Genomic DNA, 56,637 nt, shown 5'->3' with positions numbered 1-56,637 from the left:
ACCCGCACGCCAAACCGCTTGCCCTTCCATCGGTGGCCAGTTTTTCCGGTGCTGATGGCTCAGTTGGCCACGTTATTGTTGGCGGCGCTGGTGCTGTGGCAATGGCACGGTTCGGTAAGTGGGTACTCGGGCTTGTGTGGTGGCTTGATCGGCTGGTTGCCCAATGTTTATTTCGCTTCAAAGGCGTTCCGCTTCAGCGGTGCCCGCGCAGCACAGGCCATCGTCCGGTCTTTTTATGCCGGCGAGGCAGGCAAACTGATTTTGACAGCGGCGTTATTTACGCTGGTGTTCGTAGGGGTGAAGCCACTGGCGCCTTTAGCGCTGTTTGGCGTGTTCCTGGTGACCCAAGGGGTCAACTGGTTCGCCCCCCTGCTTATGAAAACAAGATTTTCGAGACCTTAGGGCGTTTGAGGCAACCATGGCAGCAGAAACCGCTTCGGGCTATATACAGCACCACCTTCAAAACCTTACGTTTGGCCAATTGGCGGATGGTAGCTGGGGCTTTGCCCATAGCGCTGCCGAAGCCAAGGCAATGGGGTTCTGGGCCTTCCACGTCGACACCCTTGGGTGGTCGGTAGCACTTGGCCTGATCTTCGTCCTGCTATTCCGTATGGCGGCGCGCAAGGCCACTTCCGGCCAGCCGGGCGGCCTGCAGAACTTCGTTGAAACGCTGGTCGAGTTCGTCGATGGCAGCGTCAAGGACAGCTTCCACGGCCGCAGCGCAGTGATTGCGCCTTTGGCTCTGACTATCTTCGCCTGGGTGTTCATGATGAATGCCATCGACCTGATTCCGGTCGACTGGATTCCGCAGATTGCTGCCAAGCTGTCGGGTGACCACGAGATTGCCTTCCGGGCCGTATCTACCACAGACCCTAACGCTACGCTGGGCATGGCCCTGTCGGTCTTCGCGCTGATCATCTTCTACAGCATCAAGGTAAAAGGCCTGGGCGGCTTCATCGGCGAGCTTACGCTTCACCCCTTCAGCAGTAAAAATACCGCGGTTCAGATCCTTCTGATTCCGGTTAACTTCCTGCTGGAGTTCGTAACCCTGATCGCCAAGCCTATCTCGTTGGCGCTCCGGCTGTTCGGCAACATGTATGCCGGCGAACTGGTGTTCATCTTGATCGCGGTGATGTTTAGCAGTGGTCTGCTCTGGCTCAGCGGCCTGGGTATCGCGCTGCAGTGGGCGTGGGCGGTGTTCCACATCCTGATCATCACCCTGCAAGCGTTCATCTTCATGATGCTGACCATCGTCTACCTGTCGATGGCGCACGAAGATAACCATTAAGGCTCGTCTGGCGCGTCTTATGTCTTTCCCAGGTTCCCTAGGGCGCCTGGGGTAGAGGGCCACAACCGGTGTCCGCGCCGAGACGGCTCTGATAACACTTTGCTTTACCGCTTTAAACCTAAGAAAACCTAACCAATACGACGTAAAAAGTCGGGAGGAAAGATGGAAACTGTAGTTGGTCTGACCGCTATTGCTGTTGCTCTGCTGATCGGCCTGGGCGCACTGGGTACCGCTATCGGCTTCGGCCTGCTGGGCGGCAAGTTCCTGGAAGGCGCTGCTCGCCAACCAGAAATGGTTCCAATGCTCCAAGTGAAGATGTTCATCGTTGCAGGTCTTCTCGATGCCGTGACCATGATCGGTGTTGGTATCGCCCTGTTCTTCACCTTCGCGAACCCCTTCGTTGGTCAGATCGCCGGCTGATCACTCGCTGTTGAGTGAGTGGTGTGATGTACAACGAACGAGCGAGGTGTTGGCGTGAACATTAATGCAACCCTGATAGGCCAGTCCGTTGCGTTCTTCATTTTCGTGTGGTTCTGCATGAAGTTCGTATGGCCTCCGGTCATCGCGGCTCTGCAGGAACGCCAGAAGAAGATCGCTGATGGCCTGGACGCTGCCAGCCGTGCGGCTCGCGACCTGGAGTTGGCCCAAGATAAAGCGGGTCAACAACTGCGCGATGCCAAGGTACAAGCTGCTGAGATCATCGAGCAGGCGAAGAAGCGTGGTACGCAGATCGTTGACGAGGCCCGTGAACAGGCACGTCTCGAAGCTGACCGCGTAAAAGCGCAGGCATCGGCGGAAATCGAGCAGGAACTCAACAGCGCCAAGGATGCTTTGCGTGCCCAAGTGGGCCTGCTGGCAGTCACTGGCGCCGAGAAGATTCTCGGATCTTCTGTTGATCAAAACGCGCACGCGGAGCTGGTTAACAAACTGGCAGCTGAAATTTAAGCGAGGGCGATCATGGCAGAACTGACCACGTTGGCCCGACCTTACGCCAAGGCGGCCTTCGAGCATGCACAGGCCCACCAGCAGCTGGCCAATTGGTCAGCCATGCTCGGCCTGGCTGCGGCGGTGTCGGAAGACGACACCATCCAGCGTTTGCTCAAGGCCCCGCGACTGACGAGCGCAGAAAAGGCCGCAGCCTTTATTCAGGTTTGCGGTGAGAAGTTCGATGCAAAGGCACGTAATTTCATTCACGTTGCCGCGGAAAACGACCGTCTCCAGTTACTACCGGAGATCTCGGCATTGTTCGACCTGTACAAGGCCGAACAGGAAAAATCCGTGGATGTGGAAGTCACCAGTGCCTTCGCATTGAACCAAGAACAGCAAGACAAACTCGCCAAGGTTCTCAGTGCACGGCTCGGCCGGGAAGTGCGACTGCACGTTGCGGAGGATGCCAGCCTGATAGGTGGTGTCGTCATCCGCGCCGGTGACCTGGTAATCGATGGCTCGGTGCGCGGGAAAATCGCGCAGCTTGCCGAAGCACTGAAATCTTGAGTTTGAAGGGGCAGCAGAGCAATGCAGCAACTCAATCCTTCCGAAATTAGCGAAATCATCAAGGGGCGCATCGATCAGCTCGATGTCACCTCTCAAGCCCGCAACGAAGGTACCGTCGTCAGCGTTTCAGACGGTATCGTGCGGATTCACGGTCTTACCGACGTCATGTACGGTGAAATGATCGAGTTCCCTGGCGGCGTGTTCGGCATGGCGCTGAACCTAGAGCAGGATTCTGTAGGCGCCGTGGTATTGGGCCCTTACAACACCCTTGCCGAAGGCATGAGCGCCAAGTGCACCGGCCGTATCCTTGAGGTACCGGTTGGTAAGGCACTGTTGGGTCGTGTGGTTGACGCACTGGGTAACCCAGTCGACGGCAAGGGCCCTCTGGGCCACACCGAAACCGACGCAGTCGAAAAGGTTGCACCAGGTGTAATCTGGCGTAAATCCGTCGATCAGCCCTTGCAGACCGGCTACAAAGCCGTAGACGCAATGATTCCGGTAGGCCGTGGCCAGCGCGAGCTGATCATCGGTGACCGCCAGATCGGCAAGACCGCCATGGCCATCGACGCCATCATCAACCAGAAGAACAGCGGTGTCTTCTGTGTGTATGTGGCTATCGGCCAGAAGCAGTCCACCATTGCCAACATCGTGCGCAAGCTCGAAGAACATGGTGCGCTGGCCAACACCATCATTGTTGCCGCCTCGGCTTCCGAATCGGCTGCACTGCAGTACCTGGCGCCTTACTCAGGCTGCACCATGGGCGAATTCTTCCGCGATCGCGGTGAAGATGCGTTGATCGTATACGACGACCTCTCCAAGCAGGCCGTGGCGTACCGTCAGATCTCCCTGTTGCTGCGCCGTCCACCAGGACGTGAAGCGTATCCAGGCGACGTGTTCTATCTCCACTCCCGCTTGCTGGAGCGCGCCTCTCGTGTTTCCGAGGAGTACGTAGAGAAGTTCACCAACGGCGCCGTGACGGGTAAAACCGGTTCGCTGACCGCGTTGCCCTTGATCGAGACCCAGGCAGGTGACGTTTCGGCGTTCGTACCTACCAACGTGATTTCGATCACTGACGGCCAGATCTTCCTGGAATCGGCCATGTTCAACTCCGGCATCCGCCCTGCGGTCAACGCAGGTGTGTCAGTATCCCGTGTAGGTGGCGCTGCTCAAACCAAGATCATCAAGAAGCTGTCCGGGGGTATTCGTACCGCGCTGGCCCAGTACCGTGAATTGGCTGCGTTCGCGCAGTTCGCTTCCGACCTGGACGAAGCTACCCGTAAGCAACTTGAACACGGTCAGCGCGTCACCGAGCTGATGAAGCAGAAGCAATACGCGCCTATGTCCATCGCTGAGATGGCCCTGTCGCTGTATGCCGCTGAGCGTGGCTTCCTCACTGACGTGGAAATCGCCAAGATCGGTAGCTTCGAACAGGCGCTGATCGCCTACTTCAACCGCGATCACGCCGACCTGTTGGCGAAGATCAACGTGAAGGGCGACTTCAACGACGAGATCGACGCCGGTATCAAGGCGGGTATCGAGAAGTTCAAGGCCACCCAGACCTGGTAAGCCGCAGCGGGGGCTCTGGCCCCCGCTTGCTAACCTGATAGGTGAAACATGGCAGGCGCAAAAGAGATTCGCGGCAAGATTGCGAGCATCAAAAGCACGCAAAAAATTACCAGTGCCATGGAAAAGGTGGCGGTCAGCAAAATGCGCAAGGCACAGATGCGCATGGCAGCTAGCCGTCCCTATGCGGACCACATCCGCCAGGTAATCGGTCATCTGGCCAATGCCAACCCTGAATACCGCCACCCGTTCATGGTCGACCGCGATGTTAAGCGCGTTGGCTACATCGTGGTGAGCAGTGACCGTGGATTGTGCGGCGGCTTGAATACCAACCTGTTCAAGGCCCTGGTCAGGGACATGGTTGCCAACCGTGACAGGAACGTTGAAATCGACCTGTGCGTAGTCGGCAGCAAAGGCGCTTCGTTCTTCCGCAGTTTTGGCGGCAACGTAGTGGCTGCAATCAGCCACCTCGGCGAAGAGCCTTCGATCAACGATCTGATCGGTAGCGTCAAGGTTATGCTCGATGCCTACCTCGAAGGCCGTATTGACCGCCTGTACGTAGCGTCCAACAAGTTTGTGAACACCATGGTGCAAAAGCCTGTGGTCGAGCAGTTGGTACCGTTGGTTGCCACCCCGGATCAAGCGCTCAAGCATCACTGGGATTACCTGTACGAACCCGACGCCAAAGAGCTGCTGGACGGCCTGATGGTGCGTTACGTGGAGTCACAGGTTTACCAGGCAGTGGTGGAGAACAACGCTTCTGAGCAAGCGGCGCGGATGATCGCAATGAAGAGTGCCACCGACAACGCCGGTGACTTGATCAGCGAATTGCAGCTGGTCTACAACAAGGCGCGTCAGGCTGCGATCACCCAAGAGATCTCGGAAATCGTCGGCGGCGCTGCCGCGGTTTAACGGTTCAAATATTCAGAGGATCCAGCTATGAGTAGCGGACGTATCGTTCAAATCATCGGCGCCGTGATCGACGTGGAATTTCCACGCGACAGCGTACCGAGCATCTACAACGCCCTTAAGGTTCAGGGCGCTGAAACCACGCTAGAAGTCCAGCAGCAGCTGGGTGACGGCGTGGTACGCACCATTGCGATGGGTTCCACCGAAGGCCTCAAGCGTGGCCTGAGCGTGGTAGACACCAATGCGGCCATTGCGGTACCTGTGGGCAAAGCGACCCTGGGTCGTATCATGGACGTGCTGGGCAACCCCATCGACGAAGCTGGCCCGATTGGCGAAGAAGAGCGTTGGACTATCCACCGTGCGGCACCTTCATTCGCTGACCAGGCAGGCGGTAATGAGCTGCTGGAAACCGGCATCAAGGTGATCGACCTGGTATGCCCGTTTGCCAAAGGCGGCAAGGTTGGCTTGTTCGGTGGTGCCGGTGTAGGCAAAACCGTAAACATGATGGAGCTTATCCGTAACATCGCCATCGAGCACAGCGGTTACTCCGTGTTCGCAGGTGTGGGCGAGCGTACCCGTGAAGGGAACGACTTCTACCACGAGATGAAGGACTCCAACGTTCTGGACAAGGTTGCACTGGTCTATGGCCAGATGAACGAGCCACCAGGGAACCGCTTGCGTGTTGCCCTGACCGGCTTGACCATGGCCGAGAAATTCCGTGACGAAGGTAACGACGTTCTGCTATTCGTCGATAACATCTATCGTTACACCCTGGCCGGTACCGAAGTGTCCGCACTGTTGGGCCGTATGCCATCAGCCGTGGGTTATCAGCCTACCCTGGCTGAAGAGATGGGCGTACTGCAAGAGCGCATCACGTCTACCAAAAATGGCTCGATCACCTCGATCCAAGCGGTATACGTTCCTGCGGACGACCTGACTGACCCATCGCCAGCCACCACCTTCGCTCACCTTGATGCGACCGTGGTACTGAGCCGTGATATCGCTTCGTTGGGTATCTACCCTGCGGTAGACCCGCTGGACTCCACATCGCGTCAGCTTGACCCGCTGGTCATTGGCCAGGAGCACTACGACACCGCTCGCGGCGTTCAGTACGTGCTGCAGCGCTACAAGGAACTGAAAGACATCATTGCCATCCTCGGCATGGACGAGCTGTCAGAGAGCGACAAACAACTGGTTTCCCGTGCACGGAAAATCCAGCGCTTCCTGTCCCAGCCGTTCTTCGTTGCTGAAGTCTTCACTGGTGCGTCGGGTAAATACGTTTCCCTGAAAGACACCATCGCAGGCTTCAAAGGCATCCTCAACGGTGACTACGACCACCTGCCAGAACAGGCGTTCTACATGGTCGGTGGCATCGAAGAAGCGATCGAGAAGGCCAAGAAACTGTAATCCCGGCGCCCGGTAACGGGCGCTTTAAGGTTGAGGCGAGTAGATGGCTATGACTGTCCATTGCGATATTGTCAGCGCGGAAGGGGAAATTTTCTCCGGCCTGGTAGAGATGGTAATCGCGCACGGTAACCTGGGTGATCTTGGTATCGCCCCGGGCCACGCGCCTTTGATTACGGACCTCAAGCCAGGTCCGATTCGCTTGATCAAGCAGGGTGGCGAAGCCGAGGTGTTCTACATCTCCGGTGGCTTCCTTGAAGTGCAGCCAAACACGGTAAAGGTTTTGGCCGATACCGTGCAGCGTGCCGCCGATCTTGATGAAGCCTCTGCCCAGGAAGCGTTGAAAGCTGCCGAAAAAGCGCTACACGAACAGGGTTCAGACTTCGACTACAGCGCAGCCGCAGCGCGCTTGGCCGAAGCAGCCGCTCAGCTTCGTACAGTGCAGCAAATCCGCAAGAAGTATGGTGCGTAACACCACCAGCCTTTGAGGCGATTGAGTTAAAGGGTAGCCTCGGCTACCCTTTTTCTTTTTATCCCCAGGCTGCCCATGTCTCTCGATATCGTCATTCTCGCTGCCGGCCAAGGCACACGTATGCGCTCGGCTTTGCCTAAAGTATTACATCCAGTGGCAGGGCGCTCCATGCTTGGCCATGTTATCCACAGCGCTCGGCAACTGTCTCCTGTGGGTATCCATGTCGTGATTGGGCATGGTGCGGATAAAGTACGCCAGGCTTTTGATGCAGAAGATATCCACTTCGTAGTTCAACACCAGCAACTAGGTACGGGCCATGCGGTCGCGCAAGCCCAACCTGCCTTGGCCTCTGCCACTACCCTTATCCTGTATGGCGACGTACCACTCATCCAGCCGGCAACCTTGCAGGCATTACTGGCGAAAGCTAGTGAAACTCAAGTGGCTTTGCTAACCGTTGAGCTAGCAGACCCTACCGGGTATGGCAGGATTATCCGCAACAGCTGCGGCCAAGTGGAAGCCATCGTCGAGCACAAAGACGCAACCGAGGCCCAGCGCGCTGTATGCGAAGGCAACACCGGTATCCTGGCGTTGCCCACTGCGGCCCTTGAAGGGTGGATGAATCGCCTCTCTAATAACAATGCTCAAGGGGAGTACTACCTCACAGACGTGATTGCCATGGCAGTGGCTGATGGCCTGGAGGTAGTCACCGAGACGGCTGTAGAACCCATGGAAGTACAGGGTGCCAATGACCGTCGTCAGTTGGCAGCGCTCGAACGTCATTACCAGAAGCGTGAGGCTGAACGATTGATGGCCGTCGGCGTAACGTTACGCGACCCTGCACGTCTGGATGTGCGAGGAGACGTAACAGCCGGGCGGGACGTCTTGATCGATGTGAACGTAGTGCTGGAAGGCACTGTAGTGATCGAAGACGACGTTCAGATCGGAGCGAATGTCGTTATCCGCAATTCGGTGCTCAAACGTGGCGCTGTGATCAAGCCTTTCACCCACCTGGACGGCGCCACAGTAGGGGAGGGCGCGGACGCAGGGCCCTTTGCAAGGCTAAGGCCTGGCACTGTGCTGGGCGAAAACGCACATGTGGGTAACTTTGTAGAACTCAAAAATGCCCGCTTGGGCCCAGGCGCGAAAGCAGGGCACCTGAGTTATCTAGGCGACGCTAGCATCGGCGCCCGGTCCAACATAGGGGCCGGTACTATTACCTGCAACTATGACGGCGCCAACAAATTCCGCACCGAGCTAGGCGAGGATGTTTTCATCGGTTCAAACACGGCCTTGGTCGCACCGGTGACCGTAGGCAACGGAGCCACTACCGCAGCCGGTTCTACTATTACCCATACCGTCGCTGATGAGCAGCTCGCCGTGGCGCGCACCAGGCAACGTAACATCGATGGCTGGAAACGCCCTACCAAGAAAAATTGATAGCCTGCACACTTGACAGGTTACGTTGATAAACGTTGAATGCGCCCATTAACTTTCGAAACGAAAGAAATGTGGCCATGACGAAACGTAATACCGCTCAAAGGCGCCATGCGATTCTCGCCCTGCTTCAAGCACAGGGCGAGGTCACCGTTGATGCCTTGGGTAGGCATTTCCAAACCTCGGACGTCACTATTCGCAAGGATTTGAGTGCGTTGGAAGCTAATGGGTTATTGCTTCGTCGTTATGGTGGGGCGGTGCCTGTGCCTCAAGAATTCATAGCAGGCGCCGAGCATAAACTTTCGGTTCATAAGCTTGCGATTGCCAAAGCGGCTGTGGCGCTTATCAAAGAGCACGCCCGCATCATCATCGATAGCGGCAGCACCACGGCTGCCATGATCCCGCACCTGGGCAAATTGCCAGGGTTGGTGGTCATGACCAATTCGCTGCAAGTGGCTACCGCCATTCGCGAGCTGGAGCCTGAGCCGGTGTTACTGATGACTGGCGGCACCTGGGATCCGCACTCCGAATCCTTCCAGGGCCAAGTGGCTGAGCAGGTGCTGCGGTCGTATGACTTTGACCAACTGTTCATCGGCGCGGATGGCCTGGACCTCGAACGAGGTACAACTACCTTCAACGAATTATTGGGCCTCAGCCGAGTTATGGCTGCTGCAGCACGGGAAGTGATTGTGCTGGCTGAAGCTAACAAAGTAGGCCGGCGTATACCCAACCTGGAGCTGCCCTGGGGCACCGTCCATACCCTTATTACCGATAATCGCTTGCCCGCCGAGGCGCGTGAGCAACTACAGGCACGCGGCGTCCGAGTGATCTGCGCGGCCCCTAGCCAGGAGTGAACCTATGTGCGGAATTGTTGGCGCTATCGCTGAACGTAACGTGTCCCCGATCCTCATCGAGGGCCTCAAGCGGCTCGAATACCGCGGTTACGATAGCGCCGGCGTAGCCATGATCGATAACGCCGGCCGCTTGGAGCGCCGCCGCCGGCCCGGGAAAGTGAGCGAACTGGAAGCCTTGCTGGAGCAGGCGCCCCTTACCGGCCGCCTAGGCATCGCACACACCCGCTGGGCCACTCACGGTGCGCCCAACGAACGTAACGCGCACCCGCACTTCTCTGGCAGCGTGGCCGTGGTTCACAACGGCATTATCGAGAACCATGAGCCGCTGCGCGTAGCGCTGAAAGCGCAGGGCTACGTATTCAGTTCTGAAACCGATACCGAAGTGATCGCCCATCTGCTGCACCGCGAGCTACAGACCACTGGCAGCCTGGTCGAGGCGCTACGTGCCAGCGTGCGTCAGCTGCACGGCGCGTATGGGCTGGCGGCCATCTGCCTGGCGGAGCCAGAGACCCTGGTCGCAGCCCGCAGTGGCAGCCCCTTGGTCATCGGGCTGGGGCTGGGTGAAAACTTCCTGGCCTCAGACCAACTTGCGTTGCGCCAGGTTACTGACCGGTTCATGTACCTTGAAGAAGGCGATATCGCTCAGATCAAACGCGACAGCGTAGCCATCTGGACTGGCGAAGGCGAAGCCGTGCAGCGTGAGGCTGTGCAATACCACGAAGGCGCAGAAGCGGCGGACAAGGGTGAGTACCGCCACTTCATGCTCAAGGAAATTCACGAGCAGCCCAAGGTGGTTCAGCGCACGCTGGAGGGTCGCTTGGGGCAAGAGCAGGTGCTGGTAGAGGCCTTCGGCCCTGGCGCGACGGCGTTATTCAAACGCGTGCGTAACGTACAAATCGTGGCGTGTGGCACGAGTTACCACGCGGGGATGGTCGCTCGGTACTGGTTGGAAGGCCTGGCTGGCATACCCTGCCAAGTGGAAGTCGCCAGCGAGTTTCGCTACCGCAAGGTCGTGGTCCCTGAAGGCACGCTGTTCGTGACCATTTCTCAGTCCGGTGAAACCGCAGATACCTTAGCCGCGCTCCGCTATGCCAAAGCATTAGGCTTTGTGGGCAGCCTGGCGATCTGCAACGTAGGCATCAGCTCATTGGTCCGTGAGTCCGACCTTACCCTGCTTACCCAGGCGGGCCCCGAAATCGGCGTAGCCTCAACAAAAGCCTTCACCACCCAACTGGTCGGCCTGATGCTGCTGACGCTTGCCTTGGGGCAGACCCAAGGTTCGCTCGAAGCCGGCACCGAAGCGCAGTTGGTGGAAGAGCTGCGTCGGCTGCCGATACGCTTGGGCGAAGCGCTGGCCATGGACGAGGCCGTAGAAAAAGTGGCCGAGCTGTTTGCCGAAAAGAACCACACGCTGTTCCTGGGCCGGGGCGCACAATTCCCCGTGGCCATGGAAGGGGCATTGAAGCTCAAGGAAATTTCGTACATTCACGCTGAAGCCTACCCGGCGGGTGAGCTTAAGCACGGCCCCCTGGCGCTGGTAGATGCCGACATGCCCGTGGTGACCGTTGCCCCCAATAACGCCCTGCTGGAAAAGCTCAAGTCCAACCTCCAGGAAGTGCGCGCCCGTGGGGGTGAGCTGGTGGTGTTCGCTGATGAAGACGCTCAACTGAGCAATGGCCCTGGCACCACTGTGGTCGCCATGCCGCACATCATCGATGCCCTGGCGCCTATCCTCTACACCGTTCCCCTGCAGCTGTTGTCTTACTACGTGGCGGTACTGAAGGGTACAGACGTGGACCAGCCGCGTAATTTGGCGAAGTCGGTGACGGTGGAGTAAGGGGGGCGGTGACCGGGCCGTTAGCCATTGAACCGCCCCGGTTGCTGGACTATTGGTAGTCGGGTTCTGCGTAGGCTTCTGCCAGAAGGGCCTGGGCGTGTCCTTCAAGGAAGTCAAAAACCTCCTCTTGGATATATCCGTTGTATTGCTTCCGCTGGCCCTTTGATACGACCCCATTCTGGTCTATGCACTGCATAATCAGCTTACTCAAGAGGCTGCCGCGCACGTCGTAGTTGTCATTAACCACTTTGAGCAACGTGTCGTATCGTTGCAAATACTCGGTTTCTTCCCTCAGTTCTACTTCCAATGCCCGCTTGGCCATTTCCAGCGTGGAGGTCACACATTCCGTCGCATCCCAGTAGCGATAAAGGCTTGGGTCGCCGGTGAACTTAAGCGACATGTTGTCGGCATCGAACCAACGAACGTCCCAGAATTGCCGCGCAGGTTTCGAGAAGCTCTGCAAAGCTTCAATGGTCGAACTCGCTGGCCCTGATGAAGCGAGCCAGCAGGGGCCTACTGGACCACTTCGCTTCGCAGATACCGATGGGCCGGGTAGGCGACCCAGACGAGATTGCCAAGGCTGCAGTATTCCTAGCCTCCGACGACGCCAGTTTTCATTACCAGCGCCGAGTTGTTTATAGACGGGGGCTTCTGCCAGCGCTAGGCCACGACTCAGGCCGGTACCTATTCCATGGCCTCAAGTACCCCTTGGTCTTCGCCCAGGAACCCACCGCTCTGGTGCTGCCACAGCCGTGCGTAGGTGCCGTTTTTCGCGAGCAATTCGGCATGGGTGCCTTGCTCGATAATCTGGCCGTTGTCCATGACGATCAGCCGGTCCATGGCTGCGATCGTGGACAGCCGGTGGGCGATGGCGATCACCGTTTTGCCCTCCATCATTTCATTCAGGCTTTCCTGGATAGCGACCTCGACTTCCGAGTCCAGCGCACTGGTAGCTTCGTCTAGCAGCAAGATGGGCGCGTTCTTCAGGATGACCCGTGCAATGGCGATGCGCTGACGCTGGCCGCCAGAGAGTTTGATGCCGCGCTCCCCAACCAGAGTGTCATAGCCGGTGTGGCCTTGCTTGTCGCTGAGCTGGCTAATGAACAGGTCGGCTTGAGCATTGACGGCCGCGTTGTGGACGTCCTCATCAGTGGCATCCGGGCGGCCGTAGGCGATGTTGTCGCGAATGGACCGGTGGAGGAGGGATGTGTCCTGGGTAACCATGCCGATGGCGCTACGCAGGCTCTCTTGCGTGACCTGGGTGATGTTCTGCCCGTCGATGCGGATCTCCCCGCTGTCTACGTCGTAAAACCGTAATAGCAGGTTGATCAGCGTGGACTTGCCCGCCCCTGAGCGGCCTACTAGGCCGATTTTCTCGCCTGCACGAATGTTCAGGCTCAAGCCATCGAGCACTTGGCGTTCGCCATTGTAGTTAAAGCTCACCTTATCGAAGGTGACGGCACCCCCTGACGTCGTGAGCACACCGGCATCAGGCGCATCCTGCACCTTCGGGCCGCGCGTGAGGGTGTCCATGCCGTCTTGTACCGTGCCGATGTTTTCGAACAGCGACGTCATCTGCCACATGATCCAGTGAGACATACCGTTGATGCGCAGTGCCATGGCCGTAATTGCCGCCACCGCTCCGGTGCCCACCTCACCTTGGTGCCATAACCACAAGGCGTAACCGCCAGCGCTGAAGATAAGCAACACCACTAGCGCCTGGTTAACGATCTCGAACTGGCTGACCAGGCGCATTTGGCGAAAGCCGGTCTGCTTGAAATCTTCCATGGCGGCGCGTGCGAAGTGTGCTTCGCGCTTGGAGTGCGAGAACAGTTTTACGGTAGTGATGTTGGTATAGGCATCGGAAATGCGTCCGGTCATGGAAGATCGGGCATTGGCTTGCTCTTGCCCAACATCCCCCAGGCGTGGCACGAAATACCACATGGCCAGGCCGAACAATACGACCCACGCAATGAAGGGCAGCATCAGCTTGAGTGCAAACCCGCCGGCCAATGCGATGATCGCAATGAAATACACGCCGATCCCAGGCACGATTTCAATCACGGTAAATAGCACTTCACGCACGGACAGCGCGGTCTGCATCACCTTGGTGGTCACACGGCCGGAGAACTCGTCTGAAAAGAACGACAAGCTTTGGCGCAGCATCAGGCGATGAAAATTCCAGCGCAGCCGCAGTGGCAAGTTGATAGCCAACACTTGGTGCTGGACCATGGTACGTGCCGCGACCAGCACAATGCTGATGATCAGCACAATACCAATCCCCCACAGCACGTGGCTTTCCTGCCCACTCGCCTCGCCGCCTGCCTGCCACGTTGAGAGTAAATCCACGACCCGGCCGAGGAATGAAAACAGCCAGGCTTCATAAATCGAGACCCCAGCGCTCAGTAATGCCATGGCCAGGATGTAGCCGCGAGCGCCTTGCGTGCACGCCCACAGGAACTTCGCCAAGCCAATAGGGGGTGGCGGCGACTCGTCAGGCGGGAAGGGATCGAGCCATCGTTCAAGCGCGCGAAGCATTAGTGTTCTCCAGATGATCAGGTGAGTGAATTCTGACAGTTAATGGGGGTGTTGAGGGGTTTGAGAGGGTGATGGCCTATACGTGCCTTTGAAGGGAACCGAACCCTAAACGCTGCCACATAGACTCACAATCAATTCATTTGTGAGGTCGCGCATGTCAACGATAGGAATTGGGCCCGCCGAGCGCGGATTTGGCCCAGGTAACGACTCATTCGGCCAACCCGAGCGTTTTAAAGACAGCCCTGGGCAGCAAAGCGGCGGCCAGGTCGCCTTTGGCGGCCTTCAAAACGGCCAGGTTAGTTTTGGCGGGCAAACGCCTCAGGTCAGCGACAGCCGCGTGGGGGGCAACCAGCAAGTTGGGAATAATGTTGACCAGGCGTTGATGGATAAAGTGCGTGAGCTGGTGCAGACGATTCTGCAGATGCTTCAGAACAGTCAAAATGGTACCGGTGACGCTTCTCAGGAGAGCAATACACCATCTCAAAAGTCTGTAGCTCCAGCAGGCGATGCCTCCGGTACGTCAGCGGCTGAATCGCAGACCCCTGAATCTACGGCTCAGGCCTCCGCTACGCCCCAGTCGGCTGAAGCGGCACCCCAAGCCTCCGATACGCCTCAGACGGCTGAAGCAGAACCCCAAACCACCGCTACACCTACAACTACCGCGCCTACTACCCCTGCATCCGCCCAAAACAGCCCTAGCGATGTACAGGGGCAAGCCTCGATAACCCCCGCAGCATCGAGCGCTGCGGTAGGCGACAACCCGACGGCGGGCACTGGCCCTCGATCCTTCAACATCACCAATAACCAAGACCATGCGATCAAGATCGGGCAGTTCGACAAGAACGACAAGCTGACTGCTGAATTGACATTACAGCCTGGGCAGAAAGGTACGATGAAGTTCGAAAACGACACCACGGGTTTGCTGAAGCAGGCCGGTGTGGATGAAAAAGGTGATGCCAAGTACGGCTCGGATGCCAGCCGTTTAGAGTTCTATAACGGCTTTATCAACATGAGTGACATCGATGGCCGCAACGCCGCCATCCATGCTAAAGACGATAAGGGCTTCGAAATCGGCAGTACCAAGAGTATCGTTGACAAGGCACCTAGCGACCTGGTGACAACAGATGCAGGTGGCAATAAGACCATCGCAGGCTGGTATGACGGCTCAACCGATAAGATGAAGCAGGCCGGTGAGTTCTTGCAGGGGCAATTGGGTACCGGTGCAATCTATATACACCCTAACGACGATACCTTGGGCCCAGGTAATAACCCGATGCGTGAGACCCAATCCATGTCCTTGGATGTAACGTTCGGCAAGCCATAATCAGTGAGTAAGGCACCAATTAGTTAACGGCGCCCTGATAGAGCGGCTGCGGGTGGCTTACAGCACCGGTGAAATCAACCGGGCTACCCGCATGCCTAGCTTGAGTACTCGGTGAGTCTTCTTGCTGTCAGCCACGGTCATTTCTTTGGCCAGAGAAAAATCCTCCTCCAGCATTGCAGCCACTTCGGCCGTAAAGGCGGTATCGACCGTCAGCAGCATGACTTCGAAATTCAGCCGGAATGACCGGTTGTCGAGGTTTGCGCTGCCTATGGCACTGATATCGTCGTCTACCAACACCACCTTTTGATGCAGAAACCCAGGCTGGTAGCGGAAAATGCGGATGCCCGCTCTTACCGCTTCGCTGGCGTACAGGCTGGAAGCGGCATAAACGATTCGGTGATCCGGGCGAGAAGGGATCAGTATTCGTACGTCTACGTTTCGCAGTACTGCCAGGCGAAGCGCGGCGAATACAGCCTCATCGGGGATGAAATAGGGTGTTGTTATCCACAGCCTGCGCTTGGCGCTGTTGATCGCCTCTATGAAGAACAGCGCACAGGTTTCTTGAGGGTCAGCAGGGCCTGTGGGTAACACTTGGCACAACGCACCTGCCTCTGGATAAGCATCCGGCAACAGCAAGGGCGGCAACTGGCGCGCTGCCCAGAACCAGTCTTCTGCAAAGCTCTCCTGCAAGCTGGCCACCGCCGGGCCTGTTACCCACACGTGCGTGTCCCGCCAAGGGCTAAGGGGAGGGCGGTCGCCCAGGTATTCATCGCCAACGTTATGGCCGCCAAGAAAACCAATCTTGCCATCCACCACAACGATCTTACGGTGGTTACGGAAGTTGACTTGAAAGCGGTTCAGCCCAGTGCTACCTGCCGAGAACGCATGCACTTCTACACCGGCGCGCTTGAGGGTTTCTGTGTATTTTCTGGGTAACGCGTGGCTGCCGATCTGATCAAACAGCAGGCGAACTGCAACGCCTTGACCGGCCTTTTCAAGCAGTGCGGCTTGCAAGCGCCTGCCGATCAAGTCGTCGTGAATGATAAAGAACTGAATCAGCACGACCTGCTCGGCGTCTCGAATCGCTTCGAGAATGCGTTGAAAGGTAGCTTCACCGTTGATCAACAGGCCAACAGTATTGTTAGCGAGGCACGGCATTCGGCCTAGCCGCGGTAAGGCCCTAAGCTCTGCGTAAGCCTCTGAGCCCTTCGCGGCCATGGCTTCTTCTACCCAGGGTCGCCAGTTCAGGTGAGCGATGGCTTCCTGCATTTCCCGGTTGGCCTGTCGGCGCGCCTCTACGTATTCATCGAAGGTGCTTCTGCCAAACACCAAGTACGGCAGCAATGTGAGGTAGGGGATAAAAAACAGCGACATCGCCCAGGCAATTGCACCTTGAGCAGTACGCACAGTGAGCAGTGCGTGCACCGCAGCAATGGCGCCTATGGTATGAATGACCGCAAGTAGATAGCCGAAAAACGCGGCGCTGTGAGTGTCCATGTAAAAAGGTCCGCATCCTGGCAATGATGAGTATGGGACTCCCCGCTGCGCTAAATGTGCGGCCTTTTACGTTGCAACGTATTAGCCTACAAGGCGTCCAATCTGGGCATAGTTGAGGAGCAAGTTATGAAGGTTATCAAGGGCATTGCTTTGCTCGGTGTATTGGGTACCACCCTGAGTGCTCACGCACAGATGTTGCAGCCAGGGTTATGGGAGTTGACTACCAGCAACATGCAGGTAGAAGGTAAGCCAATGCCAGATCTACAGCAGATGCTCGGGCAGCTCCAAATGCTTCCACCAGAGCAAAGGGCAATGATGGAGCAGGTGCTGGCCAAGCAGGGCATTACCCTGGGCGGCAACGGCATCAGGTCCTGTCTGACCCCCGAGCAGGTGAAAGCTAACGACATACCCTTGCAAGACCCCAAGTCTGGCTGTACCCAGCGTATTACTGAGCGCAAAGGTAACGTTTGGACCTTTTCCTTTACCTGCCCCAAAGCGCAGGGCGCAGGCACGGCGACCTTCCTCAGTGATAGGGAATTCACCACCCAGGTGGCGGGCACCTTCAATGCTACGGGTGCAGCCCAGAAAGGAAGCATGAATACCAAGGCTGTGTGGATAGGCGCAGACTGTGGCAACGTTAAGCCACGTCAATAGTTCCACGTGGAACATTCAGTTGCCGTGTTGCCATACACCCTGGCTTTGCCCTTCACAGAAAGGTTTCAGGAAGCGGGTGTCTGACGCTATTCCGTAATAATGTATGTCCTGCGTGTAAGGCATGTTAGCCACGTGGGCGCCGCTACAAATGCCAAAGGCGCCCGTGGGGCAGTGTTCCACGTAATCCACTTCAGTCTGCTGGCCTTTAAGGTCAGGCTTGCAAAAACCATCGGAGAACAAGTGCTCCGGGATAGTGCGGTTTTGCTGGCACACCTTCACATCCACGTGATCACCTTGGCTGTGCACTACGCATGCTTGTGCAGACGCCTGGGAAGGCGAGATTAAGCTGGCTACCAGGGTGATTGTTAAAAATGGTCTGCGCCACATGCTTGAAAATATCCCTACGTATGTCCTGGCCGGGCCATTGGGCGCCGGTAAAACCAGTATCGTACGATACTGGTTGAGCCAACGTCCTGCGAATGAACGCTGGGCCGTCTTGGTAAATGAATTCGGCGCAGTCGGCCTGGATGCTGCATTGTTGAGCACCGGGCAGGACGAGATTGCCATCGCTGAAGTTGCAGGCGGGTGTGTATGCTGCACCAATGGCGCGCCCTTTACCGTCGCGCTCAGTCGTCTGATTCGCCAGTCAAAACCTGACAGAGTGATCCTTGAACTTTCGGGCCTCAGCCACCCCAAACCATTGCTGCGTCAGCTACACGCACCGCCCTGGGCGGGCGTGCTTGCAGTGCAACCACTGACTGTCGTGCTGGACGGTGCGGTACTGAATGAGGGAGGCGAAATCCCACAGGCTATTCGGGCAGTTATGAATGATGCGAGCAACATTGTTGTTAATAAAGCTGAGTACATAACAGATAACAGACGCAGCCGGGCTCAGGCTGGATTTCCTTCCCTGGCCACATGGGTAACTCGCGGGCAACTGGAGATGCCTGGGGTAAGTGCTGGGCCCTCTACAAGCGTATTGCCTGCCCGGCAGCCCATGCTGTTCAGGCAGCACACTACGCTAGAGGCGGCATCAGGCCATTGGAGTAAAGGCTGGCACCTATCGCAGGAGGAGCAGGTTGACCTTTGTAGGGTGGAAGCATTTCTAAGTAGATGGCCTTGGTGCAGGGCAAAAGCCATCCTTCATACGCAAGAAGGCTGGGTATCTACTAACCTAGTGCCCGGTCAGCTCGCTACATGGCGAGCAAGTGAATGGCGTAAAGACAGCCGTCTCGAGCTGATTTTCGATGAGCCGCAGTGCGATGCAACCCTCAACCTGGAGTGGGCGGCATGCATACTGCCGCTATGATCAAGGCTGACTACGCTTGTGCGTTTGCCGCCATTGACTGAGTTCGATGACCTCAGCAGAGGGCGTCTGTTTTATTTCGAATGGATAAGGCGCGAGCTCAATAACAGCCGAATGGGCGCCAAATTGCGTAATAGTGCCGGGGTGGCGTTGTTCGCCGGTCACCGTAAACTCAAAGCCATAGACGCGAGCAAACCGCTTGCGACCCTGTGCATCCTTGGCCAGCGCAAACCGTTTAAAGGCTACATTGTCATCGAGCAACATAAGGTCAAGCCGGCTGCAATGAGCCCGTACCTTGGCAAGTGCTTTCTCGCGAAGCCCATGGTTGTGCCAGAACCAAGCGCCTGTGCATGCAAATAACAGCAGCACGGCAAGATTTTCAAGGGTTAACATCGACAAGAGCTCCATCGGGACCAGACCAGCTTAACTGTCGGCCTGGCCTGTCGTACAGCGGGCTTTTCACGCATCATAGGGCATTGGAACTTACCTATTTCGATGCGTTGGATTATTTGATGAAACGTACTCCTCACGTGCTTGCCATTCAATCACACGTGGTGTTTGGCCATGCAGGTAACAGCGCAGCGGTGTTCGCCATGCAGCGAATCGGGGTCAATGTCTGGCCGCTCAATACTGTTCAATTCTCGAACCATACACAGTATGGCCAATGGACCGGGAGCGTGCTGCCCGCTCAGCAGATTCCAGAACTGGTTCGCGGTATTTCCGCGATTGGTGAACTGGGAAATTGCGATGGCGTAGTAAGCGGTTACTTGGGCAGTGAGGCACAAGGGCGTGCCATTCTCGAGGTAGTGAAGGCTGTAAAAGAGGCCAACCCGCGCGCACTGTACCTGTGTGACCCTGTAATGGGTCATGCTGAAAAAGGCTGCGTTGTGGCCCCCGAGGTTACTGACTTCCTATTAGGCGAAGCGCTGCCCCAGGCGGACATCCTGTGTCCTAACCAGCTGGAGCTCAATACATTCCTTGGCCGTATGCCAGGCACCTTACAGGACTGCGTGGAGATGGCGCGCGAGCTGACAACCCGCGGGCCAAGTATGGTCATGGTGAAACACCTGGCCTACCGGGATAAGTCGCCTGAGCATTTTGAAATGCTGCTGGTGACCTCTGACGAGGCCTGGCATTTGCAGCGGCCGCTACTGGCGTTTCCACGACAGCCGGTTGGGGTAGGCGACCTGACGTCAGGCTTGTTCATGTCACGGTTGCTGCTTGGGGACGCACCTACGGCTGCGTTTGAGTTCACAGCAGCCGCTGTTCATGAGGTGTTGCTAGAAACCCAGGCGTGCGCCACCTATGAGCTGCAACCGATACGTGCGCAAGATCGCATCGCTCACCCCCGCGTGCGTTTCGACGCAGTACGCTTGGCCCGTTAAAGCCCATCGGCCTTCAGGTCCTGATAGCGCTGCTCCAGTTCCTGACGAATCTGACGCCGCTGTCGGCCTTGGGCGAACCGGCGCTTCTGCTCGCTGGTTTGCGGGACCAACGCGGGCACAGGCACGGTGCGTCGGTTTTCATCCACGGCAACCATGGTGAAAAAACAGCTGTTGGTGTGGCGTACGCTTCGCTGCTGAATATTCTCGGTCACCACCTTGATACCCACTTCCATGGAGGTATTACCGGTGTAGTTGACCGAGGCCAGGAAGGTTACGAGTTCGCCTACGTGAATCGGCTCTCGGAAAATCACCTGGTCCACCGAAAGCGTTACCACATACCGGCCCGCATAGCGGCTGGCGCACGCATAGGCTACTTCATCCAAATACTTGAGCAACGTACCGCCGTGGACATTGCCAGAGAAGTTTGCCATGTCTGGCGTCATCAGTACGGTCATTGTCAGCTGGGCGTTTCCAGGTTCCATAATGCGCTCGCGGTTATTGATCCAAGGGCAGCGGTGTAAAGGCTGCAAGGGTATAGCTGACGGAAGAATTACGGTACCCGTCACGGGTCATTGTGTTTAAGACATTTCCCACAGGGCTTTCTGTTTCCTGATATTGCCAAAAGCCAGCAGGCTGATTGCCAGTGTTAGGGTAAGTCTTTCCTAACGACCGGAGTGTACGAAAGTGCATGCTATCGCTTTCATTCAAGACCTGGCCGTGATCATGCTGGTAGCTGGGATTGTCACGGTGATCTTCCACCGTCTCAAGCAGCCCGTAGTGCTTGGCTACATTGTTGCAGGTTTTATTATTGGGCCTCATACCCCACCGTTTGGCTTTATTCATGATGAAGAAACCATCAAGATCCTGGCCGAATTGGGGGTGGTATTCCTGATGTTCTGCCTGGGGCTGGAGTTTAGCCTGCGCAAGTTGTTCAAGGTCGGTGCTACCGCCTTTGTGGCTGCGCTACTGGAAATCACTCTGATGATCTGGGTGGGGTATGAGATAGGCAACGCATTTGGCTGGGGGACCATGGATGCATTGTTCTTGGGGGCTATTCTTGCAATCTCTTCCACGACCATCATTGTGAAGGCACTTAATGACCTGAAGATGAAGAACCAACGGTTCGCTCAGTTGATCTTTGGGGTTCTGATCGTAGAAGACATCTTGGGTATCGGGATCATTGCGCTGTTATCCGGCATTGCGGTGAGTGGCAGCGTAAGCTCGGGTGAAGTAGCGGCAACCGTTGGCAAACTCGGGCTTTTCATGGTGGTAGCCCTGGTTGTCGGGATCGTCGTAGTGCCCCGCTTGCTAGCGCATGTGGCAAAGGCTGAAAGCGATGAAATGCTGCTAGTAGTGGTCTTAGGCCTTTGTTTCGGGTTCTGCTTATTGGTCGTAAAACTGGGTTACAGCATGGTGCTGGGCGCCTTCTTGATTGGCGCGATCATGGCCGAGTCAAGGCATCACCGTAAGATAGAACGGCTGGTAGAGCCGTTGAGAGACACCTTCAGCGCGATCTTTTTCGTAGCCATTGGGCTGATGATCGAGCCCCGAGTGCTGGTGGAGTACGCCGTGCCCATCGTGTCAATCACGGCAGCCGTAGTGCTGGGTAAGATCATTTCCTGCAGCCTGGGCGCATTTCTCGCCGGTAACGATGGGCGTACGTCTCTGAAAGTCGGCATGGGCCTTTCTCAGATAGGCGAGTTCTCGTTCATCATCGCAGCATTGGGCATGACGCTTGAGGTCACCAGTGACTTCCTCTACCCGGTCGCTGTAGCCGTTTCGGCCATTACCACGCTGCTCACACCTTACCTTATCAAAGCGTCCGACCCGTTTGCGGCTATGCTAACGCGTTGCGTGCCTACGCCTCTGGCCCGTGTATTTGGCACCTACGGCGAGTGGCTTCGCGGGATCAAGCTGGAAGGTCAGCGCGCGGCATTCGCGGGCATCGTGCGCCGCATCCTTCTGCATGTGACTATCAACTTGGCGCTGGTGGTTGCGATCTTCTTTAGCTGCGCTCATTTCGCACCAGCCGTGGGTGAAGTGCTGTCCCCGTGGATAGCCGGTGAGCAGGGCCAGAAGGGCGTGCTGTTCGCGACTGCATTGCTGCTGTCCATGCCGTTTCTGATCGCGGCTTATCGCAAGCTAGGGGCATTGGCGCTGTTGTTGGCCCAGGCTGGCATGCGCCTGAAATTGGCAGGTGCCTATACCGAGCGGCTACAGCTAACGATGTCGCAAGTGATACCCGTGGTGTTCATAGGCCTGGTGATTTTCCTGGTGGCCGCATTGTCGACCAGTATCTTGCCGACGCGAGAAATGCTGATATTGGTGGGCGTGGCCGCACTGGTATTCGTAACGCTTTTCTGGCGCTGGTTGATCAGGGTGCATGCACGCATGCAAATGGCGCTGGTCGAGACGTTGGAAAGCCCTAGCGGGCCCACTGAGCACTAACGAAGAAGTAATACGAGTAAGTACGCGAACGATAGCCAGGGTGAGGCTATCGTTCGCTTGCGTGCGGCGGGGGCAAACTGCGCAGGATAGTCACTGCGCATCAGTGATGCCAGGGGTTGACTCAGCTTTCGAGCCAGACGTCTCTGGCCCAGTGCCAGACTGATTCCCAGCTTTCCTCTGTGACCAATTCTTCCTCTGCGCTCCACAGCACTACCGTGCCGTCTTCCTCTACGCAGTAGTAATCATCGCCGTCCTGGCAGATAGGAATCAGCTCTCGGGGTACGCCTAAGTCCCACGCGGTAGCGGCTACCTCTGGCAGGTAGGTATGGGATTGAGGGTCTGTAACCGTAACAGGTTCGAGCGCCCCATACACCACGTCGCTAACTGTGAGCAAAAACTCTTTGAAGACGAAGGGGACGTTGATGAAGAGCTGCTCTTCGATTTCGACCAGTTGGTCTTCGTCGGGTAATTCCAGCGGGACTGGAACCGGCTCATTGGCTTCCCGAAGTTGCTCGATGACTTCTTCCACTTTACTGACCTATGCCTATAACACGAGGGGCGGGGTTGCCTACACGATATTAAGTCATGGCCCAAAAAGCAAAACCCCGGATATGGAATCCGGGGTTTCAGTGCCGAGCGGTGCCAAATCAACCGTTTTGACGAATACCGGCGATTAGCCAAGGCTGGTTCTCGCCAGGCTGACGCTCCATGTTCCAGCTTTCGCTAAACGCCTCGCCTTTGTCGAAGCGTGAATCCTTGGATACCCCACTGAATGTCAGGGTAGCAATCGTCTTGTCAGCGCGATCGTCAAGGCCATCTAGCTGTACTGATAGGTTATCAATGTAAGTGGATTGATAGCCTTCACCCAGTGACGTACGTTCCTGACGCAGGAACTGCAACATTTGTGGTGTAACGAACTCGGCGATCTTATCCATTTCATTGGCATCCCAGTGCTGCTGCAGGGCCAGGAAATGCTCGCGGGCAGCGCCCAGGAAGTTCTGCTCGTTGAACCAGGCAGGGGCCTGAATAGCCGGGCGAGCCGCCGAGCCGGATGCGCCACCGAACGGAGAGGCAGGCGCAGCATCGGGCTGAGCTTCACGCTGGTAGGCCGGGTGGCCTGCCATGGCGACTTGAGGCTGCTGCTTGCGGCGCCGTGACGAGATAAACCGGAAGATCACGAAGGCTACAAGGGCAATCAAGAGGAAATCAAGAAGCTGGAAGCCTTCGAAACCATCACCCATGAACATGGAGGCCAGTAAGCCACCGGCTGCAATACCTGCCAAAGGGCCTAACCAGCGCGAGGCACCGCTAGGCGCGCCGGGGGCACGACCTGATTGAGCAGGGGTGGTAGCCGACTGTTGAGAAGGGCTGGCTTGGCGCGTTTGATGGCTAGGCGCGGAGCCCATGGATTGACCACCGCCAAACCGCTTGGCCGCGCTGGCGTCCAGGCTGAATGACAGACTGAGGCACAGCGCCAGTGCGATGCTTAAAAAACGTTGCATGAAGGCATTCCCATCTTTAATGGACAGAGCGTGCGCCATGTTGCACGGTGGCAGTTTGGATAGCTAGCAACAGATTGTTTCCGGCTTTTACGGAAAATTCCTACAGCCTGGTTAGATCTAAAGGGCTTAATCCAACGGCACCAGCTTGGCATACCCCAGCATCAACCACTTACTCCCTTCGGAGAAGTTCACCTGTACCCTGGCCTGAGCGCCAGCGCCTTCAAAGTTGAGGATCACACCCTCACCGAACACCGCATGTTGGACACACTGCCCGAGGTTGAACACGGTGTCCGGAATACCCGCCTGGCCGAAGATACTGCCGATATTGGGTTTGGCCTGACCGCCAAAGGGGCGGCTGACACTATTGGAGAGGCGTACTTCCTGCAATAAGTTGGCCGGAATCTCGCGTACGAAGCGGGACACCTTGTTGTACGTTTCGCTACCGTATAACCGACGTGTCTCGGCATACGTCATCACCAACTGCTGCATGGCGCGGGTAATGCCTACATAGGCCAGGCGTCGCTCTTCTTCCAATCGGCCGGGTTCTTCAAGGCTCATCTTGTGCGGGAACAAGCCTTCTTCCAGCCCTACCAGGAATACGAACGGAAATTCCAGGCCCTTGGCGCTGTGCAGGGTCATCAGCTGGATGCTGTCTTCGTGTTCGTCTGCCTGGGTGTCGCCGGCCTCCAGTGAGGCGTGACCCAAGAACGCAGCCAGTGGCGTAAGGTCTTCTTCGCCTTCGCCGTTTTCGAAGTTGCGTGCCGCACTGACCAGCTCTTCAAGGTTCTCTACACGCGCTTGGCCTTTTTCACCTTTCTCTTCCTGGTGGTAGAGGATCAAGCCTGCCTGTTCGATCACGGTTTGAGTCATGACGTGCAAGGGCATGGTGACCGTTCGGGTTGCCAAATCCTCGATCAGGTCCATGAAAGCTTGCAGTGCATTGGCGGCACGCCCGGTCAGGCCTTTATTGGCGACCAGTTGGCGCATGGCCTCCCACATGGACACTTCAGCCTGGCGGGAATGCGCACGAATGGCCTCGACCGTCTTTTCGCCGATACCCCGTGGCGGAACATTAACGACGCGCTCCAGTGCAGCGTCATTGGCGCGGCCGTCCAGCAAGCGCAGGTAAGCCATCGCGTTTTTGATTTCAGCACGCTCGAAGAAGCGTTGGCCCCCATAGATGCGGTACGGAATACGCTCGCGCAGCAAGGCCTCTTCAAGTACCCGTGACTGTGCGTTGGAGCGGTACAAGATCGCCACTTCGCTACGGGCCAGGCCTTTCTTTAGCGCACTTTCAATGGTTTCTACGACATAACGTGCTTCGTCATGTTCGTTGTAAGCGGCGTAGAGGCTGATGGGTTCGCCATCGCTACCGTCGGTCCAGAGCTCTTTGCCAAGGCGACCGCTGTTATTGGCGATCAAGGCGTTGGCGGCGTTGAGGATGCCCGCCGTGGAGCGATAGTTCTGCTCCAGGCGGATCAGTTCGGCGTCAGGGAAGTCTGTCGTGTATTGGCGAATGTTCTCGATACGTGCGCCGCGCCAACCGTAGATAGACTGGTCGTCGTCGCCCACCACCATCAGGCTTTGACCGCCCTTGGCCAATAGACGAAGCCAGGCGTATTGAACGGCGTTGGTATCCTGGAATTCGTCCACCAGCACATGACGGAAGCGCCGCTGGTAATGCTCCAGCAGGCTGGGGTTGTCTCGCCAGAGGTCCAGGGCACGTAACAGCAACTCGGAAAAATCGATAACCCCTGCACGTTCACACGCGGCTTCGTATGCTTCGTAGATGCTCCGCATGGTTGCCAGGAACAGATCGCCATTGGGCTGGATGTGCTGAGGCCGCAGGCCTTCGTCTTTTTGCCCATTGATAAACCACTGCGCCTGGCGCGCCGGCCAGCGCTGCTCGTCCAGCCCGAGCTCGCGGATCACGCGCTTGACCAGGCGTTGCTGATCGTCACCATCGAGTATCTGAAAGCTTTGCTTGAGCTTGGCTTCCTGCCAATGCGCCCGCAGCAAGCGATGAGCCAGGCCGTGGAAGGTACCTACCCACATGCCCGCCGGGCTGATACCCATGAGCTGTTCGATACGGTGCCGCATCTCAGCTGCTGCTTTGTTGGTAAAGGTTACTGCCAACAACGAGTGCGGCGAAGCGTGCTCGACCTGCATCAACCAGGCGATGCGGTGTACCAGCACGCGTGTTTTACCGGAGCCAGCGCCGGCCAGGACCAACTGACGGCCGACGGGGGCGGCGACCGCCTGGCGTTGGGCATCGTTGAGCGAATTAAGCAAAAGAGAGAGGTCATCATGCATGTCGGCATTCTAGGGTGCGGGCCGACCTTGAGCAAACGCTGCTTACAACCGGTTTGCCCGGCGCTGCCGCGCAGCCAATGCGCACTCGCTGTCAGTTGAAGAGCCCCGAACGGCGGCATAACCGGCCTAACCCTTCCTACGACACTGCAATCCTCTGAATCTTGTGTATGCTGCCATTCATTGAGGTAAGCCCTGAACAAGAATAAACGCCTATGGCCCCTGAGCACCGCTTCGCCGGGTGGTTTACGCCTGTGCAACGCGAACTGGATACCGACTTCACCGCTAATCTGGCCGTAGAGCGCACCCGCCTGCTCTATCAAGGATCATTGGTGCCGACCTTGTTGATGCTGCTCACCGGATTGGTGTGCTCGTGGATACTGTGGGCGCCAGGTCATCACCTGCTCGTGAGCGTATGGCTAGGGTGGTTGATGACCCTCGTCACTCTGCGCGTGATCCAGGTGGCTGCATTCGATGCCGCCATGCCCAATCGCCAAGCAGCGCCGGTATGGCGGCGGATGTTTTTACTGGGCTCTGCCGCCAGTGGCCTTACCCTCGCCGGTGCCGCGATTCTGCTGGCGCCCTTTAATAGCTTTTTGCAGCAAGCCTGGATTTTCGGCCTTCTGGGCGCCGCCGCACTGTCCGCCAGTATTGCCTATGCGGTCAGTTTCACAGCCTTTTTGAGCTTTGCGGTACCCTGCTTGCTGCCGCCGGTCATGTGGCTGTATTTCAACGGTGGTGTTCGCCAGCAAGGCTGGGCGTGGCTGGGGCTGATGCTATTGGGGTCGTTGTGTATCGTTGCCTGGCAGGTTAACCGCCTGATCGAGCATGGCCTGCTAAGGCGCTTTCAGAACCAAGCCTTGATCGCCAGCCTCCGCGAAGAGCAAGCAATGATCTCCCGCCTTAATCGAGAGATGAGCGAAGAGATGGACCGCCGTCTGGCAGCTGAGCAGGCGTTACGGGCCATTCAGGTCAACCTGGAAGAGCGGGTGGCAGAACGCAGCCTGCAATTGGACCAGGTTAATCAGGACTTGAGCAAAAGCCAGGCCCGCCTTGCCTTGGCACTGGAAGCCAGCGAATTGGGCCTCTGGGATTGGGACCTGCGCACTGACGAGGTGCACCACACCCAATTGGAGCGCCTGTTCGACATCGCTCACCAAAGCAAACCGGTGTTGCTCAAACATTTGATGCCGCGCCTGCACCCCGCAGACCTGCCTGCACTCAAAAGTACCCTGATCGCCCACCTCAAGGGCCGAACGGAAGATTACCGTGTTGAGTACCGGATACGGCACAGCGAGGGGCACTGGCTATGGGTGGAAGACCGTGGCAGGGCGGTAGAGCGCACGCCGGGTGGGCGGGTACTGCGCATGCTGGGCACGCGCCGCGATATTACCCAGGTAAAAGCGCAGGAAGAGCAACAGCGGCTGGCAGCGACCGTACTCGAGGCCATGAGCGAAGGCATCGTCGTACTTGATCCAGACTTCAACATACTCGCCATCAACCGTGCTTTTACCGGCATTACAGGCTACGAGCCGGCGCATTGCATAGGTGAAGCACTGCTTGAGCTGCCTTGTAGTCGCGACGTACGGCGGCAGTTTCCGTCAATTCATCAAATGCTGTTGGAGCGCGGCAGTTGGCAAGGCGAAGTGGTCGAAGCCCGACACAACGGTGAACTCTACCCTCAATGGCTGCAACTGAGCGCGGTGATGAACGAGCACGGAGCGCTCAGCCGAGTGGTCATGTTTTGCTCGGACTTATCATCGCGCCGGGCCTCCGAAGAGCGTCTGCACTACCTGACGTACCATGACGAACTGACCGGCCTGGGTAATCGAGGCCTGTTTAGGCAGCGGCTCCATGATGCCTGCCAACGGCTGCGCCACAACGGGCGCAGCCTGGCATTGCTGTATATCAACCTGGACCGCTTCAAATTGCTGAACGACAGCTTCGGTCACGACACTGCAGATCAGGCGTTACGCCAGGTGGCCAGGCGTATCAGCTCGGCGCTGCCCGATGCCGATACCGTTGCACGGCTGTCGGCAGACGAATTTGCCGTACTCTTCGATGCCCACACCAGCCTATCAAGCCTTATCCGGGTCACAACCCGGCTACTGAGCAAACTGCGCGCGCCGTTGCGCCTGGGTGAACACGACCTTATCGTCACGGCGTCCATTGGTATCAGCTTGTTGCCTGACACCAGCCGTGAAGGGCCTGTGCTGCTCAATCAAGCCGACATTGCCATGAAACAGGCTAAACGCTTGGGCGGCGATGGGTTTGAGTTCTATACCGAGTCAATGCAGGCCGATGCCTATGACCGGTTGCAGCTTGAAAGCCAGCTACGGCGCGCGTTGGAGCTACACCAGCTTGAGGTGTTCTATCAGCCTAAGTTGGGTTTAGGTAGGGATACCCTTGAAGGGGTAGAAGCACTTGTCCGCTGGCGTCACCCCCAGCGAGGGCTTATCGCACCAGATGCCTTTATCGAGCTGGCTGAAGAAACCGGCCAGATCACGGCCATTGGGGAATTCGTCCTGCGTACTGCGTGTCGCCAGGCACGGGCTTGGCAGCGCCAGGGGCTGGGCGAACTGCGTATGTCGGTGAACCTGTCGGGGCAGCAATTGCGCTACGGCAACCTGGTAAGCCTTATTCGCCAGGTATTGGCCGAAAGTGGCCTGGCCCCTGCGTTGTTAGAGCTTGAGCTCACAGAAAGCCAGTGGCTGGACAACATCAGTGCTATTCACGCCACCTTTGCTCAATTGCGTGGAATGGGCGTGATGCTAGCGATTGACGACTTCGGCACAGGCTACTCCGCGCTTAGTTACCTCAAGCAGCTGCCGGTGGACTACGTAAAGCTGGATCAGGCGTTTGTGCGCGAATTGGGGGATAGCACCGCAGATGCCGCCATCACTCAGGCGGTCATTACCATGGCCCACGGCCTAGGGTTGAAGGTCACCGCAGAGGGTGTGGAAACCGCTGAACAATTGCAGGTGCTGCGTGAGCAAGGGTGCGATGAGGTGCAAGGCTACCTGGTTGGCAGGCCGGTGCCGGCAGCAGAGTTCGAGCAATGGTTGCTGGTAAAGGGCAGTGATGGGGCGACCTTCGTTTGACTGGGCCTGAGATAGCCCATGTAGTATAACTACAAAAAACCGTGGCCCAGCCCGACACAATATGAGTCTTGCCCTTTGAACCTTTTGCAACACATTGCCCAATCCCGCCATCTGCTACGCAAGTCGGAGCTGAAGGTAGCCGACCATGTATTACTTGATCCCGCGGCGGTGATGCATAGCTCCATGGCCGACCTAGCCCACAATGTAGGTATCAGCGAGCCTACTATCGTGCGGTTTTGCCGTGCCATCGGATGTACCGGGTTCCAGGACTTAAAGCTCAGGCTTGCTCAAAGCCTGGCGGCCGGCGCCAGCTTCGGCCAGTTCGCGATCCATGAAGATGATTCGGTCGCAGACTTCAGCCTGAAAATTTTCGACACTACGTTGCATACCTTGATGGAAGTACGGGAGCGCCTGGATGCCGAGGCGCTGCAACGCGCGATTACGGCCATGGCGCACGCCCACCGGGTAGAGTTCTACGGGTTCGGCGCTTCTGGTGCGGTAGCGGCCGATGCACAGCACAAGTTTTTTCGCCTGCTGCTCACTGCCGCGGCGTACTCGGACCCCCACATGCAGGCTATGTCCGCCGTCACCTTGAAGCCAGGCGATGTTGCCGTGTGTATCTCTCAAACAGGCCGTTCGAAGGACTTGTTGAACAGTGCAAACCTGGTACGCGACAGTGGCGCCTCGCTCATTACGCTATGCCCCAGCCAAACACCCTTGGCCGAGCTGTCCACGGTAAACCTGGCAATCGATGTACACGAAGACACCGAAATCTATACGCCGCTTACGTCTCGCATCGCCCACCTGGTCGTTATCGATGTATTGGCCATGGGTGTCGCCATGGCCCGAGGCCCGACCCTGGTCAACCACTTGAAGAGCGTAAAGCGCAGTTTGCGCGGCCTTCGGTTATCCCCAAAATCCATCAGGCATTTTGAAGAATAACCACTCAGTTACACGCTAGTGCGTCACGTGCCTGTCATGGAGTTGCCCTTAAAGCGTAACCGCCTTTAGCCATCCTTTAGCTCTCGCAAGCCTACTAGGAGAAGCAAAATGGCGCGTTCCTATGAAAGCCTGGGCAGCACCAAGACCCGTCGCCAGGAAGAAGATTCGCGGCGCATGACCTTTCGCCGCGCGATTGAGAGCCGCACTGATGCGCGCAGGCTGCTGGCTGAAACCGTCGACTTCCCCGAACTGCATGCCTGGTATGCAGGGGCTATGGAACGCGAGCAAAGTGTTCAGCCAGGGCACTGATCTGGGCCCGCTCTTCTCGGACAAACCGTAGGAAGGCCTCCGCCACGGGAGAAGGCCGTCTGGTCTTCGCCCGCACCAGGCACCAGCTTCTGCGCAACGGCAACTCCACGACCGGCAGCTCGCGAAGTACTCCACTGCGCAGCTCGCCTACGATGCTGTGGCGGCTTAGCAATGCCAAGCCAAGGCCTGCGACCACGGCTTCACGCTGAGCTTCGGCTGATCCCACCTCCAGGGTCTGAGCAAAATGCATGCGTTTTTCTTTTAAAAAGGCATCGCAGGCCATACGCGTGCCTGACCCCGGCTCACGTATTAACAGCGGCCATGCTTCCAACGCCTGCAGCTCAAGCGCCTCGGCTTGACACAGCACGTGGTGTGGCGGAGCCACGGCGATGATGTCGTTAGTGAGGAAGGGGAGAAATTCGAGGTTCATGTCTTGAGGCACCAGCGACATGATTAGCAGGTCATCACGGTTGTCTGCCAGCCGCCGCAGGGCTTGAGCACGGTTGACCACGCTCAGCACCAGGTTAATGTCCGGGTGGTTTTTTCGGAAGGCTGCAAACAGATGGGGCAAAAAGTACTTGGCGCTTGATTCCACTGCGAGCGTTAACTGCCCCTGCAGTGAGCCTTGTAAGTCCGACAGTTGCATATCGAATCGCTCAAGGCACCCGAAGATATCCCGGCTCGTGGCTTGAAGGGCTAGCGCGGCTTCGGTCAGGTACAGCTTTTTCCCAACGTATTCAAACAACGGTTGCCCTACCAATTCTTCAAGTTGCCTGATTTGCAGGCTGACCGCAGGCTGTGTGAGCGCCATTTCCTCCGCCGCTCGGCTAAAAGACCGAAGGTCGCAGACTTCGTTGAAGACCCTTAGCTGACGGAGCGTAAGGCGCATCAGTGATTTACGCATCGCAGCATCCACGCCCAAAAGTCGTAACTATAAGGTTTTACTAATGGGTAGCCCAATAAACTCTGATTATTATTTATCGATCCCCACCGTTAGGGTGTAGTGGTGCCTGCTTGAGTCGTGAGGCATTGCGTACCTAATGGACGAGGGAATACCACATGATAAAAAAGATCCTCATTGCCAATCGGGGTGAAATCGCGGTTCGTATCGTGCGGGCCTGTGCAGAAATGGGTATTCGCTCAGTAGCGGTTTACGCCGACGCTGACCGTCACGCACTACACGTCAAGCGGGCGGATGAAGCCCATAACCTTGGCGCCGACCCCCTCGCGGGTTATTTGAATCCTCGCAAGTTGGTCAACCTGGCGGTCGAAACCGGGTGTGACGGCTTGCACCCTGGGTATGGCTTTCTCTCGGAAAATGCCGAATTGGCAGAGATTTGCGCTCAGCGGGGCATCAAATTCATTGGCCCTTCGGCGGATGTCATCCGCCGCATGGGCGACAAGACCGAAGCACGGCGCACCATGATCGCTGCCGGCGTGCCGGTTACGCCCGGCACCGAAGGCAACGTTGCCGACCTGGCCGAAGCCTTGCGCGAAGGCCAGCGCATTGGCTACCCCGTCATGCTAAAGGCAACGTCAGGGGGCGGCGGGCGCGGTATCAGGCGATGTAACTCCCGCGATGAACTCGAACAAGCCTTTCCAAGGGTGATTTCCGAGGCCACCAAGGCTTTTGGCTCGGCTGAAGTGTTCTTGGAGAAGTGCATCGTCAACCCTAAGCACATCGAAGCCCAGATTCTGGGTGACAGTCAGGGCAACGTGGTGCACCTGTTTGAGCGAGACTGCTCCATCCAGCGGCGCAACCAGAAGCTCATCGAGATTGCGCCCAGCCCTCAACTGACGCCAGAGCAGCGTGCCTACATTGGTGACTTAGCGGTACGCGCGGCCAGCGCGGTGAAGTATGAGAATGCCGGGACCGTGGAGTTTCTGCTTGCCGAGGGCGAGGTGTACTTCATGGAAATGAACACCCGGGTGCAGGTGGAGCACACCATCACCGAAGAAATCACCGGGTTGGATATTGTCCGCGAGCAGATCCGTATCGCCTCGGGCTTGCCGCTTTCTGTAAAGCAGGAAGACATTCAGCACCGGGGCTTTGCGCTGCAGTTTCGTATCAATGCCGAAGACCCGAAGAACAACTTCTTGCCCAGCTTTGGCAAGATCACCCGCTACTACGCACCAGGCGGCCCCGGGGTACGCACCGATACTGCGATCTACACCGGCTATACCATTCCGCCGTTCTACGACTCGATGTGCCTGAAGTTGGTGGTTTGGGCGTTAACGTGGGAAGAGGCCCTGGCGCGTGGCCTGCGCGCCCTTGATGACATGCGGGTGCAAGGGGTCAAAACCACCGCGGCGTATTACCAGGAAATCCTGCGCAATGCTGAATTTCGTAATGGGGAGTTCAATACCAGTTTCGTTGAGAGCCACCCGGAACTGACCCAGTACTCGATCAAGCGCAAGCCTGAAGAACTGGCACTTGCCATCGCCGCCGCCATTGCCGCCCACGCCGGCCTTTAAATACCGCGACAGGTTGGGCGTTGACAGCGCATATAAAGGCGAGCAGGCCTCAACGTGCATCAGCGCCTCAAGCCTCAAGCCATAGGGAGATAAGAATGCCCAAGAAAATCTTTGTGACCGATACCGTCCTGCGCGATGCCCACCAATCCCTGCTGGCCACGCGCATGCGCACGGAAGACATGCTGCCGATCTGCGACAAGCTGGACAACGTCGGCTATTGGTCGCTGGAGGTGTGGGGCGGTGCCACGTTTGATGCCTGTGTACGCTTCCTCAAGGAGGACCCGTGGGAGCGTTTGCGTCAGCTACGCGAGGCGTTGCCAAACACCCGCCTGCAAATGCTGCTGCGTGGCCAGAACCTGCTTGGCTACCGTCACTACAGCGATGACGTAGTGCGGGCGTTCGTCGAGCGGGCAGCGGTGAACGGTATTGATGTGTTTCGTATCTTCGATGCCATGAACGATATTCGTAACCTGCAGGTGGCGATCGAAGCGGTTAAGGCCGCAGGCAAGCATGCCCAAGGCACCATCGCCTACACCACAAGCCCTGTGCATACCGTGCAGGCGTTCGTTGAGCAAGCGCAGCAGATGCAGGCCATGGGCTGTGACTCAATCGCTATCAAAGATATGGCAGGGCTGCTCACCCCCTTTGCCACGGGTGAACTGGTTCGGGCACTCAAGGCGGAACTGAGCGTGCCGGTGTTCATTCATTCCCACGACACGTCGGGCCTGGCGGCCATGTGTCAGCTCAAGGCGGTGGAGAATGGCGTTGATCATATCGACACTGCGATTTCCAGCTTGGCGTGGGGCACTAGCCACCCGGGTACTGAATCCATGGTGGCGGCGCTGAAGGGCAGTGAATACGACACTGGGCTAGATTTGCAGTTACTGCAGGAGATCGGCTTGTACTTCTATGCGGTTCGCAAGAAGTATCACCAGTTTGAAAGCGAATTCACCGCCGTGGATACCCGGGTGCAAGTGAACCAGGTGCCAGGGGGCATGATTTCCAACTTGGCCAACCAACTCAAAGAGCAGGGCGCACTTAATCGCATGGGCGAGGTGTTGGCCGAAATTCCACGCGTGCGTGAAGACCTGGGTTATCCGCCGCTGGTGACTCCAACGTCGCAGATTGTTGGTACTCAGGCTTTTTTCAACGTGCTTGCCGGCGAGCGTTACAAGACCATTACCAACGAGGTGAAGTTGTACCTTCAGGGCGGTTACGGCAAGGCGCCGGGGAGCGTCAGCGAAAAACTGCGCAGGCAAGCCATCGGTAGCGAAGACGTAATAGACGTACGCCCGGCCGACCTGCTTAAACCTGAAATGGCCAAGCTGCGCAAAGACATCGGCGAGCTGGCCCGCAGCGAAGAGGATGTACTGACCTACGCTATGTTCCCGGACATAGGCCGTAAATACCTCGAAGAGCGCAACGCCGGCACCCTCAAGCCTGAACCTTTGTTACCAATACCCGAGGCCGGGGCAATGGCATCAGCGAAGGGCGAAGGTGTACCCACGGAGTTTGTGATCGATGTGCATGGCGAAACCTATCGAGTGGACATTACCGGGGTGGGCGTAAAAGCCGAGGGCAAGCGTCACTTCTATTTGAGCATCGATGGCATGCCCGAGGAGGTAGTCTTCGAGCCGCTGAATGAATTTGTGGGCGGCAGTGTAGGCAAGCGCAAGCAAGCCAGCGCACCGGGTGACGTGAGCACCACCATGCCTGGCAATATCGTGGAGGTATTGGTCAAGGAAGGTGATGCCGTCAAGGCTGGGCAAGCCGTGATGATTACTGAGGCCATGAAGATGGAGACTGAGATTCAGGCCCCTATTACCGGCACCGTGCGTACCATCCATGTGGCCAAGAGCGACCGCGTGACCCCGGGCGAAGTGCTGATCGAGATCGAAGGCTGAGGTCACTGCTCTCTACATCGGCGTTGAAACCGGTCGCCGGCAAGCCGGGCTGCTACGTTAAGGGCGTCTTCAGGCTCTGTAGCAGCAAAGCTTGCTTGCGACCGGCCTTACATCGGCGTTGAAACCGGTCGTCTTCAGGCCATGTCGCGCAGCTGCTCCAGCGTCTTGACCTGCTTGCCGTCCTTGAAATTTTCAGGGGCCAGCCAGGCCTCGAACGCCTCTTTGATGGGCGGCCACTGCGAGTCCAGCATCGAGAACCAGGCCGTATCACGGTTGTGGTTTTTGACCATCATGTGCTGGCGGAATACGCCTTCAGGCGTGAAGCCAAAACGGGCAGCCGCACGTCGAGAGCGCTCGTTGCGGTTGTCGCACTTCCATTCCACGCGACGGTAACCCGCCGCGAACACCTGGCTGGCCAACAGGTAAATCGCTTCGGTGCCTTTGGGCGAGCGCTGCATGGTTGCTCCAAACGCTACGTGGCCGATTTCGATGCGCCCGTGTGCAGGAACGATAGACATCAGGCTCAGCACGCCTTCGGCCTTGCCTGTTGCCTTGTCTACCACGCAGAACCCTAGCGGGTCGTTGCTGATGGCATAACCGTCAAGCCAGATATCGAAAAGCTCGCGGTCAGTGAACGGGCCGTAAGGCAGGAAATCCCAAAACAACGGGTCGGCGCCTGGCCCTACCAGCACCTGCCACAGGTCTTCACTGTGACGGGCCGGTACGAGTTTCTCCAGGCGGATATAAGCCCCTTCGGTGGTCTCGGCGACGGGGGCCTTTACCGGTTTCCATACTGTTGCGGGACTGACCATGACGGCTCCTAAAGGGGTTTGCGAAATTGGATAAAGCCTGGCCGCTCGGCGATGCGTTCATACAACGCGATGGCTGTGGCGTTAGTGTCGTGGGTAAGCCAGTGAACCTTGGTACAGCCTGTGCCCCCGGCCTGGGCATAAACGTGCTCTATCAACTGCTGCCCGATACCGCAGCCGCGATGAGGCTCGCCGACGATTAGATCCTGAAGGTAGCAAGAGTTCTCTACCGTCCAACACGAACGGTGAAAGATCCAATGCACCAAGCCAACGGCCTGCCCGTCCTTCCAGGCCAGTGCCGCGTGAATAGGCTCCGCGGGGTCCAGTATGCGCTGCCAGGTGGTGTCGCTCACAACCCTTGGCAGGTCTACGTTATAGAAGCCTTGGTAGGCCCGCCACAGCCTGTACCAAGGCTCATAATCACCCGATTGAGGGTGTGTCAGCTGAATGCTGTTCATAGGTGGTCCTTGTCTGGGTGCCCATCGCGTTCAATTTTGCTATGCATTAGTGCGCTTAGTGCATAGCAGGGCCTCGGTTAATAGCGCTATGCTACGAATCGCATTGGTCCGTTGTAAGGTCCACTTTATGTTCAATAAAAGGGGCCAATTTTGATGCTCGCCATGCCATTCGACCCCTCGGGTATTCGCTTGGACGGCGACTCGGGCTTGGTCCGTCAGCTTTACCAGCAGTTACGTGAACGAATACTGGAGGGTCGATTACACCCAGGGGTTCGCTTGCCTGCCAGCCGACACTTGGCACAGGTGCTCAAGGTGTCGCGCAATACCGTAATCGGTGCCTATGATCAACTCCTTGCCGAAGGGTTTATCCAGACCCGCGTAGGGGACGGTACCTACGTCGCAGCTACGCTGCTATCGCCTCCCGAATCTTCACCTGTGACAACACCGTCCACAGGTTTATCCACAGGATTTGAGGGGTTCTTATCCACAGCCTTATCCCCAGGCGAGGCTATAAAGATGACTAGCAATGCAGGTTATACACCTGCATTTCAGCGCGCATTGACCTCTGGCATAACCACTACCACGAAGCACCCCCCGCGTGCGTTCAACGTAGGCATTCCTGCCTTTGACCTCTTTCCATTTGAGGTCTGGAGCAAGCTTTACAGTGCTTTCTGGCGCCACCCAGACATGACCGCGTTTGGGTATCAAGACCCTGCAGGGCATGCGCCTTTGCGTGAAATGATCGCGGCGTATTTGCGCAGCTCAAGAGGGCTCCATTGCACCACTGATCAGATTGTAATCACCTGTGGTGCGCAGCAGGGCATTAGCCTTTGTGCACAGTTGCTGTTGCAGGCTGGGGATTGCGTTGCAATGGAAGACCCAGGCTACCGCGCCGCAGGTGATGCACTGACCAGTACGGGGGCGCGCCTGCAGGGTATTGGCGTGGATGCAGACGGCCTGCGGTGCGATGAGGTGATTGGCTTGCAGGCGTGCCGTATGGTGTATGTCACCCCGGCTCACCAATACCCTACCGGGGTAACCCTTAGCCTGGTGAGGCGCCTTAGGTTGATCGAGTGGGCTCAGCGCACAGGCGCCTGGATACTAGAAGATGACTATGACGGCGAATACCGCTACGACGGAGTGCCGCTGGCACCCCTGGCGGCCCTCGACGGTGGCGAGCGTGTCATCTATATCGGCACCTTCGGCAAGGTCGCGTTCCCAGCGCTGCGGCTAGGTTATCTGGTACTGCCCCGGCCTCTGGCGCAGGCCTTTGCTCAGCGTCAGGCAGTGGACATGCGTCACTCTGAAACCGCCAGTCAAAGCGTAATGGCCCAGTTCATGGCGCAGGGGCATTTTCAGCGACACGTGCGTCGGATGCGAAAAGCCGCCCTTAGCCGCCGCAACACGTTGCTGTCCCTATGGCCCTCAGCAATACCGGGGTGTTCGCCGATGCCGCCTATCAGCGCAGGGTTACATGTGAAGGTTCAGGTCCACAGCGCTGCCCGAGAAGCTGAACTGGTAGCGTTGGCGGCCCAGGCAGGTGTGGATGTTCAGCCACTGAGCCGTTACTGGCTGGAAAGCAGCACCGAGCCTGTGGATAACCGTGCAGGCTTGGTGCTGGGCTTTGCGGGGGTCAGTGAGCCCCACATCTCTACGGCTATCAGGAAGCTGCGCATGGCTTGGCAGGTGTAACTACGCCGCCGGTTAGCGCTTTCCCTAGGCTCTGTACGTACGCGGCTACGCTCTGTGGCGCTGCTTTAGAAACGGGCTCGAAATGCTCATTTACAACCAGTAGGCTAGATCGCCAGCCGCATCAAGAAAGTGGCTTACGCGCGCACCCCGGTCAACGCGCCCGGTCAGCGCGACCCGGTCAATTCGCCGCACAGGTCCAAGGCCAGCAGCCGGGCTACCTCATTTGGGCTCAGGCCAGTGCCGAGCAAGCCATGGAGTTTGCCCAAGGCCGCCTCGCGTGTCATGCCTGCGCCCGCCACCACCCCGGCGTCCAGTAAGCGGCTTCCTGCTTCGTATACGCCTAGCTCCACGCCACCCTGCTGGCACTGAGTAACAGCCACCATGGCCACGCCGTGGGCGCTGGCCTCACGTATCGCGTGGATAAACGCTGGGTTATCGCTTGGGCCGGTACCGCTGCCGTAACACTCCAGCACAATGCCTTGGACGCCTGCAGTGACCCATGCACTTAACCACGCCGGATCGAAGCCCGGTACCAGCGGCAGGGCTGCCACTTGAGCAATTGCCTTGGGTTGTTGGTAATGCAACTGCACCGGCAGTGTCGCCGCGCTGGCAGGTGACAGGGCGCGCTGCAAGGGCGCAAATGCGTTGCGCCCACTGCTACGTACCTTGGCGCAGCGGGTGGGCAGCATCATCTGCCCATGAAAGTGCAGCCATACGCCGGGCGCCAGCCCTGTAGTAAGCGCGCTCATCGCACCTTCGAGGTTTTCCCAGGCATCACTGTGGGCAACGCCGGCCGGCAACATGGAGCCGGTGAACACCACCGGTGCCGGCAAGCCCAGCAGTTGGAAGCTCAGTGCTGCCGCGCTGTAGGCCAGGGTATCGGTGCCATGGAGCACCAGTACCGCGTCACTGCCGTCGATATCCACCGCATGGGTGATGGCGTGGCGCAGTTGCTGCCAGTACAGCGGCGACATGTTGGCACTGTCGATCAGCGGCTGCATCTCTTCGAACGACCAGGCGGCGGTCGCCAGGCCAGAGGCCTCCAGCTGCTCACGCATGCGCTGCTCGAAACCGCCAGCAGGCGCCAGCCCATTGGCCGTAGCCTGCATGCCGATGGTTCCGCCTGTATAGAGCACACGAATATGGCGAGCAGGCTGGGCAACGATCATGGGCGGCTCCGGTCAGGCGAGGTAGGCGGGGGGCTGACGGGCCAGGCCTTGGGGTCCAGGTCCAGGTCTGCGTAGTCTTCAGGCTTGAATACGGGGGTTTTTACGCCAGCGGTTCGTTGCGCATCGTAATCGCGCAGCAGGCGCAGGCCAATCTTGAACAACAGGAACAGGGCCGTCAGATTGACCAGGGCCAGCAAGGTCATGGTGAGGTCAGCAAATGCAAACACGGTTTCAAGGTTTTCAACCGCGCCCCATACCACCAGCCCCAGTACCACCACCCGGTAGGCGATTATAGTTTTTTTGCCACCGCCCAAGAAGCGCAGGTTGTTTTCACCCAGGTAATAGTTGTAGAGCATGGAGGTGAAGACAAACAACGCCAACGCCACGCTGATAAATATCCGGCCCCATGGCCCTACCACCGCGGCCAGGGAATCCTGGGCAAGCACGATGCCGTTGCCATTGAAGTCGGTGCCATAAACCCCCGACAACAGGATCAACAGCGCGGTGCAGGTGCAGATCACGAAGGTGTCGAGGAACACGCTGAACGCCTGCACCACGCCTTGGGCAACGGGGTGCTGCACTTCAGCCACGGCCGCCACGTTGGGCGCGCTGCCCAGGCCCGCTTCGTTGGCGAAAACCCCACGCTTCACGCCCAGCACGATGGCGCTACCCACCAGGCCGCCGAATACAGGATCGATGCCCAAGGCGCTTTTCACGATGGTGGCCAGCATGAACGGTACCTGATCGAACTGAAGCACGATTACGTACACCGTCACTGCGATGTACGCCAGGGTCTTCACCGGCACCAGCAGGTCTGCCACCTTGGCGATACGCTTGATCCCACCGATGAACACCAGGCCCATCAATGCCGCCAGGGCCAGGCCTGAGTATTTCACATCAAAGCCGAACGCATCGTTGAGAGACGTGGTCACGGCGTGAGATTGCAAGCCATTGAAGGCGACACCAAAGGTCAGCAACAGCAAGGCCGCCATGACCATGCCCAGCCAGCGCTTGCCCAGCCCATGTTGTATGTAGAAGGAAGGGCCACCTCGGTATTGGCCGTCTTCATCGCAGCGCTTATATAGCTGCGCCAGTGAGCACTCGAAGAAGCTGCTGGCCATGCCTACCAGCGCCGTGACCCACATCCAGAACACCGCCCCTGGCCCACCCAGCGTTACAGCCACGCCCACGCCTGCAATATTGCCCGCGCCCACTCGCCCCGCCAGGCTCAGCATCAATGCTTGAAACGAGCTGAGCTGGTTGGAGCTGCTGCGCAGGCTTGCAGCGAACACACTGAACATATGGGGAAAATGGCGGACCTGAACGAACCGCGACCGCACCGTGAAGTACCCACCCAGCCCAACGATCAGCACGATCAGCACCTTGCCGGACAAAAAGTCGTTAATGACTCCGAGCATGTTGTTTCCTCGTGTTGGCTTACCGGGCGGCGGTAGTCCGCGCGGCAAAAAAAGGGCGCACTATACCGTTGAAAGACGCAAGCGTCTGCCCAGCCATGGTGCACATCCTGTTAGGACGTTGCCTCTAACCGCCGAGCGGTGCTCAACCGTCGAGCATCGGGGCAAAAAAAGAGCCCCAATTTGGGGCTCGTAAAAGGTGAGGGGTGTCTAGCCCATCAGCCTGGTGATAAGGGGCCTTAGGTCAGGCTTTGAGCGGTACCAACCGCGGCGCAATCATGTTCTCCGGGCGCAGGATATCGGCTAGCATGGCGTCATCGAGCAGCGCCTCTTCGCGTACCAGCTCCAGCACGCCACGGCCGGTCTCCAGGGCGGTACGCGCAATGCGGGTAGCATTCTCATAACCGATGTACGGGTTCAGGGCGGTTACCAGCCCAATCGAGTGCTCCACCAACTCACGGCAACGCTGTTCGTTGGCGGTGATGCCTACCACGCAGTGCTCACGCAACATGTCCATGGCCCGTTGCAGAATGCGAATGGAGTCGAAGATCTTGTAGGCGATCAGGGGCTCCATCACGTTCAGCTGCAACTGCCCGCCTTCCGCCGCGATCGTCAGCGCCAAGTCATTGCCCATGATTTCGAATGCCACCATATTCACGGCTTCCGGGATCACAGGGTTCACCTTGCCTGGCATGATCGAGCTGCCCGGTTGGCGCGCGGGCAGGTTGATTTCATTGATGCCGGTGCGTGGGCCGCTGGACAGCAGGCGGAGGTCATTGCAGATTTTCGAGAGTTTCACGGCGGTACGTTTGAGCATGCCGGAAAACAACACGAAGGCGCCCATGTCTGAGGTGGCTTCGATCAGATCGGCCGCAGGCACCAAGGGTTGCCCGCTGATGGTTGCCAAGCGGGCCACGGCAAGGTGCTGGTAACGCGGGTCTGCGTTGATGCCGGTGCCGATGGCGGTCCCTCCCAGATTAACCTCGGTCAGCAGTTCCGGCGCCAGACTGCGCAGGCGTTGCAAGTCCTCGCCCAAGGTGCTGGCAAATGCCTGGAATTCCTGGCCCAGGGTCATGGGAACGGCATCTTGCAATTGGGTGCGGCCCATTTTCAGCACGTGGGCGAATTCCTTGCCCTTGTTGGCGAATGCCTGGATCAAACTGTCGAGGCTGGCCAACAGCGCGTCGTGCCCTAGCAGCAGGCCCAGCCGAATAGCAGTGGGGTAGGCGTCGTTGGTGGACTGCGCCATGTTCACATCATTGTTGGGGTGCAGGTAGTGGTAGTCACCTTTCTGCTTGCCCATGGCCTCCAGGCCGATGTTGGCGATCACTTCATTGGCGTTCATGTTGGTCGACGTGCCCGCACCGCCTTGGATCATGTCCACCACGAACTGGTCGTGGAAGTCGCCACGAATGATCCGCGCGCAGGCTTCGCTGATCGCAGCATGCTTGCTATCACTGAGGTGCCCCAGCTCACGGTTGGCATCCGCTGCGGCCTGCTTGACCATGGCCAACGCTACAACCAGCTTTGGGTAATGGGCCAACGGTACGCCCGACAGCCTGAAGTTGTTCACAGCGCGCAGCGTCTGGATGCCGTAGTAGGCGTCTGCAGGGACGTCGAGGGTGCCGAGAAGGTCTTTTTCGGTGCGCGTAGATGCAGCGGAGGACATGATAGCGGTCAGCTCTGAGTGAACCCGGCATGTGCCGGAATGGCGATCATACTGCGCTTTGAATAGATAATCGGGCCAATGCTGTTGCTCACTGCCCTATGCATGATCGGCATAAGGTAGTGTGTGACCAATACTTATGAACGAGCGTATGCGGCGAGAGGAACACCACGCATGAACCTGGAAACCAAATGGCTCGAAGACCTCGCTGCGCTGGCGGCCACCCGCAGTTTTTCCCAAGCTGCCCAGCGTCGGTTCGTGACTCAGCCAGCGTTCAGCCGTCGCATCCGCAGCCTGGAGGCCACACTGGGCCTGACACTGGTCAACCGGGGCAAGACACCTATCGAACTCACGGAAGCCGGGCAGCTGTTTCTGATCACCGCACGCAATGTGGTCGACCAGGTGGCTGAAGTGATGCGCCATCTGCATCACCTGGAGGGTGGCGCTGGAGAGGTGATTCAGGTGGCAGCTGCGCATTCGCTGGCGCTGGGGTTTTTCCCGGGCTGGATCGCGCGCTTGCGCAACGAAGGCCTGCCCATGGCGACACGGCTGGTGGCAACCAACGTGGGCGATGCCATTCGTGCGCTGCGTGAAGGGGGGTGCGACATCATGCTGGCGTTCTATGACCCGGACGCCACCGTGCAGATGGACCCGGAAATTTTCCCGTCGCTGCACTTGGGGGCGACAGAAATGCTACCCGTGTGCTCGACGGCAGCGGACGGTAGCGCGCTTTACAACCTGGACGCCGATGCCAGCGTGCCGTTGCTGTCGTATGGCGCCGGCGCCTTCCTCGGGCGCTCGGTCAATGCACTGTTACGTCAACGTGGGCTGCGCTATACCACGGTGTACGAAACCGCCATGGCCGACAGCTTAAAGGCCATGGCGTTGCAGGGCTTGGGAGTGGCCTGGGTGCCACGCTTGAGCGTGACCGCAGAGCTTGGGCGAGGCGAGTTGGTAGCGTGCGGATCCCCGCAGTGGCATGTGCCGTTGGAGATCCGCCTGTATCGCTGCTCTCTGGTGCGCAAGGCCAGCGTGCGTTTACTGTGGCGAAAGCTGGAATCGCAAACGCCGTAAGCCTCAAGGCGCTTCTGACAAGTACGCGTGTATGGCCTCGCGATTTTTATCGCTGTAACGGTAACAGTTGGAGCGCAGGCTCAACCGGCCGGGGTAAGTGTAAGTCTCGCAGAACCAGCCATTGAACAGCACCTCGGCATATTCATGCGTAGCGCCAAACATGTGGCCTAGCTCATGGCCAGGGGCAGAGAACGCTTTTAGCGAGGCCCACCCCGCATCGCCCTGGATAATAGCCATGCCCAACACCTCAGATTGATCGTTGGGGTCGATGGCTGAGCCATGGACCACCAATAACGTCTTGTCCAGCCGATGATTCCAACGGTCATCACCCTGGTTTTCCCAGATGGCCTTGTTCTGGTCACGTAGTGTCGTCAAGGTGTCGTGATCATTGCGTGCGCGGTAATCGATGTCGGAAATTTCAGGCATGTTCTCATGCAGGTACACCTGTACCGGGCGGCCAAAAGTAGTCTGCATCTCCTTGACCCAAGGGGCCAGGTAGTCCGCTTGCAATTGCTGGCGAAGGGGAGGAGGCACATCGTCGTGCACTACCAGGTTCAGGCGGATCGGCAAACGCTCCGCCAGCACCACGGGGCTGGCGAGTGCTGCACTGGCGAGCGTGAAGGCAGACAATAGGTTCAACACAGGTTTCATGGGTCCATCCTTTTGCATAAGGCATCAGTGCCGGGCGCTATCAAGCCACGGCACGCCCTGTGCGCAGGAGGTAAGCACCGCGCTTCAACAGGAAGGAAGAAGCGCAGCCCGGCTGATGAAGGGTAAACGGCGTCGCTGGGCGAGCGGCCACAAGTACGCCCTTTTCGCTGCCATTGGGATATACTGCGCGGCCTTTGGCCGGGGGTAATCTGGCCTGCGAACCCAAGTCAAGCCACGCCGCCTAGCTGCGTGGCTTGTTGTTTTCTGCCGCGCCACAGGCGCTTTGAAATAAAGAGGCTCGACGATGAGTGCACTGGTTGGCGTGATCATGGGCTCGAAGTCCGATTGGTCTACCCTTAGCCACACCGCCGACATGCTGGAAAAGCTCGGTATCGGTTATGAAGTGAAGGTGGTTTCCGCCCACCGCACCCCGGATCTGCTGTTCCAATACGCCAAAGAGGCCGAAGGCCGTGGCCTTGAGGTGATTATCGCCGGTGCCGGCGGGGCTGCGCATCTGCCCGGCATGTGCGCGGCTAAAACCCACCTTCCAGTGCTGGGCGTGCCCGTGCAGTCGTCGATGTTGTCTGGCGTGGATTCCCTGCTGTCGATCGTGCAAATGCCTGCGGGCATTCCGGTGGCTACATTGGCTATCGGCAAAGCAGGTGCCATTAACGCAGCCCTGCTAGCCGCCAGCATCCTGGGCGGTAAATATCCGCAGTTCCACGACGCACTGGTGCGCTTCCGCACCGAGCAGACAGCGACCGTGCTGGACAATCCAGACCCTCGCGAGGCGTAAGCGATGAAGATAGGTGTTATTGGTGGCGGCCAGCTGGGCCGCATGTTGGCCTTGGCCGGCACGCCCCTGGGTATGCGTTTCGCGTTTCTCGACCCTGCGCCAGATGCCTGCGCTGCCGATTTAGGCGAGCACGTGCAAGCGGCCTATGACGATCAGCAGCACCTGCGCGCCTTGGCCGATTCCGTAGACGTCGTGACCTTCGAGTTCGAAAGCATACCCGCCGAAACCGTCGCGTTCCTGTCCCGTTTCGTGCCGGTGTACCCCAGCGCTGAAGCGCTTCGCATCGCCAGGGACCGCTGGTTCGAGAAAAGCCTGTTCCTGAAATTGGGTATCCCTACGCCTGAGTTCGCAGACATCCAGTCCCAGGCCGACCTGGACGCAGCGGTGGCACGCATAGGCCTGCCGGCCGTCTTGAAAACCCGCACCCTGGGTTACGACGGCAAAGGCCAGAAGGTATTGCGCAACCCTGACGAGGTGGCGGGCACCTTCGCTGAGTTGGGCGCTGTGCCGTGCCTGCTGGAAGGCTTCGTACCCTTTACTGGCGAAGTGTCACTGGTGGCCGTGCGCGCGCGAGACGGGCAGACGCGGTTTTACCCACTGGCCCACAACACCCATGAAGCCGGCATCCTTAAAGTGTCGATCGCCAGCAGCGATCACCCCTTGCAGGCGTTGGCCGAAGATTACCTGGGGCGCGTTTTGGACACGCTCGACTATGTAGGCGTGCTTGCGTTCGAGTTTTTCGAAGTCGACGGCGCCCTGAAGGCCAACGAGATCGCACCGCGTGTTCATAATTCTGGGCACTGGACCATCGAAGGTGCCGAGTGCAGCCAGTTCGAGAACCACCTGCGGGCCATCGCGGGGCTACCTTTGGGCTCTACTGCCAAAGTAGGTGAAAGCGCGATGCTGAACTTCATCGGCGAAGTGCCTCCTGTGGCGCAGGTGGCAGGCATCGACGGTTGCCATGTGCATCATTACGGAAAGGCGTTCAAGCCGGGCCGCAAAGTAGGCCATGCCACTGTTCGTACTGCCACGACCGCAGCGCTGCACGAGGGCCTTGCCAAAGTCCAAGGCTTGATCGGCAACTAAACGAAGCGGGAACCTCCGGGATAACCAACCCTCTCATTGCAAGACGCTGGCAGCCACGCTGCCGGCCCTACTTTTGAGAGGGATACTTCATGGGCATCATCGGAACAATCATCATTGGCTTGATCGTAGGCTTGCTGGCACGCTTCCTGAAACCAGGTGACGACAGCATGGGCTGGATCATGACCATCCTGCTGGGCATCGGTGGCTCACTGGCTGCAACCTACGGTGGCCAGGCCTTGGGTATCTACCGTGCAGGTGAAGGCGCAGGCTTCCTCGGCGCATTGGTCGGTGCAATCGTGCTGCTGGTTATTTACGGCATGATCAAGAAGAAGTAACACGCTAACCGAGAACGAGGGCTGGCCCTTACCTGTATCCGCTTGGCGGGTGTAGATATCGTTGCAACATGGCCTAAAATGTCGCCCTCGTTTTCGGAGTCAGCCCCATGCGCGTCTTATTACTTGCCTGCCTGCTGTTCATCAGCACTCTGGCCTGGGCAGAACCCCCCGAAACGGATTGGCTGGCCTTAATGCCTCTGTCCGACCAGCGCGCACTGGAAGCGATGCCCGAAATCGACCACAACAGCCCCGAAGCAGCAGGTGGCTTTACCGATAAGGGCGGGCTGAAAAACCCCAAGGGTTTGCCAGCTGTCATGTATTCCACCAAAACCGTGGCGGGCATGAATGGCAAGACTATTCGTATCGGCGGCTACCCGGTGCCACTGGAAACCGACGCAAAAGGGCGTAGCACGTTATTTTTCCTGGTGCCTTACCCCGGTGCCTGCATCCATGTACCTCCGCCACCGCCCAATCAGCTCATTTTGATCCGCTATCCCAAGGGCCTCACGCTCGACGATATCTATACGCCATTGTGGGCAATGGGCACCCTAAAGGTTGAACAGGTGAGCAACGACTTGGCGAACGCGGCCTATGCCATGGACGCCGACAACGTGCGGAGAGTGGAAGACAAAGACTTATAGCCGTCGTGAGGCCCCCGCAAGCAGGGGCCGGTGCGCGATCAGAGCGCTTCGCTGGAGAAGGTGACGGCCAATGTGTGCGAGGCACCTGGCCCCAGTGCCTTGACGTCCTCAAGGACGTTAGCGGTTTCGATGCAGAACATGCGCTGCCAGCCACTGTTGTCCATGTCGGTTAGCGCTGCCGCGCGCTCGATCCAGGGGTTCCAGATAACGGTGCTCGCTGACCCTTCGGCATCGATCAGAATACGACGCTTCCATTCGCTGTCAGCGATGCTCAGGCGCGGGGGTGTCTTCAGGTAGATACGATCAGTTTCACCGGTGACCTCAAGCCGCCCCTCTTGGCTACGCTGTGCCCAATCTTCAAGGGTTTCGATGTACTCCAGCCCTGCGACTTCTTCTACGGCCACTTGGCGTACGTCGCTGACTGCAAAGTAGGTATGCAGGGCTTGGCTGAGGTGCAGGGTGTCTACACCCAGGTTGAGGGTGGTCAATGACAGGCGCAGTGTGTCGCCCAGCACGATGGTTAAGGTCAGGCGCGCCGCATGGGGCCATCCTGGAAGGTTACCGTCGGCTTCTGGCAGCGAGAAGGTGAGGGTCACCTGGTCGTTTTCGATTGCCGGCTCGGCCAGGGCCCATTTGATCGTGCGTACCAGCCCGTGAGACGGCGCAGGGGTGCTGCCCTCACGCAGGTGCTGCACGGTTTCAGGGTTGCGGGCCAGGTTACCGAACCAGGGCCAGCAGATCGGCACGCCTGCGCGGATGGCCTTCCCGTGCTTGAATTCGGCATGGTCGTTAAGCCAGATCAAAGGCTGCTCACCCGTGCGCGTGTAACTCAGCACCTGAGCGCCCTGTTCGGCGACCAGCAGTTCGGCGTGCGCCGTTTTTACCTGCCAGATGTCCAGTTCGCCTTGCTTGAGCTTCTCTACCGTAGGGGTCGACATATCGCTTCCTCGATACATTAAAGAGTGTGGCGTTGACCACTACGGCAGCCGCAAGTTTAGACGGCAGCCCTCCGTAGCCCTTATCGAGGCGAGGAGAATAGCCCCGGTGCAGGTTCAGCGGCGTGGCGGGACGCTGCGCGTACGGCCACTGCCGTCGATGGCTACGAACACGAACGCAGCTTCGGTGACCTTGCGCCATTCACTGGACAGTGGGTCATCGCTCCACACTTCTACCATCATCTGGATAGAGCTGCGGCCAATCTCCAGCGTTTGCGTGTAAAACGACAGTTGTGCCCCTACCGGAACAGGCACCAGGAAGGCCATGCGGTCTATGGCAACCGTGGCGACACGGCCCCCCGCCACTTTACTGGCCATGGCCGTACCGGCTAGATCCATCTGGGAGACCAGCCAGCCGCCGAAAATATCGCCGAATCCGTTGGTTTCCCGAGGAAGGGCCGTGATTTGCAACGCCAGGTCGCCTTGCGGAATGGGATCTTCTTGTTCGAGTTCAATCATGCCGGGGGCCTCGGACCCATGACGTCGGAAGGCTGGTACGGGCAGTTGCTTCAAGAGCACGGCTGGCACCATTAACGGCCAGTATATAGACCGATCCGTCCGTGCATAACCGTTCAATCACAGATATATGTTCTTTATCAAGCAATTTGCTATCTTCCCACACCCGCCAGACTACCTTGGACTGGCGTAGCCTGTTGCCGATGCGACCAATAAGAGAGTTCGAACAATGAGTATTGCGCCACTCAGCGCCGCGCCCTCTACGCGCCCTTTGAACCGTAGTGATTACAAAACCCTGTCGCTGTCGGCACTTGGCGGCGCTCTGGAGTTTTACGACTTCGTCATTTTTGTATTCTTCGTTGTGGTGATTGGCAAGCTGTTCTTTCCCCCTGATATGCCTGAATGGTTAAGAGGCGCCCAAACGTTTGGCCTGTTTGCGGCGGGTTACCTGGCTCGCCCATTGGGTGGCATCGTCATGGCGCACTTCGGGGACCTGCTAGGTCGCAAGAAGATGTTCACCCTGAGTATCTTTCTCATGGCCTTGTCCACGCTAGGCATGGGCATGATGCCCACTTACGCCCAGATTGGGCTGGTTGCGCCTATCCTGCTGTTGCTGTTGCGCGTCATTCAAGGGGCGGCCATTGGTGGGGAAGTACCGGGTGCCTGGGTATTTGTCGCCGAGCATGTGCCTGCTCGGAATATTGGCTATGCCTGCGGCACATTGACCTGTGGGCTGACCGCCGGAATCTTGCTCGGCTCTTTGGTTGCCACCTTTATTACCAGTGTGTTCTCGGGTGAAGAGGTGCTTGCTTACGCCTGGCGCATTCCGTTCCTGTTGGGAGGCGTATTTGGCTTGATGTCTGTCTATTTGCGGCGCTGGTTGCACGAAACGCCGATTTTTGCCGAGCTGCAACGGCGCCAGGCCTTGGCCGTGGAAATGCCCATCAAGCAAATACTAAAAGGTCACCGGGGCGCAGTGGCATTGTCCATGTTGCTCACCTGGTTGCTGTCGGCGGGGATCGTGGTAGTGATTCTGATGACCCCCACGCTGCTACAGACCCTGTATAGCTTCCCTGCCAAGATCGCCCTGCAAGCCAATAGCCTGGCCATCGTGTGCTTGAGCGTGGGTTGCATACTCGCAGGCCTGCTGGCTGACCGTTTCGGTGCTGGCAAGGTATTTATCGTAGGCAGCGTGGCCTTGGGCGTAACTTCCTGGACGTTCTACCACAGCCTGCATGCACACCCAGACTGGCTATTCCCAATGTACGCAGTCACGGGGCTATGCGTGGGCGTGATTGGGGCGGTGCCTTACGTGATGGTGAAGGCCTTCCCAACCGCCGTTCGCTTCACGGGCCTGTCGTTTTCCTACAACCTGGCCTATGCCATTTTCGGTGGGCTTACGCCCTTGGCCGTGACCATGCTCATGAAGAACAACCCAATGGGCGCTTCCTGGTACGTAGCAGGTCTGTGTGTGCTTGGTTTCGGCCTCGGGGTGCTGTTGTTGAAGCGCCAGCAATAAGGGCTTAGCCGCGTGCAGGCGCGGCCAGTCACTAATCTGTAATAAATTTTTAATAAATTAGCGCACCTGCCCGAAAAGGGCGCTCTACCACCGCGTGCGTTCCTGCCGCCTGGAGCACTGCATGCGCCTGATGCGCCTGATGGCCCTCGTCTGTGCCGTGACCCTCGCCGGTCAGGCGCGCGGTGCCGCAGACCCACTACGTGAGCCTTACGTACGGGTAACGAGCCTGGCAGGGAACCTGACCAGCGTGGGCTCCGATACCCTGGCCAACCTCATGACCCTCTGGGCAGAGGCGTTTGAGCGTGTTTACCCTAGCGTGAACGTCCAAATTCAAGCAGCGGGTTCTTCTACGGCGCCTCCTGCCCTGATTCAGGGCACGGCCAGCCTTGGGCCTATGAGCCGCAAGATGAAAGACGTAGAGCTGCAAGCGTTCGAGCAGAAGTACGGTTACAAACCCACGGCCGTGCCGGTAGCGGTCGATGCGTTGGCTGTTTACGTGCACAAAGACAACCCCCTTCCAGGCCTCACCCTTCAGCAGCTTGATGCCATCTTTTCATCCACCCGCCTATGCGGCGCTACTCAGGACGCTCAACGGTGGGCTGATTTGGGCGTGACCGGTCACTTGGCTGCACGACCGCTACAACTGTTCGGGCGCAACTCTGTGTCGGGCACCTATGGTTATTTCAAGCTCCAGGCGTTGTGCAAGGGGGACTTCAAGGCCAATGTGAATGAACAGCCTGGCTCCGCCTCGGTAGTGCAGGCCATTAGCAGTTCCCCTAACGGCATCGGCTATTCTGGCGTCGGCTATAAAACTGCCAGCGTGCGGGCCCTACCCTTGGCCCGTGACGAGGACGGCCCTTTTGTGGAGGCCTCTGACGCTCATGCGATTGATGGGAGCTATCCTCTGGCCCGATTTATGTACCTGTACCTCAATAAAGCCCCGAACCAGCCGCTACCGCCGCTGGAGGCTGAATTTGTAAAATTGATACTGTCGCAGACCGGGCAGGCACTTGTGGTGCGAGACGGTTACATCCCTCTCCCCGTGAGCCAGGTAACACAGACGCTCAGCTCGCTAGGTCTGGAGAATGCGCCAAAGGGAGCAGCCCATTGAAGGCCATCGCCGGCGTAGCCGGTAATGTCATCACGATTTCATTTTCTTGTCATGCAAGGCCGCTAGGGTGTGCGGATGGATGATCCGGGTGTGAGTAAGGTAGCCCCACGCACGCCTCCGGCGCGCATTGATTTCAACACACCGGCCTTGCAGCGCCATCGTCGGTGGAATGCGCTCGTCGATCAATTGACCCATGGTTATGTACGGATCGGCGGCCTTGCCGTGCTTGCAGCGATTACCCTGATCTTCTTTTACCTTGCTTACGTGGTTGCGCCGCTGTTTCACGGCGCCCATCTTCAAAGCCGACCCTCGGTCACCCCTGACTGGCTACCCGGCGCAGGGCAGGGCCTCCTGCTGAGCCTTGAAGAGCAGAACCGAATAGCCATGCGCGTTTGCGCTGAGGGTGAGCTGGTGTTTTTCAGTACTGCCGATGGCGCTGCACTCAACCGGGTAAGCCTGCCCCTACCGGTGGGCGCAACGGTGAGCAGTGTGGCGCAGGATCAGCCCGGTACAGGCGTGGTGATGCTAGGGCTGTCCAATGGGCAGGTACTGATCTTCCGCCACCTGTATAAAACCACCTGGGATCAAGGCCAACGGGCCATCACGGCTTCCGTGGAGTACCCGTATGGCCAGGCCGCTATCACATTGGCCAGGCAGCCTGCTGCATTGAACCATGTTGCGATCAGCGCGGCAGAGGACGGCACGCTGTTGCTGGCGGGCGCAAGTGCTTCGGTGGTCGATGTTGTGGCCATTAAGCCAAACACTGGCAACGCTGGGGTACAAACACGTATTGCTCTCCCGCAGCTGACCGAGGCTGTCCAGGCGGTCTACATCGACCCCGCACAGCGCTGGCTCTATGTGCTAAACGGCCGTGCCTATGCAGACGTGTTCGATCTTCGAACGCACGCGCTTAACGGTCGTTACAAGCTACTTGAAGACGCCACTGCTCGCATCACTGCCAGTGCTCAACTGGTGGGGGGCGTCTCGCTGTTGGTGGGCGACTCCACGGGGGGCCTTGGGCAATGGTTCATGAGCCACGACCTGGATGGCGAGCCTCGGCTTAGCCATATCCGAGACTTCCAGCTCGGCAGCGCGCCCATCGCCCGGATCACTACCGAGCAGCGTCGCAAGGGGTTTGTCGCCCTGGATGCCGCCGGATGGCTTGGCGTATTCCATAGCACTGCTCACCGTACGCTTCTGGTTGAAAAAGTGGCTGAAGGGGGCGGTACCCTGGCCCTGTCGCCGCGTGCCGATCGGATGATGATCGAGCGGTCAGGCACGCTATTGAACCTCAAGCTCGACAATCCTCACCCAGACGTTTCCTGGAGCGCACTGTGGGATAAAGTCTGGTATGAACATTACGACCGCCCTGAATACGTGTGGCAATCCACTGCGGCCAACTCAGACTTCGAGCCTAAGCTAAGCCTTGCGCCGCTTGCGTTTGGCACCTTCAAGGCCGCCTTTTATGCCATGCTGTTGGCCGCACCGCTGGCCGTAGCGGCGGCTGTCTATACCGCTTATTTCATGGCCCCTGTCATGCGCCGCAAGGTCAAGCCGGTCATTGAGCTGATGGAGGCAATGCCTACGGTTATCCTGGGGTTCTTGGCCGGGCTGTTTTTGGCGCCGTTTCTGGAAAACCACCTGCCGGGCGTGTTCAGCCTGATGCTCCTGACCCCGTTCGGTATTCTGTTGACGGGGCTTGCATGGAGCCGGCTACCTGAGGGGTTGCGTCAACGGGTGCCACTTGGCTGGGAAAGCGCGGTGCTTGTGCCTGTATTGATGCTGCTAGGTGTTGCAGCGATTTCTTCAAGCCCTTGGCTAGAGCAGGTGCTGTTTGCCGGCGACATGCGTCAATGGCTTGCGCACAACCTTGGGCTGGGCTTCGATCAACGCAATGCCCTGGTGGTGGGGATCGCGATGGGGTTCGCGGTGATCCCGACCATCTATTCCATTGCCGAAGACGCTGTCTTCAGCGTGCCGCGCAGCCTCACCTTCGGCTCCCTGGCACTGGGTGCCACGCCTTGGCAAACCCTGGTACGCGTCGTATTGCTGACTGCCAGCCCTGGCATCTTTTCAGCTTTGATGATTGGCATGGGCCGTGCGGTGGGAGAGACCATGATTGTGCTGATGGCCACGGGTAATACTCCCCTGATGGACATGAACCTGTTCGAAGGCATGCGTACCCTTGCAGCCAACGTAGCCATCGAGCTGCCAGAGGCGGAAGTCAGTGGCAGCCATTACCGCGTGCTGTTCCTGGCGGCACTGGTGTTGCTGCTGTTCACCTTTGCGATGAACACCGTGGCCGAGGTGATTCGTCAGCGGCTGCGCAAGCAGTATTCCTCCCTGTGACGAATGAAATGGAAGTGAATAAGCCAGCCGCCTGGGGTTGGCTGCGTAGCGGCGCGCCAGGCGTGTGGCTGAGTGCAGGTGCAGTGTCGATCGCCGTGATCATGACAGTAGGCTTGTTGGCGCTGATCGCTGTCCAGGGATTGGGGCATTTCTGGCCGTCGGATGTGCTGCAGGCCACGTACCACGCGCCAGACCAGGCGCCCATGACGCTGGTCGGCGAAGTGGTGCAGCAGGAACAGGTGCCCAGGCCAAGGCTGCCTGAGGCGGGCTTGCCGGTAGGCGATGCCCCTGATGGCGTGATCACTCGGATGCTGGTTAAAACCGGCAACCGTGACCGGGACGGCACTGACTTCCGTTGGGTCGTCCAACCCTGGCTAGCGGGTCAGGCATTCCCTACGGACATCGCCACAGTAGAGCGGCGGGAGTGGGGCAATTTTTATGGGCGACTTGTGCGCCTTCAGGAGGACGGCCGTGTGGTTGCCGAGGGCAAGGAAGCCTGGGAGCCGCTGCGTACACGGCTAGCCCAGTCGTTGATACTGGCGACCCGCGTGACACACCTGGAGAAAACCGAAGCAGGATCAATCAACCACCAGTTGGAGCGGCTCAGGCTGCACACCCGTAAGCTGGCACTCAATGGCCAGTTGAACGCAGCCGCCCAAGCGGACATTGCCAGCGAGCGCAGCGCGCTCAATGCACGTTACCAGGCACTGGAAGCCCGGCTCGACGAGCTGCGCGCTCAGGCCGCACGTGATACCGCGGTATTCAGCGATGCTCAAGGGCGTGAAGTCAGCATTGGGCTGGCTGATATCGTGCGTGCCTACCGCCCCAATGCCATGAGCGTGGTCGACAAGGCCAGGCTCTATACCGACAAACTCTGGGAGTTCCTGAGCACGGGCCCGCGCGAAGCCAACACCGAAGGCGGGGTCTTCCCGGCCATTTTCGGTACCGTCATGATGACGTTGCTGATGGCAGTGATCGTGACGCCCTTTGGGGTACTGGCGGCGGTCTACCTGCATGAGTATGCCCACCAGGGTTGGGTGACCCGCTTGATTCGTATCGCCGTGAACAACCTGGCGGGAGTACCGGCCATTGTCTATGGGGTATTTGGGTTAGGGTTCTTCGTATACGTGCTAGGTGGCGGGCTCGACAGGCTGTTTTTCCCCGAAGCCTTGCCAGCCCCTACCTTGGGTACGCCAGGCCTGCTGTGGGCCTCGCTGACGCTGTCGCTGTTAGCCGTGCCGGTGGTCATCGTGGCCACGGAAGAGGGCCTGGCGCGCATCCCGCGCTCGTTGCGGGAGGGGTCGCTGGCACTGGGCGCCACCAAGGCGCAAACCTTATGGAAAATCGTTTTGCCCATGGCCAGCCCTGCCATCATGACTGGCCTGATCCTGGCGGTAGCCAGGGCGGCGGGGGAGGTGGCGCCATTGATGTTGGTAGGGGTGGTGAAACTTGCCCCTTCATTGCCGGTGGATGGCAACTACCCCTACCTGCACCTGGACCAGAAAATCATGCACCTGGGTTTCCATATTTACGATGTAGGTTTCCAAAGCCCTAACGTGGAAGCCGCACGGCCTCTGGTCTACGCAACCGCGTTGTTGCTGGTTGCGATCATTGGCCTGTTGAACCTCTCTGCCGTTGCACTGCGCAACCACCTGCGCGAAACGTATCACGCACTCGACACGTAAGGCCCCTGGCAGCCTGCGCTGCCGATGAGCAACTGATAGCGTATGGAGCACCCGATGCAGCAACACACCCTAGGCCCGCGGCTTGACATGGCCAAGCTGGGCCGCAAGAAGCAGAGCCTGAACATCGTTCAGGAAGCCATTGCGTTTGAGGTGTCTGGCCTGAACCTCTACTACGGCGCACAGCAAGTACTGTGTGACGTGAGCCTGAATATCGCCAAGCAGCGGGTAACGTCGTTCATCGGCCCGTCAGGGTGTGGCAAATCTACCTTGCTGCGTACGTTCAACCGCATGAATGACTTGGTCGACGGCTGCCGGGTAGAGGGCGTCGTAAGCCTTCACGGTCAGGACATTTACCGCAGGGGCGAAGACGTGGCCGAGCTTCGCAGGCGCGTGGGCATGGTGTTTCAGAAGCCCAACCCGTTCCCCAAGACCATCTATGAAAACGTGGTCTACGGGCTGCGCATCCAGGGCATAAAGAAAAAACGCATGCTTGATGATGCAGTGGAATGGGCGTTGCGCGGCGCGGCGTTGTGGGACGAGGTCAAGGACCGCCTGCATGAGTCTGCGCTAGGGTTGTCAGGCGGGCAGCAGCAACGCTTGGTGATCGCGCGCACCATTGCGGTCGAGCCGCAGGTGCTGCTGTTGGACGAGCCCTGCTCGGCGCTCGACCCCATTTCTACCCTCAAGGTGGAAGAGCTGATCTATGAGCTCAAAGCCCGCTTCACCATCGTTATCGTGACGCACAACATGCAGCAAGCTGCTCGGGTCTCCGATTACACCGCCTTTATGAACCAAGGCAAGCTGGTGGAGTTTGGCGACACTGACCGTATGTTCACTAACCCCCACAAACGACAGACTGAAGACTACATCACTGGCCGTTATGGCTGATCCATCCCAACCCTGCATGTTTCGCTGTTCGTGACCCTCCCTCGGCAATCAAGGACCTGACCCATGATCGACAAACACAGCCTCAATCACCATATTTCCCAGCAGTACAACGCCGAGCTGGAAGAGGTGCGCAGCCACCTGCTGGCCATGGGCGGGTTGGTTGAGAAGCAAGTCAACGATGCGGTCAGCGCATTGATCGAGGCGGATTCGGGCCTTGCTCAGCAGGTGCGTGACCTCGATGACGAAATCAACCAGATGGAGCGCAACATCGACGGGGAGTGCCTGCGTATTCTGGCGCGCCGTCAGCCTGCTGCGTCGGACCTGCGCCTGATCATCAGCATTTCAAAGTCTGTCATCGACCTGGAGCGCATTGGCGACGAATCCACCAAGATCGCCCGCCGTGCTATCCAGCTCTGTGAAGAAGGCGAAGCGCCGCGTGGCTATGTGGAAGTCAGGCACATTGGCGATCAAGTGTTGAAGATGGTGCGTGACGCGCTGGATGCGTTCGCCCGTTTCGACGCTGACCTGGCATTGGCCGTGGCTCAATACGACAAGACCATCGACCGCGAGTACAAAACCGCGCTCCGTGAGCTGGTCACTTACATGATGGAAGACCCGCGTTCGATTTCTCGCGTGCTCAATGTGATCTGGGCGCTGCGTTCGCTCGAGCGTATCGGTGACCATGCCCGCAACATCGCGGAGCTGGTGATTTACCTGGTTCAGGGCACGGACGTACGCCATTTGGGCCTGGAACGCATGAAGGAAGAAGTCCGTCGCAATGCCGGACGCGCTAATGTTTTGCCTGGCCCTGACGATAAGTAAGTTTACCCAAGGATCGACGCCCGGCCAGCGCCGGGCGTTTTCGTTCATACTGGGACCAGTTTATAGGGCA

The 56,637-nt window shown here is 58.2% G+C and carries 52 protein-coding genes and 1 pseudogene (1 of these 53 cut by a window edge); 35 read left to right on the top strand and 18 right to left on the bottom strand.

From position 1 onward, the window contains the following. From AC4LE2_RS21080 to glmS, 12 genes are all read left to right on the top strand, one after another. A protein-coding gene (locus AC4LE2_RS21080; RefSeq protein ID WP_491828000.1) for a F0F1 ATP synthase subunit I crosses the window boundary here: on the top strand, positions 1-402 show its 3' portion. The gene continues 6 nt to the left of window position 1, outside the view; the window shows 402 of its 408 coding nt (coding positions 7-408); its start codon lies off the left edge, out of view; its stop codon occupies positions 400-402. Between the two features lie 16 nt (positions 403-418). After that, the gene (gene atpB, locus AC4LE2_RS21075) at positions 419-1,288 is read left to right on the top strand and encodes a F0F1 ATP synthase subunit A (RefSeq protein ID WP_491827999.1); all 870 of its coding nucleotides are present in this window, start codon (positions 419-421) and stop codon (positions 1,286-1,288) included. A 162-nt stretch (positions 1,289-1,450) separates the two neighbouring features. Beyond that, the gene (gene atpE, locus AC4LE2_RS21070) at positions 1,451-1,708 is read left to right on the top strand and encodes a F0F1 ATP synthase subunit C (protein ID WP_003097235.1); all 258 of its coding nucleotides are present in this window, start codon (positions 1,451-1,453) and stop codon (positions 1,706-1,708) included. 54 nt (positions 1,709-1,762) lie between these two features. After that, a complete protein-coding gene (locus tag AC4LE2_RS21065; RefSeq protein WP_491827998.1) occupies positions 1,763-2,233 on the top strand; it encodes a F0F1 ATP synthase subunit B in 471 nt (156 codons plus the stop codon). Between the two features lie 12 nt (positions 2,234-2,245). Then, positions 2,246-2,782 carry a F0F1 ATP synthase subunit delta gene (locus AC4LE2_RS21060; protein ID WP_491827997.1) on the top strand — a complete coding sequence of 179 codons (537 nt, stop codon included), beginning with the start codon at positions 2,246-2,248 and terminating at the stop codon, positions 2,780-2,782. Between the two features lie 21 nt (positions 2,783-2,803). Continuing rightward, positions 2,804-4,348: a F0F1 ATP synthase subunit alpha gene (gene atpA, locus AC4LE2_RS21055; RefSeq protein WP_491827996.1), complete on the top strand. Its 1,545-nt coding sequence runs from the start codon at positions 2,804-2,806 to the stop codon at positions 4,346-4,348. A gap of 48 nt (positions 4,349-4,396) precedes the next feature. Then, positions 4,397-5,257 (top strand): F0F1 ATP synthase subunit gamma, encoded by an 861-nt coding sequence (atpG, locus tag AC4LE2_RS21050; RefSeq protein ID WP_491827995.1) that lies wholly within the window; start codon positions 4,397-4,399, stop codon positions 5,255-5,257. Positions 5,258-5,284: 27 nt separating this feature from the next. Continuing rightward, a complete protein-coding gene (gene atpD / locus AC4LE2_RS21045) occupies positions 5,285-6,661 on the top strand; it encodes a F0F1 ATP synthase subunit beta (protein ID WP_491827994.1) in 1,377 nt (458 codons plus the stop codon). A gap of 43 nt (positions 6,662-6,704) precedes the next feature. Then, on the top strand, positions 6,705-7,130 hold the full coding sequence (locus AC4LE2_RS21040) for a F0F1 ATP synthase subunit epsilon (protein WP_491827993.1): 426 nt from the start codon (positions 6,705-6,707) through the stop codon (positions 7,128-7,130). A gap of 75 nt (positions 7,131-7,205) precedes the next feature. Further along, complete coding sequence (gene glmU, locus AC4LE2_RS21035) at positions 7,206-8,567, top strand: bifunctional UDP-N-acetylglucosamine diphosphorylase/glucosamine-1-phosphate N-acetyltransferase GlmU (RefSeq protein WP_491827992.1); 1,362 nt, start codon at positions 7,206-7,208, stop codon at positions 8,565-8,567. A gap of 77 nt (positions 8,568-8,644) precedes the next feature. Beyond that, entirely contained in the window at positions 8,645-9,418 is a 774-nt protein-coding gene (locus tag AC4LE2_RS21030) for a DeoR/GlpR family DNA-binding transcription regulator (RefSeq protein WP_491827991.1), read from the top strand. Between the two features lie 4 nt (positions 9,419-9,422). Next, entirely contained in the window at positions 9,423-11,255 is a 1,833-nt protein-coding gene (gene glmS, locus AC4LE2_RS21025; RefSeq protein WP_491827990.1) for a glutamine--fructose-6-phosphate transaminase (isomerizing), read from the top strand. A 49-nt stretch (positions 11,256-11,304) separates the two neighbouring features. On the opposite strand, the gene AC4LE2_RS21020 is transcribed toward glmS, so the two are convergent. Then, positions 11,305-11,655 (bottom strand): hypothetical protein, encoded by a 351-nt coding sequence (locus AC4LE2_RS21020; RefSeq protein WP_491827989.1) that lies wholly within the window; start codon positions 11,653-11,655, stop codon positions 11,305-11,307. Positions 11,656-11,747: 92 nt separating this feature from the next. Here AC4LE2_RS21020 and AC4LE2_RS21015 point away from each other — a divergent pair. Continuing rightward, a pseudogene (locus tag AC4LE2_RS21015) lies at positions 11,748-11,819 on the top strand (hypothetical protein); the annotation flags it as partial. 120 nt (positions 11,820-11,939) lie between these two features. Here AC4LE2_RS21015 and AC4LE2_RS21010 read toward each other — a convergent pair. Beyond that, entirely contained in the window at positions 11,940-13,793 is a 1,854-nt protein-coding gene (locus tag AC4LE2_RS21010; protein WP_491827988.1) for an ABC transporter ATP-binding protein, read from the bottom strand. Positions 13,794-13,947: 154 nt separating this feature from the next. Here AC4LE2_RS21010 and AC4LE2_RS21005 point away from each other — a divergent pair, with 154 nt between their 5' ends. After that, positions 13,948-15,117, top strand: coding sequence for a hypothetical protein (locus tag AC4LE2_RS21005; protein WP_491827987.1), 1,170 nt, complete (start codon positions 13,948-13,950; stop codon positions 15,115-15,117). A 57-nt stretch (positions 15,118-15,174) separates the two neighbouring features. On the opposite strand, the gene cls is transcribed toward AC4LE2_RS21005, so the two are convergent. Continuing rightward, entirely contained in the window at positions 15,175-16,614 is a 1,440-nt protein-coding gene (gene cls / locus AC4LE2_RS21000; RefSeq protein WP_491827986.1) for a cardiolipin synthase, read from the bottom strand. Between the two features lie 126 nt (positions 16,615-16,740). Between cls and AC4LE2_RS20995 the strand changes: the two genes are divergently transcribed. Continuing rightward, a complete protein-coding gene (locus tag AC4LE2_RS20995) occupies positions 16,741-17,268 on the top strand; it encodes a DUF3617 domain-containing protein (RefSeq protein ID WP_491827985.1) in 528 nt (175 codons plus the stop codon). Between the two features lie 15 nt (positions 17,269-17,283). Here the strand turns inward: AC4LE2_RS20995 and AC4LE2_RS20990 are convergent, their stop codons facing one another. Continuing rightward, positions 17,284-17,655, bottom strand: a complete 372-nt coding sequence (locus AC4LE2_RS20990) for an NADH:ubiquinone oxidoreductase (RefSeq protein WP_491827984.1) — start codon at positions 17,653-17,655, stop codon at positions 17,284-17,286. Between AC4LE2_RS20990 and AC4LE2_RS20985 the strand changes: the two genes are divergently transcribed. Continuing rightward, the gene (locus AC4LE2_RS20985; protein ID WP_491827983.1) at positions 17,654-18,577 is read left to right on the top strand and encodes a CobW family GTP-binding protein; all 924 of its coding nucleotides are present in this window, start codon (positions 17,654-17,656) and stop codon (positions 18,575-18,577) included. The two genes, AC4LE2_RS20990 and AC4LE2_RS20985, sit on opposite strands and share 2 nt — an antisense overlap. On the opposite strand, the gene AC4LE2_RS20980 is transcribed toward AC4LE2_RS20985, so the two are convergent. Beyond that, positions 18,578-18,967, bottom strand: a complete 390-nt coding sequence (locus tag AC4LE2_RS20980; protein ID WP_491827982.1) for a DUF3301 domain-containing protein — start codon at positions 18,965-18,967, stop codon at positions 18,578-18,580. It lies immediately after the preceding gene. A 119-nt stretch (positions 18,968-19,086) separates the two neighbouring features. Between AC4LE2_RS20980 and pdxY the strand changes: the two genes are divergently transcribed. Beyond that, positions 19,087-19,959, top strand: a complete 873-nt coding sequence (pdxY, locus tag AC4LE2_RS20975) for a pyridoxal kinase PdxY (protein ID WP_491827981.1) — start codon at positions 19,087-19,089, stop codon at positions 19,957-19,959. On the opposite strand, the gene AC4LE2_RS20970 is transcribed toward pdxY, so the two are convergent. Further along, the gene (locus tag AC4LE2_RS20970) at positions 19,956-20,441 is read right to left on the bottom strand and encodes an acyl-CoA thioesterase (protein WP_491827980.1); all 486 of its coding nucleotides are present in this window, start codon (positions 20,439-20,441) and stop codon (positions 19,956-19,958) included. The genes pdxY and AC4LE2_RS20970 overlap by 4 nt on opposite strands. 202 nt (positions 20,442-20,643) lie before the next feature. Here AC4LE2_RS20970 and AC4LE2_RS20965 point away from each other — a divergent pair, with 202 nt between their 5' ends. Beyond that, positions 20,644-22,407, top strand: coding sequence for a cation:proton antiporter (locus AC4LE2_RS20965; RefSeq protein WP_491827979.1), 1,764 nt, complete (start codon positions 20,644-20,646; stop codon positions 22,405-22,407). A 121-nt stretch (positions 22,408-22,528) separates the two neighbouring features. Here AC4LE2_RS20965 and AC4LE2_RS20960 read toward each other — a convergent pair whose 3' ends face one another. From AC4LE2_RS20960 to uvrD, 3 genes are all read right to left on the bottom strand, one after another. After that, positions 22,529-22,936, bottom strand: a complete 408-nt coding sequence (locus tag AC4LE2_RS20960; protein ID WP_491827978.1) for an SMI1/KNR4 family protein — start codon at positions 22,934-22,936, stop codon at positions 22,529-22,531. Positions 22,937-23,054: 118 nt separating this feature from the next. After that, positions 23,055-23,909 (bottom strand): Tim44 domain-containing protein, encoded by an 855-nt coding sequence (locus AC4LE2_RS20955; protein WP_491827977.1) that lies wholly within the window; start codon positions 23,907-23,909, stop codon positions 23,055-23,057. A 126-nt stretch (positions 23,910-24,035) separates the two neighbouring features. Next, on the bottom strand, positions 24,036-26,222 hold the full coding sequence (gene uvrD / locus AC4LE2_RS20950; protein WP_491827976.1) for a DNA helicase II: 2,187 nt from the start codon (positions 26,220-26,222) through the stop codon (positions 24,036-24,038). A 212-nt stretch (positions 26,223-26,434) separates the two neighbouring features. Here uvrD and AC4LE2_RS20945 point away from each other — a divergent pair, with 212 nt between their 5' ends. From AC4LE2_RS20945 to AC4LE2_RS20935, 3 genes are all read left to right on the top strand, one after another. After that, positions 26,435-29,320 carry an EAL domain-containing protein gene (locus tag AC4LE2_RS20945; protein WP_491827975.1) on the top strand — a complete coding sequence of 962 codons (2,886 nt, stop codon included), beginning with the start codon at positions 26,435-26,437 and terminating at the stop codon, positions 29,318-29,320. A 75-nt stretch (positions 29,321-29,395) separates the two neighbouring features. Beyond that, a complete protein-coding gene (gene hexR, locus AC4LE2_RS20940; RefSeq protein ID WP_491827974.1) occupies positions 29,396-30,262 on the top strand; it encodes a transcriptional regulator HexR in 867 nt (288 codons plus the stop codon). Positions 30,263-30,370: 108 nt separating this feature from the next. Continuing rightward, on the top strand, positions 30,371-30,571 hold the full coding sequence (locus AC4LE2_RS20935; protein WP_491827973.1) for a PA3496 family putative envelope integrity protein: 201 nt from the start codon (positions 30,371-30,373) through the stop codon (positions 30,569-30,571). Here the strand turns inward: AC4LE2_RS20935 and AC4LE2_RS20930 are convergent. Continuing rightward, entirely contained in the window at positions 30,534-31,475 is a 942-nt protein-coding gene (locus tag AC4LE2_RS20930; RefSeq protein WP_491827972.1) for a LysR family transcriptional regulator, read from the bottom strand. The two genes, AC4LE2_RS20935 and AC4LE2_RS20930, sit on opposite strands and share 38 nt — an antisense overlap. A 155-nt stretch (positions 31,476-31,630) precedes the next feature. Between AC4LE2_RS20930 and AC4LE2_RS20925 the strand changes: the two genes are divergently transcribed. Together AC4LE2_RS20925 and oadA are read left to right on the top strand one after the other, a co-directional pair. Next, entirely contained in the window at positions 31,631-33,046 is a 1,416-nt protein-coding gene (locus AC4LE2_RS20925) for an acetyl-CoA carboxylase biotin carboxylase subunit (RefSeq protein WP_491827971.1), read from the top strand. Between the two features lie 95 nt (positions 33,047-33,141). Next, a complete protein-coding gene (gene oadA / locus AC4LE2_RS20920) occupies positions 33,142-34,950 on the top strand; it encodes a sodium-extruding oxaloacetate decarboxylase subunit alpha (protein WP_491827970.1) in 1,809 nt (602 codons plus the stop codon). A 134-nt stretch (positions 34,951-35,084) separates the two neighbouring features. On the opposite strand, the gene AC4LE2_RS20915 is transcribed toward oadA, so the two are convergent. Then, entirely contained in the window at positions 35,085-35,762 is a 678-nt protein-coding gene (locus AC4LE2_RS20915; protein ID WP_491827969.1) for a GNAT family N-acetyltransferase, read from the bottom strand. 8 nt (positions 35,763-35,770) lie between these two features. Next, positions 35,771-36,217, bottom strand: a complete 447-nt coding sequence (locus AC4LE2_RS20910) for a GNAT family N-acetyltransferase (protein WP_491827968.1) — start codon at positions 36,215-36,217, stop codon at positions 35,771-35,773. 153 nt (positions 36,218-36,370) lie between these two features. Between AC4LE2_RS20910 and pdxR the strand changes: the two genes are divergently transcribed. Further along, positions 36,371-37,909, top strand: coding sequence for a MocR-like pyridoxine biosynthesis transcription factor PdxR (gene pdxR / locus AC4LE2_RS20905; protein ID WP_491827967.1), 1,539 nt, complete (start codon positions 36,371-36,373; stop codon positions 37,907-37,909). A 164-nt stretch (positions 37,910-38,073) separates the two neighbouring features. On the opposite strand, the gene AC4LE2_RS20900 is transcribed toward pdxR, so the two are convergent. The 3 genes from AC4LE2_RS20900 to aspA all read right to left on the bottom strand — a co-directional run bounded on the left by AC4LE2_RS20900 (position 38,074) and on the right by aspA (position 42,162). Further along, on the bottom strand, positions 38,074-39,078 hold the full coding sequence (locus AC4LE2_RS20900) for an asparaginase (RefSeq protein WP_491827966.1): 1,005 nt from the start codon (positions 39,076-39,078) through the stop codon (positions 38,074-38,076). Continuing rightward, a complete protein-coding gene (locus AC4LE2_RS20895; RefSeq protein WP_491827965.1) occupies positions 39,075-40,496 on the bottom strand; it encodes an alanine/glycine:cation symporter family protein in 1,422 nt (473 codons plus the stop codon). Before AC4LE2_RS20895 ends, AC4LE2_RS20900 begins: the two co-directional genes overlap by 4 nt. Before the next feature lie 241 nt (positions 40,497-40,737). Beyond that, entirely contained in the window at positions 40,738-42,162 is a 1,425-nt protein-coding gene (gene aspA / locus AC4LE2_RS20890; protein ID WP_491827964.1) for an aspartate ammonia-lyase, read from the bottom strand. Positions 42,163-42,333: 171 nt separating this feature from the next. Here aspA and AC4LE2_RS20885 point away from each other — a divergent pair, with 171 nt between their 5' ends. After that, positions 42,334-43,233, top strand: a complete 900-nt coding sequence (locus tag AC4LE2_RS20885; RefSeq protein WP_491827963.1) for a LysR substrate-binding domain-containing protein — start codon at positions 42,334-42,336, stop codon at positions 43,231-43,233. A gap of 3 nt (positions 43,234-43,236) precedes the next feature. Here the strand turns inward: AC4LE2_RS20885 and AC4LE2_RS20880 are convergent, their stop codons facing one another. Further along, complete coding sequence (locus AC4LE2_RS20880) at positions 43,237-43,884, bottom strand: zinc metalloprotease (RefSeq protein WP_491827962.1); 648 nt, start codon at positions 43,882-43,884, stop codon at positions 43,237-43,239. A 304-nt stretch (positions 43,885-44,188) separates the two neighbouring features. On the opposite strand from AC4LE2_RS20880, the gene purE reads away from it, so the two are divergent. From purE to AC4LE2_RS20860, 4 genes are all read left to right on the top strand, one after another. Continuing rightward, positions 44,189-44,680 carry a 5-(carboxyamino)imidazole ribonucleotide mutase gene (gene purE, locus AC4LE2_RS20875; protein ID WP_491827961.1) on the top strand — a complete coding sequence of 164 codons (492 nt, stop codon included), beginning with the start codon at positions 44,189-44,191 and terminating at the stop codon, positions 44,678-44,680. A gap of 3 nt (positions 44,681-44,683) precedes the next feature. After that, positions 44,684-45,766, top strand: coding sequence for a 5-(carboxyamino)imidazole ribonucleotide synthase (locus tag AC4LE2_RS20870; protein WP_491827960.1), 1,083 nt, complete (start codon positions 44,684-44,686; stop codon positions 45,764-45,766). Positions 45,767-45,855: 89 nt separating this feature from the next. Next, a complete protein-coding gene (locus AC4LE2_RS20865) occupies positions 45,856-46,101 on the top strand; it encodes a GlsB/YeaQ/YmgE family stress response membrane protein (RefSeq protein ID WP_491827959.1) in 246 nt (81 codons plus the stop codon). A gap of 107 nt (positions 46,102-46,208) precedes the next feature. Continuing rightward, entirely contained in the window at positions 46,209-46,742 is a 534-nt protein-coding gene (locus tag AC4LE2_RS20860; protein ID WP_491827958.1) for a DUF3299 domain-containing protein, read from the top strand. 38 nt (positions 46,743-46,780) lie between these two features. On the opposite strand, the gene AC4LE2_RS20855 is transcribed toward AC4LE2_RS20860, so the two are convergent. Together AC4LE2_RS20855 and AC4LE2_RS20850 are read right to left on the bottom strand one after the other, a co-directional pair. Beyond that, positions 46,781-47,680, bottom strand: a complete 900-nt coding sequence (locus AC4LE2_RS20855) for a D-hexose-6-phosphate mutarotase (protein ID WP_491827957.1) — start codon at positions 47,678-47,680, stop codon at positions 46,781-46,783. Positions 47,681-47,794: 114 nt separating this feature from the next. Further along, entirely contained in the window at positions 47,795-48,196 is a 402-nt protein-coding gene (locus AC4LE2_RS20850; RefSeq protein ID WP_491827956.1) for an acyl-CoA thioesterase, read from the bottom strand. A 226-nt stretch (positions 48,197-48,422) separates the two neighbouring features. On the opposite strand from AC4LE2_RS20850, the gene AC4LE2_RS20845 reads away from it, so the two are divergent. From AC4LE2_RS20845 to phoU, 6 genes are all read left to right on the top strand, one after another. After that, positions 48,423-49,712 (top strand): MFS transporter, encoded by a 1,290-nt coding sequence (locus AC4LE2_RS20845; RefSeq protein WP_491827955.1) that lies wholly within the window; start codon positions 48,423-48,425, stop codon positions 49,710-49,712. A gap of 121 nt (positions 49,713-49,833) precedes the next feature. Beyond that, positions 49,834-50,823, top strand: coding sequence for a PstS family phosphate ABC transporter substrate-binding protein (locus AC4LE2_RS20840; RefSeq protein ID WP_491827954.1), 990 nt, complete (start codon positions 49,834-49,836; stop codon positions 50,821-50,823). 75 nt (positions 50,824-50,898) lie between these two features. Beyond that, positions 50,899-53,172: an ABC transporter permease subunit gene (locus AC4LE2_RS20835; protein ID WP_491827953.1), complete on the top strand. Its 2,274-nt coding sequence runs from the start codon at positions 50,899-50,901 to the stop codon at positions 53,170-53,172. 8 nt (positions 53,173-53,180) lie between these two features. Further along, positions 53,181-54,857: a phosphate ABC transporter permease PstA gene (gene pstA, locus AC4LE2_RS20830; protein ID WP_491827952.1), complete on the top strand. Its 1,677-nt coding sequence runs from the start codon at positions 53,181-53,183 to the stop codon at positions 54,855-54,857. Between the two features lie 54 nt (positions 54,858-54,911). After that, positions 54,912-55,745, top strand: coding sequence for a phosphate ABC transporter ATP-binding protein PstB (pstB, locus tag AC4LE2_RS20825; protein ID WP_491827951.1), 834 nt, complete (start codon positions 54,912-54,914; stop codon positions 55,743-55,745). Between the two features lie 63 nt (positions 55,746-55,808). After that, positions 55,809-56,567 (top strand): phosphate signaling complex protein PhoU, encoded by a 759-nt coding sequence (gene phoU, locus AC4LE2_RS20820; RefSeq protein WP_491827950.1) that lies wholly within the window; start codon positions 55,809-55,811, stop codon positions 56,565-56,567. Positions 56,568-56,637 lie beyond the last annotated feature (70 nt).

The organism is Pseudomonas sp. 9.3L (assembly GCF_058536285.1).
Note: the sequence above shows the minus strand (reverse complement) of the source record. Positions and strands in the feature narration are given on the sequence as shown.

Bases quoted from the DNA above. Each gene is read 5' to 3' on its own strand.
- AC4LE2_RS20865 (WP_491827959.1), top strand. From the start codon at position 45,856: ATGGGCATCATCGGAACAATCATCATTGGCTTGATCGTAGGCTTGCTG.
- AC4LE2_RS21030 (WP_491827991.1), top strand. From the start codon at position 8,645: ATGACGAAACGTAATACCGCTCAAAGGCGCCATGCGATTCTCGCCCTG.
- uvrD (WP_491827976.1), bottom strand. From the start codon at position 26,222: ATGCATGATGACCTCTCTCTTTTGCTTAATTCGCTCAACGATGCCCAA.
- AC4LE2_RS20835 (WP_491827953.1), top strand. From the start codon at position 50,899: ATGGATGATCCGGGTGTGAGTAAGGTAGCCCCACGCACGCCTCCGGCG.
- glmU (WP_491827992.1), top strand. From the start codon at position 7,206: ATGTCTCTCGATATCGTCATTCTCGCTGCCGGCCAAGGCACACGTATG.
- AC4LE2_RS20880 (WP_491827962.1), bottom strand. From the start codon at position 43,884: ATGAAACCTGTGTTGAACCTATTGTCTGCCTTCACGCTCGCCAGTGCA.
- AC4LE2_RS20985 (WP_491827983.1), top strand. From the start codon at position 17,654: ATGCTTGAAAATATCCCTACGTATGTCCTGGCCGGGCCATTGGGCGCC.
- pstA (WP_491827952.1), top strand. From the start codon at position 53,181: ATGGAAGTGAATAAGCCAGCCGCCTGGGGTTGGCTGCGTAGCGGCGCG.
- AC4LE2_RS20840 (WP_491827954.1), top strand. From the start codon at position 49,834: ATGCGCCTGATGCGCCTGATGGCCCTCGTCTGTGCCGTGACCCTCGCC.
- AC4LE2_RS20970 (WP_491827980.1), bottom strand. From the start codon at position 20,441: ATGGAACCTGGAAACGCCCAGCTGACAATGACCGTACTGATGACGCCA.
- AC4LE2_RS20845 (WP_491827955.1), top strand. From the start codon at position 48,423: ATGAGTATTGCGCCACTCAGCGCCGCGCCCTCTACGCGCCCTTTGAAC.
- AC4LE2_RS20930 (WP_491827972.1), bottom strand. From the start codon at position 31,475: ATGCGTAAATCACTGATGCGCCTTACGCTCCGTCAGCTAAGGGTCTTC.
- AC4LE2_RS20855 (WP_491827957.1), bottom strand. From the start codon at position 47,680: ATGTCGACCCCTACGGTAGAGAAGCTCAAGCAAGGCGAACTGGACATC.
- glmS (WP_491827990.1), top strand. From the start codon at position 9,423: ATGTGCGGAATTGTTGGCGCTATCGCTGAACGTAACGTGTCCCCGATC.
- atpD (WP_491827994.1), top strand. From the start codon at position 5,285: ATGAGTAGCGGACGTATCGTTCAAATCATCGGCGCCGTGATCGACGTG.
- atpG (WP_491827995.1), top strand. From the start codon at position 4,397: ATGGCAGGCGCAAAAGAGATTCGCGGCAAGATTGCGAGCATCAAAAGC.
- AC4LE2_RS20870 (WP_491827960.1), top strand. From the start codon at position 44,684: ATGAAGATAGGTGTTATTGGTGGCGGCCAGCTGGGCCGCATGTTGGCC.
- AC4LE2_RS20995 (WP_491827985.1), top strand. From the start codon at position 16,741: ATGAAGGTTATCAAGGGCATTGCTTTGCTCGGTGTATTGGGTACCACC.
- AC4LE2_RS20935 (WP_491827973.1), top strand. From the start codon at position 30,371: ATGGCGCGTTCCTATGAAAGCCTGGGCAGCACCAAGACCCGTCGCCAG.
- AC4LE2_RS20980 (WP_491827982.1), bottom strand. From the start codon at position 18,967: ATGTTAACCCTTGAAAATCTTGCCGTGCTGCTGTTATTTGCATGCACA.
- AC4LE2_RS21010 (WP_491827988.1), bottom strand. From the start codon at position 13,793: ATGCTTCGCGCGCTTGAACGATGGCTCGATCCCTTCCCGCCTGACGAG.
- pstB (WP_491827951.1), top strand. From the start codon at position 54,912: ATGCAGCAACACACCCTAGGCCCGCGGCTTGACATGGCCAAGCTGGGC.
- AC4LE2_RS20955 (WP_491827977.1), bottom strand. From the start codon at position 23,909: ATGCAACGTTTTTTAAGCATCGCACTGGCGCTGTGCCTCAGTCTGTCA.
- AC4LE2_RS20900 (WP_491827966.1), bottom strand. From the start codon at position 39,078: ATGATCGTTGCCCAGCCTGCTCGCCATATTCGTGTGCTCTATACAGGC.
- AC4LE2_RS20885 (WP_491827963.1), top strand. From the start codon at position 42,334: ATGAACCTGGAAACCAAATGGCTCGAAGACCTCGCTGCGCTGGCGGCC.
- AC4LE2_RS21040 (WP_491827993.1), top strand. From the start codon at position 6,705: ATGGCTATGACTGTCCATTGCGATATTGTCAGCGCGGAAGGGGAAATT.
- atpE (WP_003097235.1), top strand. From the start codon at position 1,451: ATGGAAACTGTAGTTGGTCTGACCGCTATTGCTGTTGCTCTGCTGATC.
- purE (WP_491827961.1), top strand. From the start codon at position 44,189: ATGAGTGCACTGGTTGGCGTGATCATGGGCTCGAAGTCCGATTGGTCT.
- atpA (WP_491827996.1), top strand. From the start codon at position 2,804: ATGCAGCAACTCAATCCTTCCGAAATTAGCGAAATCATCAAGGGGCGC.
- AC4LE2_RS20850 (WP_491827956.1), bottom strand. From the start codon at position 48,196: ATGATTGAACTCGAACAAGAAGATCCCATTCCGCAAGGCGACCTGGCG.
- AC4LE2_RS21005 (WP_491827987.1), top strand. From the start codon at position 13,948: ATGTCAACGATAGGAATTGGGCCCGCCGAGCGCGGATTTGGCCCAGGT.
- AC4LE2_RS20925 (WP_491827971.1), top strand. From the start codon at position 31,631: ATGATAAAAAAGATCCTCATTGCCAATCGGGGTGAAATCGCGGTTCGT.
- AC4LE2_RS20945 (WP_491827975.1), top strand. From the start codon at position 26,435: ATGGCCCCTGAGCACCGCTTCGCCGGGTGGTTTACGCCTGTGCAACGC.
- AC4LE2_RS20990 (WP_491827984.1), bottom strand. From the start codon at position 17,655: ATGTGGCGCAGACCATTTTTAACAATCACCCTGGTAGCCAGCTTAATC.
- AC4LE2_RS20895 (WP_491827965.1), bottom strand. From the start codon at position 40,496: ATGCTCGGAGTCATTAACGACTTTTTGTCCGGCAAGGTGCTGATCGTG.
- AC4LE2_RS21020 (WP_491827989.1), bottom strand. From the start codon at position 11,655: ATGTCGCTTAAGTTCACCGGCGACCCAAGCCTTTATCGCTACTGGGAT.
- oadA (WP_491827970.1), top strand. From the start codon at position 33,142: ATGCCCAAGAAAATCTTTGTGACCGATACCGTCCTGCGCGATGCCCAC.
- AC4LE2_RS21060 (WP_491827997.1), top strand. From the start codon at position 2,246: ATGGCAGAACTGACCACGTTGGCCCGACCTTACGCCAAGGCGGCCTTC.
- phoU (WP_491827950.1), top strand. From the start codon at position 55,809: ATGATCGACAAACACAGCCTCAATCACCATATTTCCCAGCAGTACAAC.
- pdxY (WP_491827981.1), top strand. From the start codon at position 19,087: ATGAAACGTACTCCTCACGTGCTTGCCATTCAATCACACGTGGTGTTT.
- atpB (WP_491827999.1), top strand. From the start codon at position 419: ATGGCAGCAGAAACCGCTTCGGGCTATATACAGCACCACCTTCAAAAC.
- aspA (WP_491827964.1), bottom strand. From the start codon at position 42,162: ATGTCCTCCGCTGCATCTACGCGCACCGAAAAAGACCTTCTCGGCACC.
- AC4LE2_RS20915 (WP_491827969.1), bottom strand. From the start codon at position 35,762: ATGGTCAGTCCCGCAACAGTATGGAAACCGGTAAAGGCCCCCGTCGCC.
- cls (WP_491827986.1), bottom strand. From the start codon at position 16,614: ATGGACACTCACAGCGCCGCGTTTTTCGGCTATCTACTTGCGGTCATT.
- AC4LE2_RS20910 (WP_491827968.1), bottom strand. From the start codon at position 36,217: ATGAACAGCATTCAGCTGACACACCCTCAATCGGGTGATTATGAGCCT.
- pdxR (WP_491827967.1), top strand. From the start codon at position 36,371: ATGCTCGCCATGCCATTCGACCCCTCGGGTATTCGCTTGGACGGCGAC.
- AC4LE2_RS20860 (WP_491827958.1), top strand. From the start codon at position 46,209: ATGCGCGTCTTATTACTTGCCTGCCTGCTGTTCATCAGCACTCTGGCC.